Consider the following 57,671-nt stretch of genomic DNA (forward strand, 5'->3'; position numbering starts at 1 on the left):
GCCGATGCGCCCAGGTCACAGCCCCCGCCGCTACCGGAACCCCCGCCGGCCGCCTACCTCGCCGCCGTCCGCGACATCCTGGCCGAGATCGACGCCGGCACCGTCAGCAAGGTGGTGCTGGCACGTAGCCTCCGCATACCCCTCGACGGCAGCTACGACCACAGGCACCTGGTCCCCGCGCTCACCGCAGCCCTCGGCCGTAAAGAGCCGGCCGGCCACCTCTTCTCCGTCAGCCTGCCGCCGCCGCACCCGGGAGCCACACCGCCGGTGCTCATCGGCGCGACACCGGAGACACTGCTCCGGCGCACCGGCGACCTCCTCACTCTCAACCCCCTGGCCGGGACCATCGCCCGGCACCCGAACCCCGCCGTGGACCGCGCCAGGGCCGCCGCACTCCTGCGTTCCGGCAAGGACCGCGCCGAACACCAGCACGTCATCGACGCCCTCCGCCACCGGCTCCGTCCCTGCTGCCGGACCCTCGACATCCCTGCCGAACCCCGCCTCCACGCCACCAGCCGCCTGTGGCACCTGTCCACACCCATCCGCGCCCGGCTGCGCCACCCGGCACCGTCCGCACTCGCACTGGCCACCGCCCTCCACCCCACACCCGCCGTATGCGGCACACCCGCCCCCGGCGCCGCCGACCTCATCCGGGCACTCGAACCCATACCACGCCGCTACTTCTCCGGGCTGGTCGGCTGGATGGACCAGCAAGGAGACGGCCACTGGGTCATCGCTCTGCGCTGCGGCGAGCTGGACCCGTCCGGCCTCCGCGTCTTCGCGGGCGCCGGAATCGTCACCGGCTCCAGCCCCGAATCGGAACTCGCCGAGACCGAGACGAAACTCGCCACCATGCTCGGCGCCATCGAAGAGGCCCGATCCGGCCTGCCGCAGCCCGTCGCCACCCCAGGAGGACACCCATCGTGAGCAGCGCTCCCGTTCCGTACGACGGCATCAAGACCGTCCCCCTCACCCGCGACGTGTATGACTACGTCCTGGCGCAGTCCGAACCTCCGACCGAGGTGCAGAGGCGGCTGGCGGCAAAAACACGCGCCCTCGGCCCGCTCGCCGTCATGCAGGTGCCGCATGAACAGGCGGTCCTGCTCACGCTGCTCGCACGGCTCGTCGACGCGCGAAGGATCGTGGAGGTGGGAACCTTCACCGGCTATTCCACGCTCGCCCTCGCAGCCGGACTGGCCCCCGGCGGCACGGTGATCACCTGCGACATCTCAGCGGAGTGGACCTCCGCAGCCCGCGAGGCATGGAAGGAGGCCGCGGTGGACCATCTCATCGACCAACGGCTCGGTCCCGGACTCGACACCATCACCGCCCTGCCTTCGGACTGCGACCTCGACCTGGTCTTCCTCGACGCCGACAAGCCCAACTACCGGGCGTACTGGGACCAGCTCGTGCCACGTGTCCGCCCGGGCGGACTACTGCTCGCCGACAACGTCCTCTACCAGGGACAAGCCCACCGCGCCGACGCCACCGGCACAGCCCTCGCAGTAAGCGAGTTCAACGCCCACGTACGCGCCGACCCGCGCGTGGAATCCCTCGTGCTCCCCATCGCTGACGGACTCACACTCGCCCGCAAACGGTCCCCGGCAGCCTGAGCCGGTACCCGCCAGGACAGCAGCGCGGCCCGAGCACCGCCCACCTCACCGGAGAAGGAGGGCCCGCATGGAGACGGACACGACGGATACCGACGTGCTCGTCGTCGGCGCCGGACCCACCGGCCTGTTCCTCGCCGCCGAGCTGGCGCTGGCCGGCGTACGGACCCGCGTCGTCGAACGGCGTACCGAGCCGCAGCGCGACTCACGCGCCCTGAACCTGCACCCGCGCAGCCTCGAGCTGATGGACCAGCGCGGCCTGGCCGACCGGTTCCTGGCCCTCGGCAGGACCGTCCCCGGCTGGCAGTTCGCCGCCACCCTCAGGACGCCACTCGACTTCTCCGCCCTGCCATCCCGGCACCCGCACGCCCTGCTCCTGGCTCAGTCGCGCACCGAGGCACTGCTGGAGGAACGGGCACGTGAACTCGGTGTCGAGATCCACCGCGGCCATGAAGTGACGGCCCTTCGGCAGAACGCGGAAGGCATCGAAGCAGACATACACGGTCCCGACGGTCCGGCCACGATCCGTGCCGCCTACGCGGCCGGATGCGACGGCGCACGCAGCCTCGTCCGCCAAACCGCCGGCATCGCCTTCCCGGGAACGGACGAGTCGTTCACAGCAATGGTGGGAGACTTCACCGCCGTCGACCACAAGGACATCGACCAGGCCCGCCGGCACGGCGTCCTCGTCGCACGGCTCGAACCCAACCTGACCCGGTTCGTCGTCATGGACCCCGAACGCATGCGGGTACCGTCCACCGAACCGGTCACACCGGACGAATTCCATACCGCGCTCGTGCGCGTGTGCGGCACCACCTGCGGCACCGGCCGGCCCACCTGGCTGTCCAGGTTCGGCAACGCCACCCGCCTCGCCGAACGCTACCGCTCCGGCCGCCTGCTCCTGGCCGGCGACGCCGCCCACATCCACTTCCCCGTCGGCGCCCAAGGCCTCAACACCGGCCTTCAGGACGCGATGAACCTCGGATGGAAACTCGCCGCGGAAATCCAGGGCTGGGCCACACCGGGCCTGCTCGACACCTACCACACCGAGCGCCACCCGGTGGGCAGGGCAGTCACCGAACGGACCGAAGCACAGACACTCCTGGTCGAACTGCCCCTGGTAGAGCGCTACCGCCGCCCCGCCACGCTCCTGTGCAAACTGCTGGACGACCTACTCGGGCTGGACGAGGTCAATCGACGCCTGGCCGGACACCTCTCCGCCATCGACACCGCCTACCCCCCGGCCGACCAAGCAGCACACCCGCTGACAGGCCGTCGCATGCCCGACACGACACTGACCCTGCCAGGCGGACGGCAGACCAGGCCCAGCGAACTCCAGCACGATGGCCGCTTCGCCCTGCTTCACCTGCGCGACACCACAGCACCGCACACCCTCGCACCTCCCATACAGAGCCTGATGCCGCCCGGACCGGTCAAGGCAGTGAACGCCACAGCCGACGAGAAGGACACTGGTCTCAACGGCATCACCGAGGTACTCATCCGCCCGGACGGACATGTCGCCTGGGCAACCTCCACGACAGACCCCCGCGCCCTTGCCACGGAACGGTCCCTGGCATTCGACATGTGGATACGCACCCCCTCCTGAGGCAACGTAGATCCGGATGCGCTGGAGAACGTAGAGCCGACAACTTCAATCCCGACACATGGCTTGCCTAGTGAATCGGCCGGAGGTCCCCGTGCGTCGGCACCAGCACCGGCTGCGGGAGGTCTGCGTACACCCGGGCCAGGGCGACGACCAGGTCCTCGTCCCCGGCTGCCAGGTACGGCCGGGCCTCCAGGCGGCAATGTTGTCCCGGGTGAGCGTGACGTTGCGGCAGGCGAGTGGCTTGCCGTCTCCGTGGTCGGGCAGTTGCTCGGATCGCCCGCGTCGCGCCTTCTCGCACAGCGCCTTGGGATGGTCGTGCACGCAGGTGACGAACTCGCCGGGGTAGACCGCAGGGTCATGGCGCTTGATGATGCGCTGGAGTCGGCGCTCGTCGGTGACCACCTTGCCCTGGAAGCGGGCGCGATGGCCGAAGTCGGCGAGCCGTCGCTCCGCTTCGTCGGCGGCCGGCCCCGCAAGGCCCTCGTGCTCATGGGCGTCGATCATGGCCATGTAGTGCTCCCCGCGGGCCAGGGCCTGTTCGCTCTCGACTTCTGCGCGGAACCCGGAGTCGCTGGTGCCCGCATACCCCTCGAACATCTGGATCGAGTGGTGCCGGAACTGCAGGGCTCCGGCGATGGCACCACCGGGCCGTCGGGCGATGTACCAGGCTAGCGTGCGCCGGAACTGCCGGGTGTGCAGGTGCCAGGGGCGTCCGTCGACGTCGGGGACGGCGTCGTCGCGGCCGTAGCGGGCGCAATGCTCCTTGACCCATGTGATGAACTTGCGCAGCCGCAGGTTGGTCACGCTGGACGGAGCAACCTGGGTGGCTGTCGTGCGCACTCCGGGGTGCGGCGGGGCGAAGAGCAGATCGGCCTGGGGTGGATGGATGGCCTCCAGGACGGCGATGGCCCGGGTGACGGGCAGGCGACCCCGACAAGGTCGTCATCGACCTGTCCGCCGCCCACATCTGGGACGCCTCCTCGGTCGCCGCCCTCGACGCCATCGAGACCAAGTACGCCCAGCGCGGCAGGACGGTGGAGATCATCGGACTCAACGACGCCAGCGCAGACCTCCACGGCAAGCTCACCGGCGAACTCACCAGCCACTGACCTTGATCTTTAACCTCGCTGCTGTTTCAGGCGGACGTGTTCGGTGAGGGTTTCGGCTCGTTTCACGGTCTTCCCGGGCTCGTGGCGTGGGGCTGGCCTGCGGTTTTTCGAGCCGGGTGGGCGTCCGGGGCCGGGCCGGGAGGGTTGCGGCACCGCTGCGGGGCGGGCGGTCTTCGCGCGGAGGTGGCGGAACCCCCGGCGGACGCGTGCGGGGGTGAGCCGGCGCGGTTCAGCGGTCCGTTCCCAGGGGCGGCGGAGGTCCTCTGCGAGGGGGCGGGCGAGGTGGAGCTGGGTGTGGGAGGCGATGATCAGCCAGGTCCACAGGTCGGCGGTCGTGGGGTCACGGACCTTCGGGACGGTCCAGCCCAGGGTCTGCTTGAACAGCCGGAAAGTGTGCTCCAGGTCGAATCTGCGGAGGAAGGCCTGCCATCGAAGGTCGACGTCGGCGCCGGTCATGCCGGTGCGTGAAGACCACAGCCAGACCGGTTTCGGGTCGCGGTCGCCCGGCAGGTGCTCGACCTTCAACCGGATCAACGTGCCGTGGATCAGAGGAAGTTCACCGCAGTGGTCGAGCCAGGGGCCGCGGGCTTGCAGGCGTGGGTGCATGCGGTCCCAGGCGAGGGCCTCGGCGGTGCCGTAGCGGGTGGTGGTGCAGGTGGTGGCCTGGTCGGGGGTGTGCCAGGAATCCGGCTTGGAGAAAGTGAGGACGCCGCCGTGTTTGCGGGGCTGTCCGCCGCGCGGGGTGGAGCGGCGCGGGCCGGCGTCGCGGAGCATGACTCGGTCCGAGCGCAGCCGGCCGACCAGTTCGACGGGCAGGTCGGCCAGGACGTGGGCGAGGCGGGTGACGTCGTAGCCGGAGTCCATCACGATGAGGATGTCCGGGTCACCGGGCTTCCACTGCCCCGCGCGCAGGAGCCGGTCGAAGACCTCGCGGAGCTGGTCGGCGGTGACCGCGGTGGCGTCGTCGGCCGGGCCGAGCCGGATCGCGTCGAGGATGGCCGTCCAGGAGGTGCGTCCTGTTTCCAGGGCGGCGACGAAGGAGTAGGGCCAGCCGGGGATCATCTGGTCGGCGCTGCGGCCCCGTCCGTAAACGTGGCAGAACAGCAGGTCAGGGCTGGTGGGTGCGTCGTGCCGCAGCCAGTTGCTCACATCCACCGCCAGGACGATCCGCCCGTCGGCGGCCCGCGGCAGCGGGGTGGAAGCCAGCAGCCTGCGCAGGCGGCGAGGCTCCAGCCAGCCGTGGTTGACCGCGTCGTACATCGCTCCGTGCCCACGCCGGTGCTCGGCCGTGAGCGTCAGCTTGACCAGCGAGGTGACCGGACCATCGGCGCACAGGACCGCGTCGGTGAGCTCGAAGAGCGCATCCGCACGGCTGTAAAGGCAGTCGTAGAACTCGACACGAAAGTGGGACAGGACGCCCAGCGCGGCGTCAGCGGACTGTTCACGGGCGAGACTCTTCACCAGCGGCCGTTCCTTCACGCGACGTTGCTCGACACCTCGAAGCGTGAAGAACGGCCGTCCCGCTGTCCCCGAAACGAACCAAGATCAGCAGGTCGGGTGACCAGCGAGGTTAAACAAAAAGCTGACCCAAGGCGGCAGAACCGAACGAAACGGGAGGGCTCCGGCCGACATCGGCCGGAGCCCTCCCGCAGTTCAAGCGCGCCGTCGCATCCACCGCGTTCGAAGGCGGTCAATGACCAGGCGTACACAAGCCCGGACCTCCCGGTCGTGGAACCGCTCGCTGTTTACCGACCATCGAGACGTCCAGTTCGTCCGTGACCTGCGGTGGGGCGTCGCGTGGGTGTCCGGGACGTTGTTCGGTGCCACCCTGTTGTCAGACCCTCGCCTTATGTTGTCCCAGTGATTCACGATGCGCTTGATCAACGGGTGGCAGAGGCCGCAGCCGCCGATGTCCGGCTGGCGAAGGTGGAGTTTGACGGCGCTGGCGAGTGGCTGGCCGCCACTCGCCAGGGGCCCTCGGAGCCGCTTGCCGCAGAGGTGTGGGTTTTCGATGAGGATCTCGCTCGGGTGCTGCTCGTTCATCACCGGTGGCGGGGCTTGGTGCCACCGGGAGGACGCGTTGAGCCGGGGGAGACGCCGCGAGAGGGAGCACGTCGTGAGCTCTTCGAGGAGACTGGCGTCCAGGCTGAGTTGCTGCCGGAACCTGCCGCCGCCACGGTGCGTTCCTATCGCCGGGACTGGCCGGCGACTCTTGGGCTGTCGTTCGTCGCGATCGTGAGTGCGGCAACGCCTTTGGTCACAGAGAGTGGACAGCCGGCGGCCTGGACGTCCTTGAGCGAGGACTGGGCCCGCTACTTCCCCGAGGACGCATCGCGCGTCCGTCAGCATGCGCGATGGCTGCGTGAGGTCTCCGCTCGCTGATACGAAGCGCTGGTCATTCGGTGGTCCTGGGGACGGGCTGGGCGTGGTGGTGCTGAAGCTCGACAAGTTGGGCCTCCAGGTCGGCGATGCGTTTTTCGGCGAAGCGGTTGTTTGACCGGGCTCCCTCAAGGCGTTCCTGGAGCGTTCGATGTTCTTGGGCCAGCTGGCGGACGCGGTGCTTGAGCGAGGTGTTCTCGGTGACAAGTCTTTGGACGGACTCGCCTGGGACCATCTGCTCGAAGTCACGTAGCTGGCCCATGAGTTCACCGATGCGCTGGCGCTGGACGAGGATCTCCTTCTGGGTTCGGGAGAGTTCCTCCTCGGCATTCAGAGCCCGTTCTCTCCAGGAGGCTTCGATGCGGTCGTGTGTGTCCTGGTCCGTTTGATCGCGTCGCCGTGTGCTTGCGGCGACGGCCTCCCGGACGAGGGACTGAGCATCCCGGTTCTCATAGAGGAAGGTGGGCGACACCTGCGCTCTGGCCGCAATAGCCCTGACGGTGATCTTGGATGTCTCCCGGCGGAGCTGAGCGATGGCCTTTTCGACCTGGGTGAGCTTTTGCCCGGTCTGACGGCGGCGAGCTGCGATGGCCGCTGCGGTCTGGGGCGGAGTGGATGTCACCCGGTCACCGCCTCGGCGGCCGAATGATCGGCAAGTTCCTGGGCTCGGAAGGCAGTGTTCCAGACCCTGCCGAAGTAGTCCTGGGGCCGCCGCAGGTCTAGAGCCAGGGCCTCGTCGAGGAGGCCGATGGCTTCCAACGCCTTCTCGAGGCCGTCGATCGCGCGGGCCGTCGGTTCGAAGACCTCGTGCAGGAAGTCGGCGGTGGACCCGTCGGGTGCCCGTTCGGCGAGGGTGCGCCACTGCTCGCGCTTGCGGTGCCAATAGACGAGGTCGGCGCCGGACAGGACAAACTTGTCGCAATTGTGGCAGTCCATGTTCCAGGGGCACGCGTTTCCATTGACGACGGGTTGGAAGGTGCAGAAACCTCCCTCGGCCGGGGTGCTGCGGCGGGTGAGGTCGATTGCCAGCGCCTCGGCCTCTTGCCGGGACATGGGCTCGCCCGCGGAAAGCACGGTCCCCGGAGCGGCGGATCCTGGACCGGAGACCCAGACAGCCGCGAGTGCTTCCTCGAGCCGGGGATCGGTGTTGGCCAGGTGGACGTAGTGCTCGGCCATCTGCACGGAGACGTGGCCCAAGTAGCGTTTGACGTGGGTGAGGTTGGCCCCATTGCGCAGGAGGTTCGTCGCCAGCGTGTGGCGGGCCTGGTGCGGGACGCAGTGCGCGATGTCGAGGGTGTCCACCCAGGCGCGGAAGTTCTTGGCGAACCAGCCGCGGCTGGCTCCCTTGAGCAGGTCTCGGTTCGTGTGCCGGCGGGGGAAGAGTGCGATCTGCCGTCGTTCGCGTGGTGTCGGGGGACGGCCGAACCGCTGGACGAACCGGGCGATGGTCTTGCTCTGGCGCTCTTCGATCAGCTGGTAGAGGCGCTCGGGGATGCGGATGGCCTGGTCGTAGTTGCCGACCTTGGTCTGGTCGTGCCAGAAGACGGGCAGTTTGTTGAGCCGGCCGATGCACTCCAACCGGACGTTGAGGACCTCGCCGCAGCGACGGCCGGTGACGACGAGTGCTTCCCAGATGTCGCGCAGTCCGCGGTCTTCGTAGTCACGTGAGTGCAGCCCGGCCAGGTTCGCGTCGTCGGCGAGGATTCGCGCGACGTCGTCGGGGAAGGGCCGGCGACGTGCCCCGGGAGCATGGAAGGTCGGCAGGGCCACGATGAAGGCCCGGTCCAGGCCGATCGTCTCAGCCGTGCCCGATTCCAGGGCGTCGCGGAGCAGGCGACGTGCCGTGTTGAAGGTCCGGGACAGCGCGTTGTTGGTGACGATGGCAGGCTTCTTGGCCGCGTTGCCCCGGTTGGAGCCCTGGCAGTAGATCGACAGAGCAGTCAGCCCGTTCTTGGCGCGGTGGCGTTGGTCGGCGACGAAGTCGACCATGTGGTCGCGGGTGAGCAGCCGGGGGTCGTGGCCGCCGCCGGGTGTCTGTGCTTCCAGGTAGGCGCTGAGCTCGGAGGCGGCGCGGCGTAAGCCGTCGAACCCGCTTCGGCTGCGGGGTGGATCGCTTTGCAACCGGTCTGCCATCGAGTCCCAGACCATGTCGCGGAGCCATCGCTGGGAGATGGACGTCAGGTCGAAGTAGCTTCGGCTTCCTCGGAGGCGGACACCGAAGTGTTCCGTCTCGAGAAAGCCGGCGTCCTTGGTGTCCTGGCGGGAGAAGTAGACCAGCTGAAGTTGATCGGCCATCTCGCGGCCGACCTGATGGACCAGCGGCTTGCTCTTCGCCTCGTCGAGGTCGAGGTCAGCCAGCGAGTTCAGCTCATGGAGGCGGCAGTGGTCCGTCAGGTACTGCACCCAGGTCAGCGGCCAGCTGCGACCTTGGGTGTAGCCCTGGGCATGGCGGAACATGGTCCACTTGATCTCTGCCTTCAGCAGCGGAGGCAGGCCCAGGAGCGAGAGCTTTCCGTTGACCCGGTGGGCCGGGCCGCTCTGCCAGCACCAGCGGCGGAAGGCCGCCTTGTCGGTGTAGGCGACGGTGACGGTCTCGCCGCGGTCCAGGCGCCGGCTCCAGCTCTGATGCAGTGAGGCCCCTCCGGGTCGGCCTTGGTGTTTGTAGCGCGACAGGTGGTTCGCGCACAGCCCCAGTGGATGCGCTGCCAGCTCGGGACACGCCACCACCAAGCACTCACCGAAGGTCGGGAACGGCTTCTCTCCAGCCAGCCATCCGTCGTAGTCGACGGTTGTCCCGTGCTTCTCGCGCCAGTACTTGCTGAGCAACCTCCAGCGCCGGGCGTGCAATTGACACAGCGGCGACGACGCCCACGCCGGCAGATCCGGGCAGATCACGCACCGGGGCGGCACGGACCATGAGGCCCGCTTCTGCGGAACGGCACCACTGAGGAAGTCGGTGACGCTCACGCCGGTGGTGCGAAGTTTGATCCACTGCCGGCGGTGCACGTAGCAGTAGTCCCTGCCGGGTTCCTGGGGCTTCTCGCAGGCGGGGACGCCGCACAGCCAGCGGAAGTGCGGGTGGTCGCCGGGCACCACGATGACGTCGGGCCGGTAGAGCGGGTCGAACGACGGCGCGGCGATCAGCGCGGTGAGGATCTCCAGCCGGTCGGTGCCGGTCCGGTTCGCGGGCCCGTTCGTCGGCTCGGTTGGCAGAAGCTCGAGCGCGGTCATGCGTCTTCACCCCAGACCGCGCTCAGGGCCGCTTGGAACTCCGGAGAATGCAGGTCGGGGTGCCCGTAGACCTCCTCGACGGTCTGAACCGATGCCCAGTTTCCCGCCTCTCGGGCGACCAGCATGTCGCCGTCGGTGGCGTCCAGGACAGCGTTGGTGAAGGTGTGCCGGAATGCGTGGGGTTTGATGCGGCCCGGCAGGTTGGCGCGGCGTCCGGCGCGCCGGAGCATCCCGCGAGCGGCATCGGCAGTCCACGGCTGGCCGCGGCGCGGACCGGACAGTTGGATCAGCAGCATGCCGTGATCGGCGGCGTGCTTGGCGTACTCGGTGGTCATGTACTGGAAGTAAGTCCGGATCATGGCTGGGCTCACGCGCACGATCTCACCTCCGGTGATGACCCCGTCGCGCAGCCACCAGTCCGGCTTGATCTTGGCTGCGGCGCGATTGGCGTTGCCCGACCGATGGCACACGTGCAGGTGAGGGCTCTTGCATTCTCCGCAGGCGGCATCGGGGCGAAGGTGCAGATCAACGAGGTGAAGTCCCGTCAGGCCGCCGATGCGCAGACTGGCGTCCGACAGCCACGTCACCACCAGCCTGTCACGGGCGGTGTTCATCACTTCCATCAGCTCGGGGCGGGCTCCGTCCGGCAGCATCTTCGGATGCCGACGACGTGTGCCTCGCCGTGGCGACAGCGGGTTGGCCGGCAGCGATGTCTGAAGGTGCCCCAGCAGGGACCGATCGCGGTCCCTTTGCGTGGGCAGCCGTCTCACCTCCAGTGCCACTGCCAGTTCCGCGTTCACCCCGGTGCCGCACTGCAGCAGGTAGAAGCCCTTGAGGCAGGCCGCGGCGACCTCCAGCGCCGACGAGCTGTACGGACGCTTGCCTTGCCGCCACGGCTGCCCGAACGGCATCGCCACCTTCGCTCCCACGGCCCCCATGTACCGGTACAGGTCCTGCAGCGACATCGACGACGTCGTGAGCCCCTCCTGCTTCCGCCACCGCAGGTGATCAACGAGGAAGTACGCGTACGTCCGCTGCGTGCCTCTGCCCTCGTACAACCGCAGGAAGCGATCCGACTCCTCCTCCACCCCACCATCGGCATGCAAGATCGTGTACGACCACCCGCCTCCAGCCCTCGGCATCTGCTGAACCCGAAAGTCCTCCAGCACCATCACACTTCGCACTCAGCTACCTCCACGTCGATGTACGTGAAGGCAACAACCAGGCCGGTCGGTAAAGGGACACGCGAAGACGCCGAATTCCCTCCCTACGAACGACCCAGACAACCAAGGCGCGTTCGGTAAATGCCCCGGGTGCCGCTTGAGGTACCAGACGCCTCCTTCGGACCCGGTGACCCGCCAGACCCGGCTGCCGGTCCGGGCCCAGGAGACCTCCGCCGTCCCGGTGATCCGGCCGACGGCCCCCTCGGTGAACGCCCGTAGCGCATACGGCAGTTCGGGTGATCCGGTGGGCGGGCCGGGCAGGAGGCGGGTGCGGTCGGGGCCGTCCGGGGTGTGCTGGACCGGGTCGCCGGTCCGCTGGAAGTGCACGGCGGCGGGCAGCCCGGCGCGGTAGGCGTCCAGGCCGGCCCGGCAGTACGCCACCATCGGCTCCGGCAGCGCGTCCAGCGGGTACCAGCCCATGCCGTCGCACCGGTCCGGCTCCAGCACCCGCGGCCGGCCGGACCACCGCCGGACCTCGAAGAACACTCCGATCCGCGAACGGGTTCCCACGGGCGGGTGGTGGTGGACCGTGACGGCGCAGGTCACGTCCTCGGGGTCGATGAGGACGCCGGTCTCCTCGCGGGCCTCCCGGACCACCGCCCCGACCATGTCCTCGCCGGGGTCGAGGTGTCCGGAGGGCAGGTGCCACAGCCCGGTGGCGTACACCGGACCGGCGCGGCGGGACAGCAGCACCTCGGGGCCGGACTCGCCGTCGCGGCGCAGGACGAGGTGGACGTCGACCGGCACGGTGTGCCGGGCGCCGCCGCTCACCGCTCGGCCCGGGGACGGCGTGCGGGTGGTCCGGTGAGGACGTACTCCTCGTGCGGACCGGGCCTGCACCGGTTGCGGTCGGCGGCCACCGGGTCGAACAGGGTCACGTGTCTCCGATCATGGGTGCGGGTGCGGGTGCGGGTGCGGGTGCGGGTGCGGGTGCGGGTGCGGGCGCGGCGGGCCGTCCGGCGGGAGGGGGCAAGAACGGTCCGAGCGATGTGGCTAAGCCCACCCCAGCTCCGTGTACGTACGGCCCTGGCCGATGGCTTCGATCGCGGCGCGGGTGTATCCGACGACGGGCTCGGGAAGCCGTCCTGGGTCGAACCAGCCCCACTCCAGGCACTTGTCCGGCTCCCGGACCTCCGGGGTCCCCGACCAGGCGTGCGCGCGGAAGACGAGCTGGAGGCGGGGTTGGCCGTCGCCGTCCTCGTCGAGGATGTGGACGGTGTGCACCAGTTCGACGTCCTCGGGGGCGATCGTGAGGCCGGCCTCCTCCCCGGCCTCCCTGATCAGGGAGGCCCGTGCCCCCTCCGTCTCGCAGTGACCGGCGAGGAAGTGCCATGTGCGGCCGGCGAACGCCACGGCCGGGTGGCGCAGCCCGAGCAGGATCCTGCCGTCGGGCCGCTGGAGGTACAGGTGGACCCCGAGGACGTTGAGGCGGGCCCCGCTGCCCCCGGCACGGGCCGACGGGTCCACGGGGCGGGGTGCGGGGACGGGGGCGGTCCGCTGGTGCAGCGCGATCACCTCGGCCGTCCACGGGCACATGGTCAGCCACGCGGTGGTGGCCGCGTCGAACCAGCGGAACATGATGCCCTCGGGACACGGGAGCGCGTCGGCGTCACCGTCCCACTCCCCGAGGTACACCTGAATCAGGTCTTGCCCCTGCCCCTGCCCATGCCCCTGCCCTTGGCCCTGTCCCTGCCCCTGGCCCTGGTGCGGGCCTTCTCCGGTACCGGGCCCGTGGGCGTTGACGACGGAGAGCGGTTCGAGCGGTACGGTCAGGCCGGTCTCCTCGAGGAGTTCGCGCTCCACCGCCTCGCGGCAGGTCTCCTCGCCCTCCCGGCCGCCTCCCGGGACCGACCACGTGCCCGGGTCGCAGATGTGCGGCTTGTTGGCGTCCCTCAGGTGCAGGAGGTACTGGCCTCGGGAGTTGACCAGCAGCGCGGCGGTCCCGCGCGGTTCGGTGGACGAGACGTTCACGTCGTCACTCCTGACGTTCGGGTACGGGCGCCGGCGCGGCGGGGACCGGCAGGCAGGCGAGACGGCGGACGGGAGGGCACCACCGGGCCGGAACGGGCGACGGGGGCGTTCACCGCGGCCCGACCGCCCTCATCAGCGGTGCGGGGGAGTCCAGTTCGGGTGTCGCGGCGCCGGTCAGGACGTCCTGCGGGTACGGGAGGACACTGTTCGGGCGCGGGAGGGACCGCCGGCGCACCACCTCGTCCCACGACTCCCGGATCCGGGCCAGGGGCCTGCCCGGCCTGCCCGGTGCGGCGGCCGGTTCGTCACGGTGGGCGCCGGTCACGTCGGTGGAGTCGGGGGCGCGGTCGCGCTTCGGGAATCCGAAGCGGGCGCGGTGGAGCAGATGGTGGCCGTCGACGGGGAGCAGCGGTACGGCCGTGGTGGTGGGCATGGTGTGGTGCCTCCCGGCATCCCGAGCGCCGGCGGCCGCGACTCCAGGGCACTGCCGCTCGACGCCGGCCAAGCTACCAGCGGCTCCTGGGCAAACACCCTATGAACCAAGGCACTTGACCTGTTCGAGTGAGAGGTTCGGTACGGAGTGCCCCGTGGACCCCAGGAAACCGAGCCACATCGGCCGACGGGACCCGGGCGGAGCCGGGGCGCGACGAAATGCCGGTGGCCCGGCCCCCCGATCGGACGGGAGGCCGGGCCACCGGCACGCAGTGTCGGAACCGCGGAACCGCGGAACCGAACCGCGGTGTCGGCGTACGGCTACCAGCGGTACCAGCGGCCGCGGCCACCACTCTTGGGGCGCGCGACGAAGCCGATCAGCCACAGGATCAGGACCGCGATCGCGACCCACCAGAGAATCTTCACCGCGAAGCCCGCGCCGAAGAGGATCAGTACCAGCAGAAGAACGAGAAGCAGGGGAACCATAGTTATCAACCTCCGAGACACCGTGTGCCCGGCCGTGCCCCACCCATGTATTCGATCTTACGTGTTTCTTATTCTCGCAGGCGGGCAGGTGAATCCATCGGTCTTCTGGAGGTAAGACGGCGAGGGCGGGCGAGAGAGACGCCACTGAGGGGGCTCGGAAGCGGCCGCCGGGATCTCAGCGGCTCTCGAACAGGGCGATGGTGTCCGAGTCGGTGAACCGAGGCTCTTCCGCTTCCGCGACCAAGAGGGCGGCGATTCCCGCGCGCGGCGCCATGGGAGGGATCAGCCGCGGTCCGAAGTCCGCGGCTCGCATCAGACGGCCGTTGCCCTGGTGCGGCTTGTTGGTCAGCGGCCCGGCATGGACGGTGGTTCCGCCCGCGGCGCGCACGGCGCGCCCGGCGTCCCTCTTCGCGTCCCACTCGTGGCGCAGGATGCGCTTGAGCAGGGCGCCGTTGAAGGCGCCGAGCGCTCCTTCGGTGGCACCCATGCCCAGTGAGGTGAGAAAGACGACGCGAGGGGTGGCGGAGGCGATCTGCTGGGCGCCTTGGACGAGAATCGCGGGGTCTTGTCCTTTGACGATGCCCAGGGTGCTCACCACGACGTCAGCACCCTCGACCGCGGCCGTGACACTGCCGGGGTGGGTCACATCCGCCCGGACCACCCACAGGTTGTCGGCTGCGGGCGCATCTACCCTCTCCGGCCGGCGGGCGAGGGCTATGACGTCATGGCCGCGTTCCAGGGCGCGCGCGATCACCAGGCGGCCGGTCTGTCCGGTGGAACCGAGTACGGCGATCTTCACGATGATCTCCAGTCGTGAGAGCAGGGGAAGGACAGGGGTCGGCTCAGGGGCCGGGTCAGGGTCAGGGTCAGGGTCTGGGTCAGCCCAGGTCGGACAGGACACCGACGGCCTGGGTGTGCAGGCCGGGGGCGGAGGCGAGGAAGTCGTCACTGGTCAGGCTCCACGGAACGCCCCGGGTGTCGGTGACCGAGCCCCCGGCCTCGGCGACCAGCAGCGCGCCGGGCAGGAGGCCCGAGCGCACGTCGGAGAACTGCCAGAAGGCGTCCATGCGGCCGGACGCGACGTGGATGAGCTGCATCGTGGCCGGCACCGAGACCCGTACGACCAGCGCGTTGATGAGCATCGCGGTCACCGAGGCGCCCATGCGGCACAGGGCCGCCTCGTCCTCACCGGGCTTGGCCTGGCCAGTGCCCACCAGAGCCGCCCGCAGGTCGGTCTTGGCGGAGGAACGCAACCGCTCGCCGTTCAGGAGAGCCCCTCTCCCCTGGACGGCGGTGTACGTGTCGCCGGTCAGCGGCAGGTGGACCACGGTCAGCACCGGAGCGTTGTCGCGCACCAGAGTGGCGGTCACCCCCCAGTCGCCCATGCCGTGGACGTGGTTGATGTTGCCCTCGGCCGTATCCACCACCCACCATTCGCCCGCCGGCAGCGCGCCACCGGCCAACTCGTCCTCCACCCAACGGGATCCGGGACGCGCCGTGAGGAGCGGCTGCTTGATGAGCGCCAGGACCGCCTCGTCGTTGGCGTGTATGGCGCCGACGACCTCCTCCAGGTCACCGGGGCGCGCGCCCACGTCATGGCGTTCCCGCAGAAGCTCTCCCGCCGCCTTCACGGCGGTCACGGTGCGCTCCAGGACCGCTTCAAGCTCAGCGAGCTTCGCGCGCTCGGCGGACTCGGCGGACTCGGCGGACTCGGCGGAGACGGTGCGGGGGGCGGAGAAGGCGTTCATGATCGCTCCTGACGCGGAAGGGAGGTGCGTGGCCGTTCGGTCGTCCGGCCGCTCGCTTACGACGTTATGACCGGGTGTCATTGACTTCAAATGCAATCTAGTCACGACTGGATTTACCGTCATGCAACTGGATTTGAACCTGCTTACGGCGTTCGACGCCACGCGCGAAGAAGGCGATGTGACGGACGTCGCCGCCCCGCCTCCAGGTTTCGGCCACAAGTCGACCCCACCGGTGAGCCCGGACGGTACGTTCGCCGTGTTCTCGGGCCAGCGCACGGTCCGGGCCGTCCGCCGGGGAGGAGGCGCATGTCGGGGTCGAGCCGGAGGGGGATCCAGGGCTTCCTGACGGTTGAGCCCTACGGCGCCGACCCGCGACTGCACCTGCCCTGGACGGTGCGGTGCTTGCCGAGGGAACACCCGCGCCGTCCGGCGATGAAGAGGACGACGACGATGACGATGACCGGGGGATCCGCCCTGCCGGGGCCACGGTGGCGGCAGGGCGGTCGCTTCCGACCAGGACCCGGACCGGGCCCGCCACCGGATACTCGATGCTGGCTCACCTACGACGACGGGCGCGGGACACTCGACCGTCGGACCGTGGCAGGGCCCTGAGTCCGCGGCTGGCACGTCGGCCAAGACCCGCGCGGGGGGCTGGCTCAGCCCACGGAGACCGGCTCAGCCCACGAGGTCCGGTGCACGCAGCACGGCGGACGGGATGCCCCACGCGTCGACGAGGTCGACCGCGAGGGGACGCACCTTGCGGCAGAGGTCGTTCACCTCGCGGCTGATCGCCTTGGAACGCTGGCCGGTCAGCCGCCCGTGCTCCATGAACCAAGCCCGGTCCGCCTGGATCGTCGACAGGGCGAACAGGTCGCAGAGGAGGCCGAGCGCCGCTTTCTCGCCGCCTTCGGGCAGCGCGCGCACCTGGTCGACGAAGGCCTCCGTCACCAGCCGCTCGACGTGGGCGCGCGCGAGCGCGATGACGTGGTCCTGCACCTGAGAGAAGACGGTGCCGACATCGCGCTTCTGGTCGATCCCGCGTTTGATCCGCCGGGCCAGGCCGGCGAGCATGTGCTCCTCGCGGAAGCGGACCATGGCGAGCTGGTACTCCGAGTCGAGCAGCCCGGCCTCCCGGTCCCACTCGTCGCCGCCCGGCAGCAGGTCGCGTACCCGTTCGAGCAGTTTGTGGGCCGACGTCCGCTCGATGACCGTCTCCACGGCGAGGCCGGTGACGTAGCGGACCATGCCGAGCTGGTCGAGGTCCTCGAACTCGCTCGCGTGATCGGTGAGCAGCCCCTTGGCCACGAGCTGGAGAAGGACGTGGTTGTCGCCCTCGAAGGTGGTGAAGACGTCGCTGTCGCCCTTGAGGGCGGCGAACCGGTTGACGGCGAGATAGCCGGCGCCGCCGCACGCCTCGCGGCACTCCTGGACGACCCGGGTGGCGTGCCAGGTGCCGAGCGCCTTGATGCCCGCGGCGCGCGATTCGAGCCGGCGCCGGGCCTGCGCGTCGTCCTCGATGCCGGAGAAGACCTCGTGCAGCTGCGTGCGTACGACGTCCTGCGCCGCGTGCAGGGCGTACGTCCGGGCGATGAGCGGCAGCAGGCGGCGCTGGTGCAGGCCGTAGTCGAGGAGCACCTGCTCCCCGCTGTCGGCGGCCGCCTCGAACTGCCGTCGCCGTACGGCGTACTTCGTGGCGATGGCGAGGGCGACCTTGGCGACGCTGATCCCGGCGCCCGCGACGCTGACCCGGCCCTGCACCAGGGTGCCGAGCATGGTGAAGAAGCGCCGGTTGGGGTTGTCGATCGCACTCTCGTAGACGCCCTCGGGGGTGACGTCGGCGAACCGGTTCAGCAGCGCCTCGCGCGGCACGCGCACGCCGTCGAACCAGATGCGGCCGTTGTCCACGCCGTTGAGCCCCATCTTGCGGCCGTCGTCCTCGATCCGGACGCCGGGCGCCGTCTCGCCGTCGACCCGGAGCGGGACGACGAAGGCGTGCACGCCCCGGGATAGTCCGTCCACCTCCAACTGGGCGAAGACGACGCCCAGTTCGGCATGGCGTGCCGCATTGCCGATGTAGTCCTTGCGCGCCTGGTCGTCGGGGGTGGTGATGACGAACTCCCGGCTCGCGGCGTCGTACGTCGCGACGGTGCCGAGCGCCTGGACGTTGGAGCCGTGCCCGGTCTCGGTCATCGCGAAGCAGCCCATGAGCTCCCCCGTGATGAGGTCCGGGAGGTAGGCGTCGTGGTGACGCCCGGTGCCCAGGTGCAGGATCGCGCCGCCGAAGAGTCCGAACTGCACGCCGACCTTCACCAGGACCGACAGATCACCGAAGGCCAGCGTCTCGAACGCGGCGATCGAGGCCCCGACATCGGCGCCGCCGCCGTACTCGGCGGGAAAGCCCATGCCGGTCTGGCCCGTCGAGGCCATCTTGACGACGATCTCACGCACCCGTTCGCGGAACGCGTCGATGCCGAGTTCGTCGGCGTCTTCGAGGACGGAGGCGTACGTCGCCAGGTTCGTCCGGACGAGGTCGCGGATCCCGGCGTACTCGCCGTCGAGCACCCCGGTCAGCGCGGAGACGTCGATCCGGGGCTGCACGTAGCCGGTCGCGGGGGCGGAAGCGTTCTCTGGGGCCATGCCGATCCGCTACCCCGCCGCGGGACGATCAACCGGGGCCGGACGGGCCTGGCGGGAGGCTTCACCCATGATGCTGTCATCGGGTGACGACTGTGCTTCGACGATCAGCACGGTCATGCCGGTGTCCGTCCAGGTTTCGCGCTTCTCGCCCGTGGCCCAACAGGCGGCCTGCCCCTGCCACTGCACCAGGGGCTTGGGGCTTGGGTTCGCCGTCCGTGCCGCCGGCCCAGCCCTGTCCGCTCGTGACGATGATCCGAGAAAAGCGAAAGGCAAGGAGAGCCCTCTCCTTGCCATGCTCAATTTATAGCGCGCCGGGGGGCTTGCCGCAAGACCCGGGTCACCGCACAGAATCATCGGCCTAACGCAACAACCAGTGGAAATGAGGGCACGGCGTGCGTGTGTTGGTGTGGGCAGCGTGGGAGGCGCCGGTCATTCGACCGGCCACCGCAGTGCAACGGAGGACGGCTGCCCCGGAGGTGTCGCGGTGAGCGAGCAGTACGTACGGGATCTTCACGACGTGGACGAGCGGCAGGTCGCGATCGTCGGAGGCAAGGGCGCGCACCTGGGCGCCCTGGCGCGGATCGACGGCGTTCGCGTGCCGGACGGCTTCTGCGTGACGACGGACGCCTTCCAGCGGGCCATGGCGCAGGCACAGGCACAGGCACAGGACGGGGCGCAGGCGCAGGACCGAGCGCCGTCGATCGACGATCGGCTCGATCGGTTGTCGCGGGTCGACCCGGACGACCGGGAGGCCGTCCGCACGCTCAGTGCGGAGATCCGGGGGACCATCGAGGGGATCGTCGTCCCGCAGGACATCGCGGCGGCGATCACCGGCGCGCTCGCCCGGCACGGCGCGGGCGCCGCCTACGCGGTGCGGTCCAGCGCGACGGCGGAGGACCTGCCGACGGCTTCCTTCGCCGGGCAGCAGGACACGTACCTGAACGTCGTGGGGGCGGCGGAGATCCTCCGGCACGTCAGCCGGTGCTGGGCCTCCCTGTTCACCGAGCGGGCCGTGACCTACCGCCGGCGCAACGGCATCGACCACCGTACGGTCCGCATGGCCGTGGTCGTGCAGCGGATGGTCTTCCCGCACGCGGCCGGGGTCCTGTTCACGGCCGACCCCGTCACGGGCAACCGGAAGACCGCCACCGTGGACGCTGGATTCGGCCTCGGGGAGGCCCTGGTCTCCGGCCTGGTGAACCCGGACGTCTTCACGGTGCGGGACGGCGAAGTCGTAGCCAAGGCGATCACCGGCAAACAGCGCGCCGTTCACGCCCTGCCGGCCGGCGGTACCCGGGAAGTGGAGATCGACCCGCAGCGGCAGGAGCAGCCGGCACTGACGGATGCGCAGGCCGTACGGCTCGTGCGGCTCGGGCGGCGGATCGAAGCGCACTTCGGCCGCCCGCAGGACATCGAATGGTGCCTGGCCGATGACGGCTTCCAGATCGTTCAGAGCCGGCCGATCACGACGCTGTTCCCCGTACCCGTACCCCCCGTACCCGTACCCGTACCCGGACCCGGACCCGGACCCGGACCCGAGACCGGCGACCAGGGGAATCGCGTCTACGTCTCCGTCGGTCACGGGCAGATGATGACCGACCCCATGAAGCCCCTGGGGTACTCCATGTGGCAGCTGACGGCCATGGTGCCGATGCAGGAGGCCGGCGGGAGGCTGTTCGTCGACGTCACCCCGCGATTGGCCTCGCCCGCCGGCCGCGCTGGCTTCCTGGACGCCATGGGGAAGGGCGATCCGCTGATCAGGGACGCTCTGGAGACCGTCCTCGATCGCGACGACTTCGTCCCATCGCTCCCGGACGCGGGTCCGGGCGCCCCGTCGGTCGGCGCCCCGCCGGCCGGCGCGGCGCCCGCCCCCCTCGCGACCGATCCGGCCGTCGTCACCGAGCTGATCGCGCGCAGCCGGGCGTCCGTCGCCGCCCTGGAGCGCGACATCCGGACGAAGACCGGACCGGCGCTGTTCGACTTCCTCCTGGGCGCCTTCGAGGAGCACAAGCGGGTCCTCGCCGATCCGCTGAACCTTCAGGCGATCATGGCGGGCATGGACGCCACGTGGTGGCTCAACGACAAGCTGCGGGAGTGGCTGGGCGAGGAGAACGCGGCGGACACGCTCACGCTGTCCGCCCCCGGCAACATCACGTCGGAGATGGGACTGGCACTCCTCGACGTCGCGGACGTGATCCGCCCGCACGCGGAGGTGGTGGCGTTCCTGGCGGGCGTCGAGGACGAGGACTTCCTGGACGAGCTGGCGAAGCTCGCGGGCGGGACCGAGGCACGCGACGCCATCGAGTCCTACCTCGACCGGTACGGCATGCGCTGCGTCGGCGAGATCGACATCACGAGGCCGCGGTGGCGTGAGCGTCCCACCACGCTCGTGCCCGTGATCCTCGACAACGTCAGGAACTTCCGGCCGGGCGCCGCCGCACGGCGCTTCGAGGAGGGTCGGCAGAAGGCGCGGCAGAAGGAACAGGACGTGCTGGCGCGGTTGCGGGCCCTGCCGGACGGGGACCGGAAGGCCGGCGAGACCGAGCGGATGATCGACCGGGTCCGCACCTTCATCGGCTACCGGGAGTACCCGAAGTACGGCATCGTCAGCCGCTCCTTCATCTACAAGCGCGCCCTCCTGGAGGAGGCCGAGCGCCTCGTGCGGGCCGGGGTGATTCCCGAGAAGGAGGACGTCTTCTACCTCACGTTCCAGGAACTCCACGACGTCGTACGCTCGCACCGGGTGGACGACCGGCTCATCCGGCGCCGCAAGGACGCGTTCCGGTCGTACCACGCGCTCACCCCGCCCCGGGTGCTCACCTCGGACGGTGAGGCCGTCACCGGGGCGTACCGGCGCGACGACGTGCCGGACGGCGCCCTGATCGGCGTACCGGTCTCCGCCGGGACCGTCGAGGGACGGGCCCGGGTCGTCCTCGACATGGCGCGGGCCGATCTCGAAGCGGGCGACATCCTGGTCACGGCCTTTACGGACCCCAGCTGGTCCCCGCTGTTCGTCGGGATCGCGGGTCTGGTGACGGAGGTCGGCGGCCTGATGACCCATGGCGCGGTGATCGCCCGGGAGTACGGCTTGCCGGCCGTCGTGGGCGTGGAGGGGGCCACCCGGCTGATCCGGGACGGGCAGCGGATCCGCGTCCACGGGACGGGCGGGTACGTCGAGCTCCTGCCCTGACCGGCGGCATCGGCGGCGTCGACCGCCGCGGCGGCGTCGACCGTACCGGCGGGGGTCGGCGTACCGGGCCGCGCTCGTGCGCCGGGCCCACCCCACGCGGGCTCACCCCCCCGCCGCCCCCCGCCCCGCCGCCTCAGGAGTGCTGCGGACCCGCGGACTGCGGTCCGGTCCCCGACGTCTGACCGGCGCGCTCACCCACCAGCAGGGTGAGCGCGCACAAGCCGCCCGCCAACCAGCAGGCCGCCATCCACGTGATCCATCCGGCGCCCGACGTGACGACGAAGGCGACCACCGACGCGGTGGGGCCGGCTACGGCGGGCGGCACGTCGCGGGCCGCCGCCGGCGTGCCACTCCCGGCGCAGGATGCCGGAACGCTGCCAGGTCCTCCACAGGACGTATCCCACGATGGCCGCCTGCACCGCCAGGAACGCGCATCACGTCGACGGTTCACGCCCTTCCGGCGGCGCCCGGGAATGACCGGACCGGGCCCGTGGTTTAGGCGTGTGAGTGTGGTTGAAAGTTCAATGATATTGGGAGTGGGAAGCATGAGCGGGATGCAGTTCGGCATCTTCACGGTGGGCGACCTGACCGAGGACCCCACGACCGGAAGGACGGCCACCGAGCACGACCGGATCAAGGCGATGCTCACCATCGCCCTCCACGCGGAGCAGGCCGGCCTCGACGTGTTCGCCACCGGTGAGCACCACAACCCGCCGTTCGTCCCCTCCTCACCGACCACGATGCTCGGGTGGATCGCTGCCCGGACCCACAAGCTCCTGCTGTCGACGTCCACGACCCTGATCACCACCAACGACCCGGTGAAGATCGCCGAGGACTACGCGATGCTCCAGCACCTCGCCGACGGCCGCGTCGACCTGATGATGGGGCGCGGCAACACCGGACCGGTCTACCCGTGGTTCGGCAAGGACATCCGGGACGGCATCGACCTGGCGCTGGAGAACTACGAGCTGCTGCGTCAGCTGTGGCGCCGGGAGTCGGTGGACTGGGAGGGCAGGTTCCGTACGCCGCTCCGGTCGTTCACCTCGACGCCCCGGCCGCTGGACGGCGTACCGCCCTTCGTCTGGCACGGCTCGATCCGCTCCCCGGAGATCGCCGAACAGGCCGCGTTCCACGGAGACGGGTTCTTCCACAACAACATCTTCTGGCCCAAGGAGCACACCGAGAAGATGATCCGGCTCTACCGCCGCCGCTACGCCCAGCACGGCCACGGCACCGAGGAACAGGCGATCGTCGGCCTGGGCGGTCACGTGTTCATGCGCGCCAACAGCCAGGACGCGGTACGGGAGTTCCGCCCGTACTTCGACCGGGCCCCGGTCTACGGCAATGGCCCGTCGCTGGAGGACTTCTCCCGCGAGACGCCCCTCACCGTCGGCTCGCCCCAGCAGGTCATCGAGCGGACGCTGTCGTTCCGTACGTACGCGGGGGACTACCAGCGGCAGCTCTTCCTCGTGGACCACGCGGGCCTGCCGCTGAAGACCGTGCTGGAGCAGATCGACCTCCTCGGCGAGCACGTCGTGCCGGTCCTGCGCAAGGAGTTCGCGATCGGCCGGCCGGCACACGTGCCGGACGCGCCCACCCACGCCTCGCTCGTCGCGGCACACGGGGCCGGGGCCAGCGCCGTCGCACCGTGACCTGGCCTGCCTGCCTGCCCGACCTGACCTGACCTGACCTGAGCGGGGCCGGGCCGGGCGGGGTGGGGTGGGGCCGGCGCGCAGCTTGCCCCAGGTGTTGGTGCCGACCTGACCGTCGTCCGAGATCTTGGCCTTGCGCTGTACGGCGCGCACGGCGTCGTACGTGGCCTGACCGAACTGGCCGTCTTCCGCCAGCCACGTCGGGTAGCTCGTGGGCATGGTCACCAGCCTGCGCACGGACACGGGTCCGGGACTTCGCCAACTGGAACTGAGGTACGGGGAGTTGTGTCAAGCCGTGTGGGTACGCACGTCGGGCCTCCAGCCCGGGGACCGCGTCGAACTGTTCGTCCCCGGCGTCCCGGAGCCGCAGGAACTGCGGGTGAGCGACGGGCAACTCGGCAAGTACGTGGCCACCCCGATGGTCCCGGTACCGCAAGGGACCGCGGGCATCCGCTCGTGCGTGACGCCCGGGAACCCGGCAGACGGAACCCGGGTCTGCTTCGGCTGACCCCCTCGTGCCGGGCGGGGCGCCCGCGCAGGCGGCCGTACCCCGCCGGGACGGGGTCCAACCGCGGCAGACCCGACCGGCGTCGATTCCGCCCCGTGGAGGAACACGGTGCGGCGTCCCCCCTCCGCGCGGCCCTCCGCACGAACGAGCACCCTCTCGAACGCGTTCGAGGGCTGTGCGGTGGCTGTAGGGCAACCGGCATCGCTCGCGTCAGGACGGGGACCGGATACCGGATGCCCCTCCCGGGCCATCGGCACGACGGGAGGCGTCTCGGCTAGGGGTGCGGCGTTTGCCCGGTGTCGAAGGCCGCGAGGTCCCTTGCGCGTTCTGCCCGTGCCTGGAGGAGGCGGCGGAAGCCGGCCATCGCGTACCGCTCTCCCGTGGCCGAGCCCGGCCCCCGGATCCCGGCGACCTGGGCCATGAACCGCTGGGGCTGTGGCTGCCAGCCGACGGCCAGAACGCGCAGGTCCAGGCATTCCGCGCGCCGGTGCAGCTCCAGGAGGTGAAGCAGGCCGTCGCCATCCATGGAGACGACCTCGTGCAGATCGATCATGAAGTCCCGCTCGTCGACGGTGACATGGTCGAGTGTCTGCTGTAGCGCCAGGCCCGCGTCCTCCGCGAGTTCCCCGATGACGCGGACCAACACCGAGCTGCCGCAGCGCCGGACGTCCATGCTGATCAATACCGTCTCCCTCTCATCGCCCGAGGCGGCCGGCCCGCGGGAGCACCCATCTTGGTGGGGCGGTCCCGATCGGCGGTCTGCGGCGCGCCGCAACCGGTGGGCGTTCGTGGCGGGTGGATCAGCTCGTCCCGACGCGAAACGTCGCGAAACGTCGCGTAGCGCCGGGCGGCGTCGTGCGGCGTCGCGCGGCGAGTTCGCCCAGGGGCCGGGGTTCTCGCCGGCGATATCGGCCCACAGCCCGGCGTTGGCCTCCGCGAAGGCGTCCAGCGCGTCAGGGGTTGCGGCGCGCCAAGCCGGCTTCCGGGACGCCCACCGTTCCGCTTCGGCGGGATGGCGCTTACCGGTGGCGATCAGCCAGATGCACCCGAGGGCTGGGTCGAGCCAGGGGGCGGCCGCGGCCGACCAGGCCCAGTTGACCAGCACCGCCCTCCCGTCCGGGGTGATGATCACGTTCTCGCCGGTGATCATCTCGCCCATACGGACCTCAACCCTCAGACCAGACCCGGCGCGACGGGACGTGACGGGACGCGTCGCGACGGCCCGCCGCCCGTGAGCCGCCTCGAGGCGCCGAGTCCGGTCAGCGGTGCCGACGGCGCAGGAGGGCGAACGCCGCGACGGTCGCGGCGGCGGCGAGGGCCAGCAGGATCGCACTCTCGACCAGCTGGAGCGGCCAGAAGTGGGACTCGGGGTGGTACCGGCTCCCGGTCCCCTCCGCCTGATCGGACAGGACCCAGTTCTCCCCGCCGGGCGCGGGCCCGTCGAGGGCGGGCCAGAAGAGGGGGCGGAGCAGGACGATGGCCGCCCCGACGATCCCGACCGCGGCCACGGTCGCGGCCATGGCGGGCACCGTACGCCCGATCAGCAGCCCGGCCAGGGCGCCGACGGCGATGCCGAGGAGGGCGGAGCCCACCGCCACCGGCCCGATCGTCCCGTAGACGGGGACCTCGTACCACTGGACCGGGTACCAGGTGTCCGCCGTTCCCCGCCGGATCCATGCCGCCAGCAGCGCGAACGCGGGCAGGACCAGGAGTACGGCGGCGGTCGGCACCGCCAGCCTGGCGGCCAGCCAGCGGGCCGGACTGACCGACTGGGTCCACTGGAGCCGGTACGTGCCGGATTCGAACTCGCGCCCGATTAGCGGGCCCGCGACGAACGCACCGAGCAACAGGGGCAGCAGCCCGCTCACGCCGAGCGCGACGTAGGAGAACATCTTCGCGACGTACAGGCTGCGGGAGAGGAAGCCGCGGACCTCGATGCCGCAGCCCGACACGGTGTTCTCCACCCTGCAGCCGGTCGCGGCGAGGTCCTCGGTCAGTGACTGGACGTACCAGCGGCCGGCGGGCAGGGCGATGGCGGCGAGCAGCACCAGGGCGAGTCCGGCACACAGGACACGGCGGTGCAAGCCGACGGTGATTCGAAGGGCGCCGCGCAGGTCGGCGAGGGTCATACCGCAACCTCCACGGGCGGGGTGAGCCGGGCCGGAACGTCCGGGGTGTCCGGGGCATCCGCGGCATCGGGGACGCATGGGGCGTCCGGGGTGTCCGGGGCGCCGAGATGGGCGGGCACTCGTTCCTCGAGGGTGGGTTCGATGCACCGCGAGCCGTCGCCGCCGGGGAGCCGGAAGGAGCCGTCCCCGAGCGCCCGGCCGCGGCGGCGGAACCTCCGTCCGAGGCCGTGCGCCTCGATGGCTGCCTTCATTCTTCGTCCCCCTGGGTCGGTTCACTGCCGGGTCCGCTCAGCACGGACGTGAACGGCGCGGTGATGTCGTCCTGCTCCAGGCCCGCCCGCCGGCCTGGCCCGTGCCGGCCACTGGGCGAGCTCGGTGCGCCTTGAGTACGGTGTTGGGATTTACGCCCAGGGTCTCGACCACCTCACGGGCCGTGGGCGGCCGGCCGGCCGGCTCCAACAGGCACAGGCGCAGGGCCTGTTCACACGCCTCTCCTCCCCGCTTTCACTAGGGAAGTAGTGAAAGGGTGGCCCGGGGGAGTCCCGACTGTCAAGAGCGCTCATGCGCCGGTGTTCAGGTCCGCCCTCGGCCCCGACGGCGCCGCACCCGCGCGTGGGGAACCGCACGCCGTTCCTTGGGTGTTGGAACCGGCCGAACGGCTCCGTCGGCCGAACGGCTCCGTCGGTCGAACGCTTCCGCCGATCGAACGCTTCCGGCCGGTCGAAGACTTCCGGACGCGCTCTGGTGGGCGCATGCTCGGGCCATGGGCCCCGCACCGGATCTGCAGGCAGAGTTCAGCACCGAGGTCGCTGTGGCGTTCTCGTTCTTGACGGAGGAGATGGGCTTCGCGCCTCCGGAGCCCACGGGAACCATGCGCTTCAGCGGCAGCGCACTGCTCTTCCGCGGCGCCGGACTGGACGTGGAAGTGCGGTTCCACAACGGCCGGGAGCCCGAGGTCGGGACCGGTCTGGCCGTGGTCGGCCCGGACGGGGCCAGGGGCCGGTGGGTGGAACTGGACGCGCTCTACGCCGCCGCCGGATGCGGGCCCGCCCAGCACGTTCCCGGCTGCGCGACGCGGCCTGACAGGCCCGCGGAATGCGCCCGTTGACCGCGCCTCGGTCGGATCGCCCGGCGGACGCACGGCACGCGGCACCCGACCCGTCTCCGGCGGTGCCGGGAAATAGGCGGCTTCCCGAGGCGCGCCGAAAGCAGGGCGGTTCCACCCCCTCAGGCCGCTCCCAAGGAGTTCCCGTGTTCGGAAGCCTCCCGGGCCTCCCCGAAGAGGGTGCCGCACGACTCGCCCGCCCGGCCGAGAGGTGTGCGCCGTTGCTCAACCAGGACGGCGGCCTTGGGCTGTCGGCGGAACGGCTGGCCCGCCCGGCCGCGGACCTGGAGTCCCGTGTGAGGTCGTCAGCGATCCAGCGCGGGCCCGACGTTCCCGAGCCGTGCGCGTGATGTTCCCGACGCCGTCCGCGTGATGTTGTTGACGGACGCCGACCCGGGCATCCGCAGCGCCGGTCCGCGGGCGTTCGTACCTCCGGCGGACCTCCTGCCCGGGCTGCTGGCGGACCCGGCGAGCCGTGCCGCCGCGGTCGCCCACACCGTGCCGACCGCCGAGTTGGCCGCCGACCGGGATCCCGCGGTACGCAAGGCCGTCGCCGCCCACCGGAGTACGGGTGCCTTCGGCGTGCGGGGCGGCTTCGGTACACACACCTACCCTGCGCGGGTGCCGGGGTCTCGGCCCGGGTGGTGCGGCACCGACTTCTCGCGCACCATTGCATTCCCACTCCGGGGAGGCCAGATGAACCCTTACGACCCTCCGGAGCCGCCGCCGCGCCGATCCGGTGCCAATCGGTTCGTCCGGGCCCTCGCGCTGATCCTCGTACCGCCGGTGGCTGCCGTGTGGCTGTGGCGCTCGTCCCGTCTGCGGATCGTGACGAAGGTCGCCCTGACGGCCTGGTGCGTCCTCGCCACGCTGATCTGGATCGGCCTGTTCGTCGACCCGGCCCCGAGGCAGGGCGATCCCTCCGAGCCCGCGGAGACTCCTCCCGCCGCGAGCCCGTCGGCCTCCACCCCACCCCGTACGGCGCAGCCCACCTCCCCGCCGTCCCCGACGCCGCCGTCCACCACCCCCAGCCCGGTACCGCCATCCATCACGGCGCCGAAGACCACGACGGCCGCCCCCAGCGGACCCCCCGCGACGCCGACGGAACCGGTCGCACCCGCCGAGCCGAGCGCGGCCACCACCCCGGCCGAACCGGCCGAACCGGCCACCGAGGCTTCGAGCGCGTACTACCGCAGGTGCGCCGACGCCCGCGCGGCCGGCGCCGCGCCGCTGTACCGCGGGCAGCCGGGCTACCGGTCGGGGCTCGACCGCGACGGCGACGGGGTGGCCTGCGAGCCTTGGCTGTGATCCGAGACGGGGCCCGGCGTACGCCACTCAGGGCGCTTTAGTGGCGGCCCGCTTCGTGCTTTTGCCCCCGCTGGCGCCGGCGGGCGCGGCCTTCCGTGCAGCGGCCTTCCGCCCCGGGACTTTCCCACCCGCGGCCTTCTCACCACCGGCTTTCTGCCCCGCCGCTGTCCGACCCGCGGCCTTCCGGCTCGGGGCCCGCTCCGTGCCCGAGGCCGCCTGCGGTGACGCTGCCCGGCCCGGTGCGGTCGGCCACTTGAACTCGATCTCCAGCTCGATCTCCCCGTCTCCGACCTCGATCTCGATCTCGCCGCGCAGGTCATCGGGGATCCGCAGGCTCAGGGTCGCCGCGCCGAGTTCGAGTTCGGCATGCCCACCCTTCCTCAGCATGGTGGCGAGTGCCGTCAGCTGGTCAGCCGCCTCAAGGCGGGACAGCGAGCGCTTCTGCTCAAACTTGAGGTCCGTCATGCTCGTTTCCAATCCGGACGGGGATGGGACGGTGCGCTACGCCCATTCTGTGGCCGTGCGCACGATCGGACATCCTCTGGTGCTCCCGGCGCCGAGCCCCGAGGCCGCGCTCGCGGAGCGAAGATGCGACACCGTAAGGCGGATGCTGGAATGAGAGAACGGACGAGCAGGGTCCGAACGCTCGCCGTCCGCGCAATCCCGTTCCCCATTCCCAGTTTCCCATTCCCCGTTCCCGCAGGCGGCCGCCGCGCCGCCGCTCTCACGTCAGGAGTGCTCATGGGCCAGGACATCGAAGAGATGGGCCCCGTCGACTACCTGGTCGTCGAGTTCCCCGGAAACCGGATGACGGGCGAGGCGTTCCCGCTGCTGATCGACCTGGTCGACAAGGGGCTCATCCGCATCCTTGATCTTCGCTTCGTGCGGAAGGACACCGACGGTGCCGTGACCGCCCTGGAGATCACCGGGCTCGACGACCACGAGGGCGCGGTGGAGCTGGCCGTCTTCGACGGCGCGTCCTCCGAACTACTGGACCAGGACGACCTCGACGAAGCCGGCAACGCCCTTCAGCCCGGCAACGCGGCCGCGATCCTGGTGTACGAGAACCGTTGGGCGGCCCCCTTCGCCGCGGCCCTGCGCCGCAGTGGTGCGCAGATGGTGGCGGGCGGTCGCATTCCCGTGCAGGCGCTCCTGGCCTCCATCGAGGCGGAGCAAGCCGGCCCCGGGAGCCAGCCGCAGCAGTGACCCGCGCTGTGCGCAGATGATCGAGGATCCGGCGCGCTGACAGCGGCCGTGGCCTACGAACTGGTCCCACGGGCGGAGAACCCAGCCTGTGGGCCTTCGACGCGCCGGCCGCGGCCGGGGGAGTGCTGGTCTTCCCGGGGATCATCGAGGTAGGTGGCTGGCATCGCCAGCACCGACCCGGCGGCGAACCCCTTCGCGTAGCGCCCGTCGGCCTCGGGCAGCGGCGTACGAGCGCGGGGCAAGAGGACGGGGCTGCTGACGGCCCTAGACTTCGCCATCGCCATCGCCATCGCCATCGCTGGCGCCTGTCAGCCTGTCAGCCTGTCAGCCTGCCAGCACTGTCATCCCTCGCGTGACCGCCATCAGAGTCGGCGCCCGGCACGACGCCCCCCGGCCGAGTCGGCCCGAACCGCCTATCGCCCCCGCATCCGTCCCCGTCCCCGTCCCCTCACGCGGTCGTGGATCCCGTGACCCGGAGGGTGGCGGAGCGCAGTGCGAGGGCCATCACCACCTCGAACACGCCGAGCAGGACGAGCCACAGGCCCAGCAGGCGCGTCAGGGCGACGGCGGAGTCCACCGGGAAGCAGAGGACGACGATCCCGGCGACGGTGCCGAGCGCGCCCAGGGCGAAGAGCAGGCCGCGTTGGACGAGTGCGCGGTCGGCGATGGCCACGTACGCCGTGAGCACTCCGGTCAGCAGCCAGAACACCCCCACGATCAGGGAGAGCGCGCCGATGGTCTGCATCGGGTGCCGCAGGACCAGGACGCCCGCCAGGAACGCCGCCATGGCGATGAGGATCCCCGCCAGTCTGCTGCCGCCCTGGTCGCCGCTGTGCGAGAACGCCGTCACGAAGCGGAAACCGCCGGCCACCAGGAGCTGGAGACCGATGATCACGGCGAGGATGTGCAATGTCTCGTCGGGCCAGACGAGTACCAGGATGCCGGGGATCAGGGTCGCGAGGGCGAAGCCGAGCGCCCAGTGCCACGATCCTCCGAGCTGCCGGAGGAAGTCCTCGGGATCACTCTGGGGACTGTGCGGTGCAGCCTCGGGGGTTACGGTCATCACGCCTCCTGGTCCAGCCGAACGGCCCCGTGGGGCCCCTCGAACCCATCGGACATGCCTCGTCCGCCGATGTGGCCCATTTTAAGCCGGTATGATCCAGCTCGCTGTTCCAGGCGGCCTCCGCCGCCCCCCGCCGCCCGGCACGCCCGGGGTTCACGGGCAGCTTGATCCCGGGTCGTCGTGGACGAGGGCGCAGACCACCCGCTCCCCCCGGCGGGCGTCCGGATAGGTCGCGAGCAGTTCGGCCTTGAAGTCGTTCCACTGCCGGGTGATCTCGGCGGTGGCTCCGGAAGTGGCGCGGTTGAAGTTGTCGCCCGTCCTCGAGCGGCGGGAAGCGGCCGTGTCCTTGTTCAGGTCCCGGTTGTGGGTGACCCGGCCGGCGCAGTCCCCCGCCTTGACGCCGGTGGAATCGAAGTCGGAGTAGCAGCCGGTCGTGAGGTCCACGGGTATCCGGGTGCGTGCCTCCCGCGTCCAGTCGGCGTCCTTCATGGCGCTGTAGCGGCGGATGTCGAAGAAGGGGGCCACATCCGTACGCGCCAGACCGGGAGGGTTGGCGAGGTCGACAGGGCCGGGGGCGGCCCGGTCGGCCCAGTTCGAGTGCGAGTAGAAGTCCTGGAGCGGGTGCCAGCCGCGGCCGAGCTGTTCCAGGACGTCGCACTTGGCACGGTCGGGAGTCTCCTTCCACGTGCAGTGGGAGGACAGGTCGCTCTGGTCGGCCCGGACCTTGCCGTGTACGTCGACCAAGGCGTCGGCGGCCCGGACGGCGTTCCGGAAACGGGTGACGGAGGTACGGACGCAGGCGAGGAGCTCGGTGGTGGCCTCGTCCCGGCTGCGGGGATAGTCCTCGGCGTAACGGGGTGCGAGATAGTCGGCGTTGTCGCAGTGCAGGGGGCCCAGGAGGAAGTATCCGCCGTGGTCATCGGCATTGATCGCCCCGTCGCGCGCGTCAGCCATCTCGAACAGCGTGGCCGGCTCCCAGGGCAGGGCCGCCCGGGTGACGGTCTCGTGGTTGCCGCCGGTGAACGCGTACGCGGGGTCGGACGGCACGGCGGCCAGGGCGATCACGAAGGCGGCCACACCGGTCGTTCGCGCCAGGCCGGGCCGCAGGTGAGAGGACACGCGACGCTCCAGTCGTACGAGTGGTGCGGAGCCGAAGCTTCTCGGCGACGCCCCGGGTGCGCGGGCCACGCGCACTTGGGCTGCCGGGTACGTGGGCCCCTGGTGCTCCCGCCTCCCGGTGCTCGGGCCCCGGGTGCTGGAGCTCCCGGTGCTCGGTCCCCCGGTGCTCGGGCTCCCGACGGAGACGGACGTCTGCCTGCAAGCCTAACGAACCACCGGTGCGGACGCCGGAAGCCCGGGGCTCCGCTGTCGTGGTGCCCTGCGGCCGCTGCCGGCCGAGGCGTCGGCCCGCGGGTCGCGCCGCGCGGTGCCTCCCACAGGGGGCGTAACCCAACGCGCGGACCTGCGGCGCCGCGTGTGCAATGGCCGGGAGCCGGTCTTTCGCCCCGGCCGTCCCGAGGGAGAATCATGACTGAGCCGCCCGAGCCGCCCGCCGCCGCGGCGCCCGCACCGGTTCGGGCGGACGGACCACGTCCCCGGCGGGTCGTGAAGAGCGTCGTTTCGGCGGTGCTGATCACGCTCACCTGCATCCTCGTACCGCTCTCGCTCCTCACGGTATGGGTGCACGACATTGTGCTGGACACCAACCGGTACGTGTCCACCGTCTCTCCTCTGGCGTCCGACCCGGCGATCGAAGCGGCGGCCGTTCACCGCATCACCGAGGCGGCCGATGTCCGGGTCGACGGCGCCCAGGTCACGTCCGACCTCGCCGCGTGGCTCGAATCGCAGGGGCTGCCGGCCCGCGTCGGCACGGCGGTCAAGGCGTTGGGGCCGCAGCTGGACTCGGCCGCCGACGCGGCCGTGTCCAAGGTGGCGACCCGCTTCGTGGAGAGCGACCGGTTCGAGAAGGTCTGGACCACCGCCAACCGCGCCGCTCACTCCGCGGTGGTGCACGCGCTGACCGGTCAGGGCCGGGGCGCGGTGGGAGTCGAGGGCGGCACCGTGACCCTTGACGTCGGGACCGCCGTGGAGACCGTCAAGCAGGACCTCGTGAAGGCGGGGCTCGCCCCTGCCGAGAAGATCCCCGAGGTCAACAAGCAGATGGTGCTCTTCCAGTCCGACAAGCTGGCGAAGATCAGAGGCGCGGTCCACCTCCTCGACGTCGTCGGAAACTGGCTGCCCGTCCTCACGGTGATCCTCGGCGCCATCGGGGTCCTGCTCGCACGGCGCCGGCGCCGGGCGCTGGTCACCACCATGCTGTGCGCGGCCGCCGCCTGTCTGATCCTCGCCATCGGCCTGGCCGTCGCCCGCCGCTACTACCTCGACCACCTTCCGGAGCAGGTCCAGTCACCGGCCGCCGCAGCGGCGGTCTTCGACACGCTCGTGCGGTTCCTGAAGGTCAGCATCCGCACCGCGATGGTCCTCGGGGTCGTGGTGGCCATCGGCGCCTACCTGTCCGGCGCCGGCCGACTGCCGCGCGGGATGCGAGCCAAGGCCGAGCGCACCGCGGACTCCGCTGCCGGCTGGGGCGCCTCCCACGGCGTGCACACCGGCCGGGTCGGCACGTGGGTGCAGGCCCACCGGCGCTGGATCACCATGGGAGCGCTGCTCTTCCTCGCCCTCGTGTTCGCCCTGTGGAACCACCCCACGGTGCTCACGGTGCTGCTGCTGGTCCTCATCCTCCTCGCCGTGCTCGCCGTACTGGCGCTTCTGGCGGCCGACGGCCGGGTCACTACGAGGCCGGAGCGCCCGGCGGGACGGGAGCCGCACACCCGGTGACAGCGGGCCCGACGAGGACGGTGCCCGCGGCCCACGTGGACGGTGCCCGCGGCCCACGCGGACGGTGACCGCGGTCAGCACCTGAACCCTGACCGGTCGCCGCCCGCGTGGCGATCATCCTGGGGGCCCGGGAGAATGAGTTGCCGTGGACGGCAGCAGCCGGTCGCGCGAATTGGCCGGTAGCCGATAGCAGGTGGCAGATGGCCGGCAGTGGGAACACAGGTGATCGCACATGTGCAGATGGCTCGCCTATTCGGGAACGCCCATGCTGCTCGACACGATCCTGTACAAACCCGCCCACTCCCTCATCGACCAGAGTTTGCACTCCAAGCTCGGCGTGGAGACCACGAACGGTGACGGGTTCGGCGTGGGGTGGTATTCGGAGGACAACGAAACCCCCGCCCTCCTCAGGGACATCGGGCCCGCCTGGAACAACCGCAACCTGCGGGAGATGGCCGACCACGTCCGGTCGCCGCTGTTCTTCGCCCACATCCGGGCGTCGACGGGCACGGCGGTGCAGCAGTCGAACTGTCACCCCTTCCGGCACGGCCGGTGGATGTTCATGCACAACGGCGCCATCACCGGCTTCCACCTGATGCGCCGTGACCTCACCCTGCTCGTCGACCCGGCCCTGTACGCCGACATCGGGGGAACCACCGACTCCGAGGTGATGTTCTTCCTCGCCCTGACCTTCGGCCTGGAGCAGGACCCGCCGACCGCCGTGGCCCGGATGGCGGGAGTGGTGGAGCGCGCCGGGCGGGACCACGGTGTGGAATTCCCCCTCCAGATGACGCTCGCCATCACCGACGGCGAAAGCCTGTGGGCCTTCCGGTACTCCAGCGGGCACACCTCCCGGTCGCTGTTCTACAGCAGCCGCGTGGACGCGCTGCGCAGACTGCACCCCGATGTCGCGTTCCTGCGGGACATCTCCGATGAGACCCGCCTCGTCGTCTCCGAACCCCTCGGCGACCTGCCCGGTGCCTGGAACGAGGTCCCGGAGAGCAGCTACGGCGTCGTACAGCCAGGGGCAGACGAGCTGTATCCCTTCACTCCGGAACCGGCGTCATCCGGCGGCTGACGCGCACGGCCGCACCCGCACCCTCCCGCTTCCGCTCCCGCTCCCGAGGGGCGGCCGCCGGGGCACCCGCCGGGAAGGCGCAGACCATGGACGCGAGACCTGACGAGTACGCCGTCCCGTCGCCCGCCCGCTCCCGCTCCCGCCGTCGCCGTCGCTTTCGCCGTCGCGCGGCGGCCACCCCGGCCACCGCGGCGACCCGGGCGTTCGAGGCGAGCGAGGCGAGCGTGGCGACCGAGGCGTGCGCGGCCACCTTCCCGCCGGCCCCGACGCGGTACGGGCGCGGGGTGTGACCATGGTGCTCGACCTGCTCCTCATCGCCCTGGCCGTCACCCTCTTTCCCCTGCCGATCATGGCCTTCGTCCTGGTCGTCGCCGCTCCCCGCGGGGTGCGCAACGGGCTGGCCTTCATCCTGGCCTGGCTGGCCTGCCTGGTGACCGTCATCGCCGTCGTCCTGTTCCTGACCGGCGGTTCCCCGCCCCCGCCCCGCTCCCCGCCCTCACTCGCGGCTCTCGTCGCCACCCTGGTCATCGGCGTGAGCCTGATCGTCTACAGCGAGCGCAGACGCCGTGGGCGCCGCCGCGACGACACGGCCGCGGGCCCCGCCGGGCAGCCGCGGCCCGAGGCCTCCGGTGCGGCGCAGTCCTCCCGCATGGACGACGCCACCGGATGGTCCTCGGCCGCCCTCGCCGTGCTCCTGCAGCCCTGGGGGATGGTCGGCGCCGCTGCCGCCACCGTCGTGCAGGCCGACCTCTCCCACGGCGCGTCCTTCGTGGCGCTGGCCGCGTTCTGCCTCCTGGCCACCTCCAGCCTGCTGGCCATGGAGCTGTACATGGTGTTCGCGCCGGTCAGGGCCCAGTCCGCCCTGACGAGCCTGCGCGCATGGCTCGAACGCCACAAGGAACCGGCGATCGTGGTCACCTGTCTGGTCCTCGGCCTGTGGCTCGTCGGCAGGAGCCTCTACCAGCTCACGGGGTGAACCGCCCGCTCAGGGGCCGTAGTTCAAGAGCCGTAGTTCAAGAGCCTTAGTTCGACGGCCGAGGACCAGGAGCCGAAGTTCAGGAGCCGAGGATCCGGCTCTTCTGTTCGGCGAACTCCGCCTCGGTCAGGATTCCCTGCTCCTTCAACGCCCCGAGCTCCTTGAGCTGAGCGATCCGGTCGCTCATGTCGCCGGCGGGCGGCTGCGCGGGCGCCGGGGGAGGGGCGGGCGCGGCCTGCTGCTGCTCGTAGCCCTGGGATTCCTGGGCGGCCCACCGTCCCCCTTGGCGCCGGGAGACCCGGTTGGATACCGCCGTCGCCGTACCCGCGACGACCGCGGTGCGTGCCACTCCTCGAAGAAGACCGGGCATGTCACTTCTCCTCACCGACCGGGCGCAGGCCGGACTGTCCGGCTGACGGCCCCGGCGCTCCTTCCAGCATGGCACCGCGGGGTGGCTTCGCGCCCTTCGGGAGCCCCCGGGGGCCGCGGCCGGTCAGATCGGTGGGAACGAGCGGGTCGGACGGTACGGGCACGAGGGACCGGTGCGGGCACGTGGGACCGGTGCGGGGGCGTCAGACGGTACGGGCGCGTCAGACGGTGACGACCTCGATGCCCGCCTCGGTGAACCGTGCCGCCATGTCGGGGTCGAGGCCGGAGTCCGTGACGAGCATGTCGATCCGGTCCAGGCCGCAGATCCTGGCGAAGGCGCGCCGGCCCATCTTGGACGAGTCCGTCGCGAGGACCACCTTCCGGGCGCGCTCGGCGAAGAGCCGGCTGATGCCGGCCTCGTCCTCGTGGTGCGTCATGACGCCCAGTTGAGGGTCCACACCGTCCACACCGAGCACCGCGACGTCGAGCACCACCTGGTTCAGCACGCCTACCGCCAGCGGGCCGACCAGCTCATAGGTCTGGGGACGCGCCACCCCGCCGGTCACCACGATCTTGAACTGCGGGCGTACCGCCAGCTCACCGGCGATGTTCAGGGCGTTCGTGACGACCGTGTAGCTCGGCCCGGAGGGCCCCTCCCCCCGATCGGCGGTCCCGCCGCCCGCCCGGAGCACCAGCGCGCGGGCCACCTCGGTGGTGGTGGTGCCCCCGTTGAGGCCGACGACGTCCCCCTCGCCCAGGAGGTCCGCCACGGCGCTCGCGATGCGCTGCTTCTCGGAGACCTGGCGCGAGGACTTGTAGCGGAGCGGCAGCTCGTAGGACACGCCGTGCCCGATCGCCCCGCCCCGCGTGCGGACGAGCAGCTTCTGCTCGGCCAGCTCGTCGAGATCGCGTCGGATGGTGGCCGGTGACACCGCGACCGAGGCGGCCGCCTCCTCCACCTCCAGCTTGCCGTCGACCGCGAGCAGTTCCAGCAGCTTGCTCCACCGTGCCTGCTTGGACATGCGCCGCTTCCCCTCCGTGCCCTTGACCCCCGGTACGCGCACCGGAGGGCGAACTGCCGCGCGGCCGCTCGCCGTCCCCCGAAGGGCATGCGCGAAGTCGATCGTAACGCCACACCGCGCGGCGCCACCGCGCAGCGCATGGCAGGGGAAGCCACCCCGTCGGGCGGTGGCCCCTCCGGTCGCGCGTTCCGGCCCGGCTGCCGTGTGGTTTCGGCCAGACCGTAGTCTCTGGGCATTCGCACTGGTGGGAGGGGTTACGGAGTCATGGAACGCAGGCCTGGGCGCAGGAGGGGCACGTGGGCGATCGTCCTGCTGGTGCTGGGCTTCGTACTGATCGGCGGACCGGTCGCGGTCATGCTGAGCCGGTTCACCGCGACGCACCAGGCCAGCGACAACATGCTGCCCACCCTCGTCATGGGAGACCTCATCGTCCTGCGCAAGGATCCGTCCGAGGTCCGGCGCGGTGACGTGGTGACCTACGACCCCGGCACGTGGGGGCTGGAGGGCCCGTTCCTCGGACGCGTGGTGGCCGTGGGGGGCGACCGTGTCTCGTACGCGATGGGGGACGAAGCCCTGACCCTCAACGGACAGCCGCTCGACGAGCCGTACGTGAAGGACGCCCCCGGAGACGGCGGAATGGCCTTCGACGTCGCGGTGCCGCGGGGCCGGGTCTTCATCCTGGGTGACAACCGCGGCAACTCCGCGGACTCCCGCTTCCACTCCGACGGCGACGGGGGCACGCTGCCGGTATCGGCCGTGACCGGCGTCGAGGAGGACCAGGAGGGCCCGGAACAGCTGGCCCTCGGCGCGGCGATGCTCGCAGGGGTGTGCCTCCTGCCGGTGGGCATCGGGCTGGGGATCGCCGCACTGGTGGTGCGGCGACGCAAGCCCGTGCCTACGGGGCCCGTCTGGGGCGCCGTCCACATCGACCGGCCGTAGCGGACGCCGGTCGCTCCGTTCCGTGTGTTCGGCGAGCCAGTCCGCCCGCTCCGCGCCCACGACCGCGCTGTAGGTCCTCTCGGTACGGCCGGAGCGCTCCGCGTTGCGGACGAGGTCCGTCGTACCGGGCGCAGGACAGAACGATCTCCGGCGCCCCTTCGAAGGTCCGCGCTCCCAGGAACTCCCGGTTCCTGAAGGTGTCGCCGTGCGGCATCCGGGCGTAGACGACCCAGGTGGAGCCGGAAGGCACGATGTGGCCGACCGGGAAGCCGTCGGAATGGCCGTCGTCCAAGCGGACCGACACGGCCAGCTCGCCCCGGCGCGGGTCACGTCCATGTGCTCCTCCTGCGGGTTCGGCAGGTGTTCCCCGGGGCGTGGGCACAACGCCGTTGTACAGCAAAGGAGTTCCGTCTGCTGCCCCGATCGCCGCCCCGATCGCTGATCCGATGGGCGGCCTGATCGGCGCGCCGGACTGCGCTGCCGCCGGGCCGGGTGGCCGGGCCGTCCCGGGCGGTCGGATCGCCCGGGTGCCGGTCCGCCCTGGGCGCCGGCCGGTTGACCTTGACACGGTGACAGGGTCTTCACTGCTTCTCGAGGAGGTGGTCTCCATGACGATCACGAAACAGGACGAAGACGCCACACGAGCGCTCGGGGCGCTGGAGGACGACCGTTCGTCCGTGCGCCTGAAGGCCGCGCTGGCGGTCGGCACGACTCCTGACCCGCGCTTCGTCGACAAGCTCATCGAGCGGAGCGCGATCGAGCCCGAGTTCTTCGTCCGCGACATGCTGACCTGGGCGCTCACCCGCCACCCGGTGTCCCTCACGCTCCCCGCGCTGGTCCGCGAAGTCGGCTCGGAGCGTGCGCAGGCCCGGAGCCAGGCGCTGCACACGCTGTCCAAGATCGGGAGTCGGGAGGCATGGCCGGCGATCACCCGGAAGCTGCTGTCCGACGCCGACGACGAGGTGGCGCGGAGCGCCTGGCGCGTAGCGGTCGTGCTCGTTCCGGAAGGAGAGGAGTCCGCCCTGGCCACGGTGCTGGCGACGCAACTCGGGCGCGGCGAACGGGAGACGCAGCTGAGTCTCAGCCGGGCACTGGTCGCACTGGGCGAAGCGACCGTGCCGGCTCTGCACGCGGCCACGACGGTCCCCGACCCGGTCGTGCGCGCACACGCGCTCGCCACCCAACGGCTGTTGAGCGACCCGGACACCGGATTCGAGTTCGCGATCGAGGAGGCGAAGCGCGTCGTGGCCCTCGGCGGGTCCGGCCGAGAGGGAGGATGAGGGCGTGTTGATCGGTGAGGTGGCGCGACGGTCCGGGGTCAGTGCGCGCATGCTCCGGCACTACGAGTCCCTCGGCCTGGTACGGCCCTGCGGCCGTACCGGCTCGGGATACCGGGAGTACTCCGAGGAGGACATCCGGCGGATCTTCCACATCGAGAGCCTGCGGTCGCTGGGGCTGTCGCTGCGCGCGATCGGGCGCGCGCTCGACGACCCCGGCTTCACGCCCGCGGCGCTCGTCGGCGACCTCATTCGCGAAGCCCGCGAACGCATCGCGGCCGAGACCGAACTGCTCACGCGGCTGCGCCGGATCGATGCCGCGGATCCCGCCGGCTGGGCGGACGTCCTCCAGGTCGTCGCGCTCCTCCAGGCACTGGGCTCGAAGAACGCCGGCGCCCGGCAGCGCGCGGCCCTCTCCTCGGTCGACGAGGTTCCGGTGCCGGTGGAGGCCCTGGTCGAGGCGGCACTGACCGAGACGGACCCGCACGTCGCCGGAGCCCTCCGATGGGCGCTCGCGCGATCGGGGGATGGCGTCACCGCCCTGCTGGCCGACGGCCTGGGCTCTCCGGTGCCGGAGGTGCGGGAAAGCGCCGTTCGGTCCCTCGCCGAGATGCCCGGCGCCGAGGCCACCGCGCAGCTGCGGCAGGCCCTCGAGAGCCCCGACGTCGCGGTCCGCGGGTATGCGGCTCTCGCACTGGGGACGCGTGGAGCGGCGGAGGCGGTCCCGACGCTCATCGACATGATCGTGAGGGGGAGGAACGACGTCGACGCGGCCGACGCGCTGAGCGTGCTGGCGAGCGACACCGCGATGGCGGACCGGATCGCGGCCGGCCTCATCGACCGCCTCGCCCACGACACCGGCGACGCGCCCGCACGCGGGCGCCTGACTCAGGCGCTGGCCGATGTCCCGGGGAGCAAGGCGTCGCGTGCCCTCGTGGAGCTGTCGCACGACGGGGACCGCGCCGTCGCGCTGACCGCGACGTACCTCCTTCGGCTACGCGAAGGAGAACGGCGGACGTGAACACCGAGCAGGCGGTCGCGGTGACCGGGGACGTCGCCCGGGCCTCCGCCCGCGGGCTTTCCACCGCGGCCCGCGCGGGCTCGCCCCGCCGGGACCGCGGCATGCCGAAGCCGAGCAGCGCACGGGGACGGTAGACGGTGAGGTCCGGCTGAGTGCCCGGGCTCGGCGACCCCGCCCTGCGCGACGGCCATCTCCTCCTCTTCGGCGCCCATTGGCAGCCCTTGGCCGCCCCCTTGCTGGCGAACTCCCCGCGCCTGTAAGTCAGTAGTGCCACCGCACGAGACAGCCCCGGCACCCGATGCCACGCGTGCCGCGGCCATGTTCGGACCCGGCGTCCCCGCCATCGACGGCGCCAGCCTGTGCGGCACCGACACCCCCCACGCCGACGCCACCATGCTGCGCATCACAAGTGGCTACGGTCGAAGCGGGTCTCACGAGCCGAGGAACATCCGGTCACGTAACCGAAGCGCCTGCGCGGGCTTTCGCGGCCCATCGGGTAAGGCTGGGGGGTTGGGGGGTGGGGGTGGCGCACGGTCGGGTCAGACTCGGTGGCAGCGATCTCGAAGCTCGGAGATGACGGCCTTCTCGAGCGCGTTGACGGGGCCGTCCACAGCACCCACCCGGTTGGCCGCGTCGAGTATGTCGCTCAGATCCCCCGGCTCGCTGTCCAGGCGTCGCCACACGTCGGCGGGGTCGATGTCGACGAGGTGGGCGAGCTGCTCATCGATCACCTGGTGCTTGTCCCGGACCAGCCTCACCAGGTGCCGCATCAGCAGCGCCTCATCGTCCGCCATCTTGCCGTCCGCCTTGATGACGAGCCACGCGACCCACAGCATCAACTGCGGGTGCCGACTCCGCTCGCTCAGCCCCTCGGCGAGTTCGATCACCCGTGCCTCGTTCCGGAAGACGGCTCGCGCGTGCCGCCCTGCGAGCAGCGTGGTGTAGCGGTTCATCACCACCGCGAGGGGAACGCCGACCACGGGGATGCCGATCTTGATGATGTTGCGCTGCAGGAGGAACTTGCCGACGAAGGGGAGCCCCTTCGCGGCGGTCAGCGCCGCGCCGGAGTAGAAGCGTTTGATCACCGGTCGCATGACGAACGGGACCGCCTTGACCACGCCTTCCCGCACCACTTCCCCGCTCTTGATCGTGAAGGCCACTCGGATGAGCTTCCACATGTCCTCGGGGTCGGACAGGTCGAGCGGGACCCGATAGAGGACTGCGATGTCGTAGGCCAGGCGGAGCTGGAGCCGGGTGATGAACACGACATCGACCATGACGGTCGCGAGGGCGGCCGGGACAGTCGCCGGTGAGGCACCGCCAAGGCTTCCGAGAGTGGCGACGACGGCCGCCGAGTAGGCCCCGGCGGAGAGCCCGCCTTCGAGCGCGGCGTACCGGGCCGCCATCTTGATCCGCTGGTCGACGATGGCATCCGCGGGCACGCCCGCATACCGGTCCTGGAAGAACTGCCAGTTGACCTTGGCGGTGTAGGAGCTCATGGCCTGGGCGCTGAGTTTGGTGAACCAGCCGCCCGACTTGATGTCGTCCGCGCTCAGCCCCGCGACGAAGTCCTTCAGCTCGGCCCGCTCGTGCTCGACAGCCTGACGATCGGCATCGTCGATGTCGATGTCAATGTCGGCTTCGGTGGCCTCGGCAGCGTCAGTTGGAGCTTTGGTCATGGTGAGTTCCCCCAAGCGGCTCAGCGCATAGCCAGGTTGCCCGGTCCGGACAACCCCGCTGACGTCTCAACACGGTGACTCGGCGACCAGCACATCTGGTCGACGGATGTCCCGTCGAACTGCACCCTAACGCGCCATCATGCGGCTGGTGCCGTCTCGTCGACTTCCGTCGTGATCGCCTTCGCCGCGGTCAGCTGGGCGTGCCCGGGACGTAGTAGCCCGGGCCGTGGGGGCCGTCCTCCTCGTACGTCAGCACGGTCTCGGCGGTGAGGAACCGGGGGGCACGGGTGAGGGCCACCAGGAACTTGCCCCCTCGGCCTCCTGGGCGCCGTCCGGATGCAGCGCGGCATTGTCGACGCGGCCTGCGCCAGCTTGACCCGCGCCCCCTCGAGGCCATGCATGCAAGGGGTCCAGACCGGGCGGGCGCGCGACACCGTCGTCCAGATGCGCCGAGCCCGCTCCCGCTACCGGGTCCGCTGACCGGTCCGGTGCGCGGCTCCGGTGCGTGGCTCCGGTGCGCACGCGCCGGGACATGCGGTGTTCATAGCGGACGGAACAGGGGGCTTCCGTAAAGACATGATCACGGATGAGCCTTTTCGGTCAGGATCGAAACGATTACTCAGGGTAAGGAGCGTCGCCCGGCCCCTCCCCTCATCCCCCACCCCGCTTGCTCCGACCGTCCCGCACCGCGTGCGCAAGGGGCAGGAGTTCACGCGGTCGCACCCCGGGTAGTGCGAAAGATTTCCTGGTTCGTGTCCGCACTGCCGCAAAATAAGTCCGAAACTGACAGGTTTGCTTTGACTCTTGCTCGGTGAGTCGGTGAATGTCGTTCACATGTCCGACACATCCCGAGCCGCCGCCGGTGGCCCCATGCGCTTGCGCGACTTCCGACTGTTACTCGCGGGAGCTGCCACCGGACAGCTCGGTGCCCAGGTCACCCTGGTGGCGCTGCCCCTCGTGGCCGTCCTCGAACTCGACGCTCCTGCCTTCCAGGTGGGCCTCCTGACGGCCGCGGAGACCGCCGCCTTCCTGCTCGTCGGACTGCCCGCCGGGGCGCTCACCGACCGCATGCGCAAGCGGCCCCTGATGATCCGCGCGGACCTGGTGCGCGCCGTGGCCATGGCGAGCATCCCGGCCGCCGCCCTCGCCGATGCCCTGACCATGGCCCAGCTCTACGTCGTCGCGCTCGTGACCGGCGTGGCGACCGTGTTCTTCGACGTCGCCCATCAGAGCTACCTGCCGCAGATCGTGCCCCGTGAGCAACTGGTGGCGGGCAACGGCGCACTGGAGACGGTCCGTTCCTCCGCCCAGGTGACCGGCCCCGGTGTCGGCGGCGGACTGGTCCAGCTCGTCGGAGCGCACTTCGCGGTCATCGTCGACGCCGTCGGCTACCTGCTCTCCGCCCTCTTCCTCTCCCGCATCAAGCAGGCAGAGGGAACACCGGCGCCCGTCGCCGCCGGAGGCTCCCTGCGCAAGGAGATCGGCGAGGGCGTCCGCTTCGTCTTCGGCCACCCGCTGCTCCGCGTCATCGCCGTCACCACCGGCCTCGCCAACTTCTCCACGGCCGTCCTCATGGCGACGCAGACCGTGCACCTCGTCCGCGTCGTCGGACTGGAGGCCGGCGGCCTCGGGCTGGTGCTGTCCGCGTCGGCCGTGGGCGGGCTGCTCGGCGCCGTGTGCGCCGGCCGCCTCGCCGCCCGGCTCGGGCAGGCGCGGGTCATCCTCCTGTCCGTCCTCGTGACCGGCCCGTTCGCGCTGCTGTGGCCCCTGTCCGGGCACGGTGTCACCGGCGCGGTCGTCTTCGCCGCCGGATCGGGAGTCGTCTCCTTCGGCGCCGTCGTCTACAACGTCGCCCAGGTCAGCTTCCGCCAGGGGTTGTGCCCGCCACGGCTGCTCGGCCGGATGAACGCCACCCTGCGCTTCCTCATGTGGGGCACCTTGCCGCTCGGCGCGCTCCTCGGCGGAGCCCTCGCCCAGTCCTACGGGTCGCGTACGGCACTCGCCTGGTGCGCCGTCGGCATCCTCGCCGTACCGCTGCCGCTGCTCCTCTCCCCGCTGCGCCGGATGCGGGACCTCCCCGGTCCGCAGGACGACGACGGCAGCGCCGGCGCCGACCGGGGGACACCGCTGGAGAAGGCCTCCGCCGACGGCGAGGAACGGCCGGCCCCCGCACCCACCGGCTGACCGCCGTACGGCCATGTCGGCGGGTCGGGGGCACCGCCCCCGACCGCCCCCGACCGCCGCCCACCGATCCGCGCTACCGCGACCGCGACGGCGGCCACGACCGCTACCGCGACCGCGGTCACGACGAAGAGGACCACGTGCCCAGCATCACGAGTCAGTACCTGGCCCGCTACCGGCGCCTCGCCGGCGACAGGTCCGACGCCCTGCTGCCGGTCACCGGAGCACAGCGCCGCTTCGCGCTGGTGCGCTCGCTGGACCCGGCGGGACGCCCCGACCTGGTGCCGATGTGCTTCGCCTTCCCGTCCGGAACCATCGACCCCGAACGCCTGCGCGCGGCGGCCCGCAGGCTCGCCGCACGGCACACCGCCCTGCGCTCGCGGCCCGCCGTCGTCCGCGGCACCCCCGTGCTGAGCGTCGGCGATCCCGACGTCGGCGTGACCCGGCCGACCCTCGTGCCGGGTGAGACCCCTGCCGACGCGCTCCGTCGCGCGCTGGCCTCGTGGGATGCGCAGGGACCCCCCTTGCGGCTCTTCCTCGTACGCGATGAGGCGCGCGGTGAGGACATCCTCGCCGTCGTCCTGGACCACGCCGTCTGCGACGGCCGTTCGCTGGCTCGGATCGTCGACGAGCTCGGCGCCGCCTACGCCGAGGAGGCCACCGGCGCCCGGGTGGCACCGGGGGAGACGGAGGCCGAACTCGCCGCCTACCGGGACGCGGTCCTGCGCCAACTCGCCGCCGAGGAACGGGCGGAGACGGCCGGTGCGGCCGCGTACTGGGCGGACCGGCTGCGCGCGCTGCACGCGCACGCTCCGCCGCCCCGTCCGGAACGCGTCCCCGGGGGCGCGCCGCCCAGCGGCGCCGCGCAGGCCCGGCTGCCCGCGCACGACGGCGGCGTGTCCTTCCCCGGACTGCTCGACGCCTGCCGCTCCGCGGCCCGCGAACTGTACGGTCCGGACCGCGCGGTCCCGCTCGGCTACCCGTGGGGCGGCCGTCCCGCGGGAGCGGAGCCGGTCGTCGGCTGCTTCCTCAACACCCTCGTCTTCCCGGCCGACACCGGCCCGGGAGCCGGCCCCGAGGCGACGGCCGACGGATGGTGGGACGACCTCGACCGGGCCGACGTACCGTTCGACGCGGTCGTGGCCGCCGTCCGCGCCTCCGGCTCGGGCTGGACCGGGGGCCTCGACGGCCTGCTCACCGTGGACGACGACAGTCGCCGCCCGCCCCTCAGGCTGGCCGGTGTCGAGGGACGGGAGGTCCACGTCGACGGCAGACCGGTCCGCGGGCCCTTCGCCGTCTCCGTCACTCAGGGAGCGGAGATCCGCCTGCGGATGGTGTGGGACCGGGCGGTGCTCGACGACGAGACCGCGCACCGGGCGTTCGACGCGCTCACCCGCGCGCTCACCCACGCCCTGCGGCCCCCGGAGCCCACCGTGGGGTGAGCCCGCCGCCGGACGCCCGCGTGCCGCCGACGCGCGCGTCCCTCCCGCGGCACGCCGGTGCTGCCTCCGTGCTGCCTCCGTGGTGACTCCGTGCCATTCGCCCGCCCCCGACGTCCCCCTCCGGCACCCGGTGCCACCGCAGCGCCCCCGGCGCGTACCCGGCCCGAGGCCACCGCGGCGCACCCACGCCGCCCGGCACCACGGGGCCCGGCGCCCACCCGAGCCCCGCGCCGCCCGGCACCACGCCACGCCACGCTGCACCACACAGTCCCGCCCCGCGTCCCGCGCCGCCCGCGGACGTACCCAGAGCTTCCCCCACGGCATCCCCACGCAGAAAGCGGCACCGCGCGACCCGCGAGGCCGCCCGTACGACCGCCGGACACGACCGTGACCGGCACCGGACACCGACCCGACAACCCCAGGGATCGCCCATGCTTCCCCTCTCCTCCTCGCAGGAGATCGTCTGGCTGCACGAACAGATGCAGCCCGGCAGTCGCGCCTACAACTTCACCGCCTCACTGGACCTGTGGGGCACCCTCGACACCGAGGCGCTGCGCCGGGGGCTCGACGCCACGCTGGCCCGCCACCCCGGACTGCGGCTCGAACTCGTCGCCTCCGCGGGCTCCGTACCGGGCCAGCGGGTCGCTCCGCGGTGCTCGCCGCGGCTGCGCACGATCGACCTCGGCACGGAGGCGGACCCCGAGGCGGCGTTCGCCCGGCTCCTGCGCACCGAGGCCGAGACGCCGCTCGACACCTTCGAGGCACCGCTGATCCGCTGGACGCTCGTACGGCTGGCCGAGTGCCACCACCGGCTGGTCCACGTCGAGCACCACCTGATCCACGACGGGCACTCCTTCGCGATCCTGCTCGACGACGTCTTCCGCGTGTACCGCGCCCACGTCCTCGGCGAGACCCTGGAGCTCGAGGCCCCCTCGTCGTACGCGGACCACGTCCGGGCTCAGGCCGGGACGGCGTACGCCCCCGCGTCGCTCGACTTCTGGCGGGCCGCGCTGCGCGACCAGCAGCACGACCTGCCGCTGCCCGGCCTCACCCGGCCCGGTGCCCGCCGCAGGCACCACGGCGGCCAGCTGCGCCAGACGATCGGCGCCGACCTCGCCGAACGCCTGCGCGGGCACGCCCGTTCCCGCGGCCTCACCCCTTTCGCCACGCTCCTCGGGCTGTTCGCGGAACTCCTGCGCCGGCACAGCGGCCGCTCCCGGATGGTCATCGGCACCGCCGTCGGCAACCGCCCCCTCGGCTACGAGGACGCCGTGGGCATGTTCGTCAACACCATCCCGCTGCCGCTCGCCCTCGACGGCGCCGCCCCCGCCCAGGACGCCATGGACGAGGTCACCGACACCCTCATCCGCGCCCTGCCGCACCAGGACGTGCCGGTCCAGGAACTGACCCGGGCGCTCGGCATGCACACCTCCGGCGCCGACAACCCGCTCTTCTCCGTCATGTTCAGCGCCCACGACGCACCGCTGCCCGAGATCGACGTACCCGGCCTCGACATCACCCTCTTCGAGGGCTTCAACACCGGCACCACCCGCTTCGACCTCGACGTGGTGCTCCTCCCGGACGACCGGCGCGGCGTCACCCCGCGCCACGGCTCGCCCGGCATGACCCTGGTCTGGGACTACGACGTCGACCTCTTCGGCGAGGACGTGGCCCGGCTGCTCTCCGGCCGCTTCCTGGACCTGCTGCGCGCCTATCTCGACGGCCCCGAGACCCCGCTGGCCGACCTTGCACCGACCGCCGTGGAGGCGGCCGCCGAGCCCGTACCCGTACCGGCCGGCCGCGATCCGCTGGATCCCGTGGCCGCGCACCACCCGTCACTGCCCGCCCTGCTGTGCGGTGCGCGCCGGCTCACGTACGGCGAACTCGACGACCGCGTCGGCTCGCTCGCCGAGCGCCTGCGCGCCGCCGGTGTGACGCCCGGCCGGCCGGTGGCCGTGGTCCTGCCCCGGGGGACCGACTCGGTCGTCGCCCTGCTCGCGTGCCTGCGGACCGGCGCCGTCTACTGCCCGCTCTCCCCGGCTGACCCGCCGGCCCGGCTCGCACTGCTGCTGGAACGCCTCGCCCCGGCGCTGGTCCTCACCGGCGACGGCACCCCGGCCCTGCCGGAAGCACTGCCGACCGCCCGGATCGACGCCCCGGTCCTGCCCGCCGCGCACGGGGCCGCCGAACTCCCCGGGACCGCGTACGTCATCCACACCTCCGGCTCCACCGGTACGCCGAAGCCGGTCGCCGTCGGCCCCGCGGCGCTGGCGCACCATCTGACGGCGGTCGCCGACCGCTTCGGCCTCACCACCTCGGACCGCGTCCTGATGTTCGCCCAGCCCTCCTTCGACGTGGCGCTCGAGGAGGTCCTGCCGACGCTGCACGCCGGTGCCTGCCTGGTCCTGCCCGAGTACGAGGTGCCCACGGGCGCGGAGCTCACCGAACTGCTCGCATCCGCCCGGGTCACCGTCGCCAACCTGCCCACCAGCTACTTCCTCGCCACCCGCGAGGACCTGCGCCCCGCCCTGCGGGACGAGAGCTGGGCGCCCAGGCTCCTGGTCCTCGGCGGCGAGCGCCTGCCCGTGGAGGCACTGCGCGGCGTCCTCGCCGACACCGACGCCACCGTGCTCAACGTGTACGGCGTCACGGAGGCGGCCATCAGCTCGACCGTCCACGAGGTCTCCCGCGACGCCCTCGCCGAGGGCGCCGAGATCCCCCTGGGCACCGAGCTCCCCGGCGAGCGGGTCCACGTCCTGGACGCCCACCACCGCCCGCTGCCGTCCGGCGCGGTCGGTGAACTCGCCGTCGCCGGGCCCGGTCTCGCCGAGGGCTACGCCGGCAACGCGGAGACGACGGCCGCCCGGTTCGTCACCGTCGACGCCCTCGACGGGCAGCGCGTCTACCTCACCGGCGACCTCGGCTACCGCGGCCTGGACGGCCTGCTGTACTTCCTCGGGCGGCGCGACAACCAGGTCAAGCTGCGCGGTCACCGCATCGAGCTGGAGGAGATCGAGGCGGCGGCGTCCGCGGTGCTGGGCGGCCGGTCCTGTGCCGTCGTACTGGACCGGGAGACCCCCGGCGGGCCCCGGCTCGTCGGCTTCCTCGAAGACGGCGCCGACGGTACGGCCTTCGACGCGAAGGCGCTGCACGCCGAGCTGAGCCGCCGCCTGCCCGGCCCCCTCGTGCCCGCCCGGTGGGCGCGGCTGGACACCATGCCGACCCTCGCCGGAGGCAAGCCCGACCGTACGGCACTGTCCCGCCGAGCGGCGGAGCTCGACCCCGACGTCGCCGTGACGGCCGAGGCCGGTGCCGGTCCCGGTGCCGGAGGCGGTGCCGAGGCGGCCGCCGCTGCCGTCGTCGGGTCCGACGATCCGATGACGGCGCTGCTCGCGGAAGGCTGGCGCGAGGTCCTGGGCCACAGCCGGTTCGACGTCCGCTCCCACTTCTTCCACAGCGGGGGCCATTCCCTGCTGGCCGCCGAGCTGGCCGCCTGGCTGGAGCCCCGGCTGGGCACGCGCCCGCCGCTGCGGGTGCTCTTCCGCAACCCCGTGCTCGCCGACCAGGCCGAGGCCCTCGCCACCACCACCCCCCTTTCCACGGAGTCGTGATGACCCAGCCCCCGCCCCTTCCCGTGACCCCGACCACACCCGCCACGCCCGTCGCGCCGGTCGTGCCCGCTGTGCCGGTAGCCACCGGCACGGGCCTCGTGACCGGCACCGGCCCCGCCATCGCCACCGGCACCGCGCTGAGCGTCGCCCACGGCCCCGCCGCCGAACCGACCCGTGTGGTCGCCCGCTTCGAGGACCATGTCCGGCGTGACCCGCAGGCCCCGGCCGTCATCGACGGCACCCGGATCTGGACGTACCAGGACCTCGACGCGGCGGCCGTACGGGTCGCCGCCGCCCTGGGCGACCGGGTACGCCCCGGTGACCTGGTCGGCGTCTGCCTCGACCGGTCCACCGCGCTGGTGGTGACCGCCGTCGCGCTCGCCCGGATCGGCGCCGTCTACCTGCCGCTCGGCCCCCGCCCCGGCGAACGCCGGACCCGGGCCGTCACCGAGGACCTCGACGTCGCCTGCCTCATCGGCGACCTGGGTGTGCTGCCCGAGGAACACCGCGCCGGGGAACACGTCCCGCTGCCGCTGCCCACCGGCGGTGTCAACGCCCCCGCCGCCGCGGTGGCGGCCTTCACCGGCTCCGGCTCCGGCTCGGGCTCCGGTTCCGGCTCCGGCCGCGGCACCCGGCGCGCGCCCGAGGGCGCCCTGTACGCCGTCCTCACCTCCGGTTCCACCGGCCGCCCCAAGGCGGTCGCCGTGGCCGAGGCCTCGCTCTCCGTCGCCCTCGACTGGTACCGGGCCGCCACCGGCCTCGCACCGGGCGACCGCCAGTCCCTGCTGATCGGTGTCGCGTTCGACCCGCACCTGCTGGAGCTGTGGGCCGGCCTGACCTCCGGCGCCGCCCTCGTCCCGGCCCCGGACGACACCCGCTGGGACTCGCACGTGCTCACCGACTGGTGGCGCGACACCGCCCTCACCCACGTCGTGGCGGCCACCCCCACCGTCGAACCGCTCCTGGACCGACCGTGGCCGCAAGACCTGAAGCTCCGTCATCTCGTCGTCGGCGGCGACCGCATGCGCCGCCGCCCCGGCACCGACGTCACCGCCACCGTCCACAACGCCTACGGCCCCGCCGAAGCCACCGTCGTCACCACCACCCACACCATGCGCGCCACCGACCCCGGGGCCGGCGACCCCGCCCCGCCGCCCATCGGCACCGCGCTGCCGGGCGTCACCCTCGTCGTCACGGACGGCGACGGCACCCCAGTCGCCCGCGGGCAGGACGGTGAACTGCGCGTCGGCGGCCACTGCCTGGCGCTCGGCTACCTCGACCCCGAACTCACCGCACGAAGGTTCACCCCGCCGCCGCGGGAACTCCTCGCGCCCGCGCTCGACCGCCTCTACCGCACCGGCGACCGGGTACGGATGAACAGCGACGGCAGCCTGGACTTCCTCGGCCGCCTCGACGACCAGGTGAAGATCAGCGGGGTACGGATCGAACCGGCCGAGGTCGAAGCCGCGTTCGAGCAGGACCCCCGGGTCCGCAGTGCCGTCGTCACCGTGCTGCGCGACAGCTCCGGCCTCGGCCGCCTCGTCGCCCACGTACGGCCCGCCGAGGGCGCCGAACCCGCGGCCGGGGACCTCCTCGACGCGGTCCGTGCCTGGCTCCCCGAGCAGGCCGTCCCCACCGCCGTACGGATCGTCGACGGCTTCCCGCTCGACGCCAACGGCAAGGTCGACCGAGCCGCCCTGGCCGCCCAGGCCCAGGCCGCGGCCCAGGCCACGGCCCCCGTCTCCGAAGATCCCCGGACCGGCGCCGCGGACGACCTCACCGGCGCCACCGCCACCGAGCGGCTCGTCCTGACGACCGTGCGCGACCTCATCGGCCGGCCCGGCACCGGCCTCGGCGACCGCTTCACCGACATCGGCGGCACCTCCCTCGTCGCCGCACGGCTGCTGGCGACCGTCGAACACGAGACCGGAGTGCGCCTGCGCGCCCCCGAGCTGCTGCGCAGCACCGACCTGCGCGCGTTCGCCGCCCTCCTCGACCAACGCCGAACCCCGCGACCGGAAGGAGCCTGACATGACAACCACCACCCCGCAGCCCGCCGACGCCACCGCCCCGTGGCCGGGCGACGCCACCGCCCCGCGGCCGGCCCGGGCTGCCGCCACCCTGCCGGCACTCCTCGCGCGGCACGCCGAACTCACCCCGGACGCCCTCGCGGTCGTGGACGGCGACACCACCCTCACCTACGGCCGCCTCCTCCAGGCCGGCCGCGCCCTCGCGGCCCGCCTGCGCGACCACGGGGTGGACCGCGGCGACCGAGTGGCACTGCTGACGGCACGGTCGTCCCGTACGGTCGTGGCGCAGCTCGGGCTGTGGCTGGCCGGAGCCGTGTGCGTACCGCTCGATCCCGCCCAGCCCCGGCCGCGTACGGAGGGGATGATCGCCGACGCCGGGGTCACGCTCACCGTCGGCGACGCGAAGCTGCTGGACGCGGCCACGCTCCCCGGCCCCGTCCTCGCCCTGCCCGAGGAGCCGCTCACGAGCGGTCGGGCGGTCGACCGGTCCGACCCGGACGGTCCGGCGTTCGTCATGTTCACCTCCGGTTCGACCGGCCGCCCCAAGGGCGTCGCGGTGCCGCACCGTGCCATCGCCGAGCTGGTCACCGCACCCGACTACGTCAGCGTCACCGGCCGCGACCGCGTCCTGTTCCACTCGCCCATGACCTTCGACGCCTCGACGTTCGAAGTCTGGGTCGCGCTCGCCAACGGGGCCGCCGTCGTCGTGTGCACCGAGCAGCGGCCCTCCCTGGAGGACCTGGCCCGGCACGTGGAGCGGCACGGCGTGACGGTGGCGTTCTTCACCACGGCCCTCTTCCACCAGCTCGCCGCGCGCCGCTCCCGGGTCTTCGCCCAGCTCCGCTCGGTGGTCGTCGGCGGCGAGGCGATGGCCGCCGCACAGGCCCGTGAGGTGCTCACCGCGTTCCCCTGGCTGGAGCTCGTCAACGGCTACGGCCCGACCGAGACGACCACCTTCGCCACCGCCCACCGGGTCACCGCGCGGGACTTCGAGGCGCCGATACCGATCGGCAGGCCCGTCTCCGGGGCCACGGCCCACGTCCTGGACGCCGACGGCGCCCCGGTGGCCGACGGCGACCGGGGCGAACTGTGGATCGGCGGCAGCAGGCTCGCCCACGGGTACGTGGGCCTGCCCGAACTCACCGCCGACCGGTTCGTCGAGGATCCCGCCGCCGGCCGGCTCTACCGTACGGGCGACATCGTCTCCCTCCGGCCCGACGGCATCCTCCGGTTCCACGGCCGCAACGACGACCAGGTGAAGGTACGCGGCTTCCGCATCGAACCCGCCGAGGTCGAACACGCGCTGCGCGAGCAGCCGGACGTGGACGACGCCGCCGTCACCGTCGACGGCGCCGGCACCCCCGAGGCGTCCCTCGTCGCGTTCGTCGTCGCCGCTCCCGGTCCCGTGCCCTCGGGGGGAGCGCTGCGGGAGCGGCTCACCGGCGTCCTGCCGGCCCACCTGGTGCCCGACGCGGTCACCGTACTGGAGCGGCTTCCCCTCACCCCGGCCGGGAAGGTCGACCGGCGCGCGCTCACCGGAAGCGCCCACGCCGGCGAGAACCGGTCCGCCGACGGGCCGACAGCGCCGATGACCCCGCTCGAACAGGCCGTCGCCGAGGTGTGGAGCCTGTCCCTGGGCACCGAAGTGACCCGCGCCGACGCCGAGTTCCTCGCCCTCGGCGGCCATTCCCTCCTCGCCCTCGCCGTCACCGACGACCTGCGCGAGGAACTCGGAGTGGAACTCGCCCTGGCCGACTTCTTCGCCGCCCCGACCGTCGCCGCGCAGGCCGCGCTGGTCGAACGCGCCCTCCTGGCCGCCCACAGCGACCTCCACCCCGACCTCCACAGCGACCTCCACCCCGACCTCCACCCCGACCTCCACCCCGACCTCCACCCCGACCTCCATCCCGACCTCCACCCAGACCACCTCCACCCCGACACCCCGGAGCGCAGCGATGCCCACTGACGCCGACTCCGCGGCCCGCAACCGCCGTCAGCAGCTCCAGCGGGAACTGCTGCGCCGCGCCCGCGCCGGAACCGCCCGGCGCGCGCCGGCCGAGCCCGCCACCGAGCCCGCCACCGAGGCGGACGCCGGCCTGGACGGGCACGCACCGCAGGAGACCGCCGACCCCGACGCCACCGCCGACCCCGACGCCACCGCCGACCCCGACGCCACCACGGACCCCGGCGCCACCGCCCCGCAGGGCGGAAGCGTGCCGCTGTCCCGCGCCCAGCGCCGCATGTGGCTGATGGAGCGGCTCGGCGGCGCGGGGGACTCCTACCACGTACCGTTCGCCACCCGGGTGCGCGGCCCGTTCGACGCGGCCGCGTTCGCCACCGCCCTCACCTCGCTGGTGGCCCGGCACACCATTCTCCGCACCCGCTACGCGGAGCGCGGGGGCGAACCCTGCCAGCAGGTGCTCCCGACGCCGCGGACGGTTCCCGTCCACGTCGTCGACACCGACGAAGCGCACGCGCGGGAGCTGCTGAGGCGCGAGACGGCCCGGCCGTTCGACCTCGCGGCCGGCGACGCCGTACGGGCGCTCGTCCTGCGCCACGGCCCGCAGGACCACACCGTGCTGCTGACGTTCCACCACATCGCGGTGGACGGCGGATCACTGGAGACCGTGGCCGACGAACTCGCCGCCCTCTACACGGCGGCCGTCGACGGAACACACCGCCCCGCACTCGCCACACCGCCCCAGTACGCCGACCACGCGCGCCGCGAGCACGGCGGCCTGCCCGGCTTCGAGGCGGAGCTGAACCGCTGGAGCGAGCTGCTGGCCGACGCCGCCCCGCCGCGCCTGCCCCGGCCGGCGGCGGCCGCGCCGGCGCAGACCTCCGTACGGCCCGCGGCCGTGCGCACCGTACCCCTCGCACCGACCGTGCCCGACGCCCTGCGGGCGCTGGGTGCGGAGCGGGGTGCCACGCTCTTCGCGGTGTCGCTCACGGCGGCCTTCGCCGCGCTGCACCGCCTCACCGGCGACGACGACCTCGTCATCGGCGTGGCGGGCACCCACCGCCGCGGCAGCGCGATGCGCGGCCTGGTCGGCCTGTGCGTCAACACCCTGCCCGTACGGGTCGACGTCTCCGGCGGGCCGTCCTTCGCCCAACTGCTGCGCCGCGTCAGCGACGCGCTCCTCGAAGCCCAGCGCCACCGGCAGATCCCGTTCGACCTGGTCCTCGAACGCCTCGGCGCCGGGGCACGCGGCGCCGACGGCACCGGGCTGGTGCGCGTCACCGCCGACGTCCTCGGTGAGCCGACGGTGCTCCGGCTGCCGGGCACGTCGGCCGAGTACGTCGATGTCCCGTCCGACGGCGCGAAGTTCACCCTGTCCTACGGGCTGGGGCTGGGCGACGCCGCCCAGCCCCGGGCGCTCGTCCAGTACGACGCGAACACGCTGGACGACACCGTGGCGGAGGCAGCCGTACGGGACTACGCGGCCCTGCTCCACGCGGCGGCCGCCGACCCGGAACTCACCCTGGGTGAACTGCCCCTCCCCGGCCCGGACTCGGGAGCTCGGAACTCGGGAGCTCGGGACTCGGACGCCCCGGGTCCTGGTGCCTCGGACCCTGGCGCCTCCGACCCCGGCGCCCCGGACCCCGGCGCCCCGGACGGCGCCGACCCGGACGGCGCCGACCCTGACAGCGCCGACCCGGACGGCGACCGGCACCCGGCCGCGCGGGCCCTGCGGGCCCACCCGCGGGTCGCCGACGCCACAGTGGTCCAGCCGGCGCGGGGGCCGCTCCTCGCGTACGCGGTCCTGCACGACAGCGTCGGCCCGTCCGGTCACGAACTGCTGGGCCTGCTGCGCCGGTCGCTCGACCCCGAGGCCGTACCCGCCACGGTCACGGTGCTCGACGCCCTGCCGCGCACGTCCACCGGCCCGCTCGACCGGGCCCGGCTGCCCGGACCGTCCACGCCGGGCGCCCCGTCCGGCCCCCGGGCCGAAGCGGTCACGGAGGGCTTCACCGCCGTGCTCGGTCTCCTCCCGTCGCCCGACGACGACTTCTTCGCCCTCGGCGGCCACTCCCTGAAGGCCGTGCAGCTCGCCGAACGGCTGCGTACGGAGCTCGGGTTGCCGCTCACGGGCCTCGACGTGCTCCAGGCCCGTACGCCCCGGGCGCTGACCGCGCTCCTCCACGAACGGGCGGCACGGCAGAGCGCCGCGAAGGCCGCGAGCAGGCCGGCCCCCCGCTCCCGGGACGTCCGCCCGGGCACGGTACTGGTCACCGGTGCGACGGGCGGCGTGGGCGCGTTCGTCGTACGCGAACTGGCCGCGCGGGGCCGCCCCGTGCTGGCGCTGGCCCGGCCCGAGTCCGCCCACCTGATCGCCGCCGAGGGCGTCGACGTCATCGAGGGCGACCTCACCGACCTGGCCGGACTCCGGGACGCCGTCGCGCAGGCGGACGCGGTCGTCCACGCCGCCTGCACCTTCACCCGGCACGATGTGGACCTCGCGGCCATGGAGACGATGGTCGACGCCTGGCGGCGCGGACCGTTCGTCTTCGTCAGCAGCGTCGACGCCTACGGGCACCCCGACACGGACCGGGTCGCCGAGGAAGCGCCGCCGCACGAGCCCGTCAGCCCGTACGGGAGGGCCAAGCTCGACTGCGAGGCCATGCTGCTGCGCGCCGCGGGCACCGAGGGACGCGGGGGCGCGAGCGCCGTGCGGTCCCCGATCGTCTGGGGCGCGCACGACCGGCTGCGCGAACAGCTGCGCTGGGGCGCCATCGGCACGCTCTACCAGTCCGCCCGCCAGGGCCGGCCGATCGAACTGCCGTGTCCCGGTACGGGCGGTCACGCCTGGTACGGAGCCGCCTGGGTGCACGCGGCCGCCTTGGCCCGCGCGGTGGCCGAGTGCCTGGACCGCCCCGTGCACGGAGTCGCCAACGCGTGCGGCGGACACGTGTCCTGGCGCGACCTGGCACACGACCTCACGGACCTGCTCGGCACCACCGCGGACCCCCGCGAAACCGACGAGGCCCCCCGGGACCTCGATCACCGCTGGCACTACGACAGCGCACGACTGGCCCGGCCCCTGCGGCCACGGCCGGGGGAGGACCGCAGGACCGTGCTGGCCGAGATGATCGCCGGCATGACCCCCGGCAACGGCTGACCCGCAGACTGTGCCCGGAGCCCCACAAAAGGCTCCGGGCACAGCCGGGCACAGTCGGGCACAGCCGGCCACACCGCCACCCGGTCGCGACCCGGACGCGCGGCCCGCCCCTCCGATGCCCGACCCGGAGCGGAGGACGCAGCGATCCTGAGCGGGTCCGCTGACAGAGGGTGTCAGTGGACCGGCCCTAACCTGCGGCGCATGAACCTCACTCGTATCGGGCGGGCCGCCGCATGAGCATCGTCGAACTCCGTCAGTACACCCTGTGTCCCGGAGCCCGGGAGGCGCTGATCGACCTGTTCGAGCGCGAGTTCGTGACCGGTCAGCAGGCGGTCGGCATCGCCGTCGGCACCCGTTTCCGCGACCTGGACGACCCGGACCGCTTCGTCTGGCTGCGCGCGTTCCCCGACATGGCGCACCGCCGGCACGCGCTGGAGGCGTTCTACACCGGCCCGGTCTGGCGGGAGCACCGCGATGCGGCCAACGCCACCATGGTCGACAGCGACGACGTCCTGCTCCTGCGGGGTCCCGGCTTCACAGTTCCGCCCGGCGCCCGTGAGGTGCTCGCGACCGTCTGCCACCCGGCCGACGCGGCCGCCTTCGATGCGTACGCCGCCCGGCACCTGGGCCCGGACCACGCACTGCACCGTACCGAGCACGCCGAGAACGACTACCCCCGCCTGCCCGTACGCACCGGGGAGGACGTCCGCGTGTGGTTCGGCCCGGCCGAGCCGACCCCCTGGCCGACCCGGCGCCTGAGGCTGGAGCCCGTGAAGCCGTAGCCTCGGAAGATCGTGACCCCGATCGGATCGAGCGGACCGCGCATCCACGGTTCGCTGCGTAGGCGTAGGCGTAGGCGTAGGTGAGAACGGAGAGCGATTGTTGATGCTGGCCGGGGCGGCGTGAAGCAGGACGACCAGTCGCGCGCAGCAGCAGCAGGCTCGTTCGGCGCCGCGGAACGATGAGCGCATGTGGGTGCGACTGCCGTTCGGGGACGAGTTGAGGGCCAAGCTGGGATCGCCCAGCCGCACTCGCAGACGGGGCAGCAGCCCTCGCTCGCGCGTGTGACGTGTCGAGTTGCCCAAGGCTCTGGCGTGTCCGGCGAGCTCGATGACCTCGTGAACCGGCTCGGCCAGGCATCCGGGCATGCCCTTCGCCACGGGGATCCCTGTCCCGGTAACGATCTCCACACCGCCACGGGGATCCGATTCATCGACTGTGAGCAAGCGTCACTGGGCAGCAGCTTGATGGAGCTCGCCTACCTGCGCATCGGATTTCCGACCTGCTGGCGTGTCACTTCAGCGTCGGAGCCGCTGCTGGCACGGGCGGAGAGCCCATACCGCAACGAGTGGCGCACCCTGACCGGCTCCCATGCCCAAGACGGGCTCGCTAACGCGTGCGCCGGCTGGCTGCTCCGCGGCGACGCGCTGGTGGAGCGGGCCCGCCGCGAAAGCGCTGATCACCTGGCCCGGATTCCGCACCGGGACTGGACGTG

The 57,671-nt window shown here is 72.0% G+C and carries 47 protein-coding genes and 2 pseudogenes (2 of these 49 cut by a window edge); 27 read left to right on the forward strand and 22 right to left on the reverse strand.

All coding sequences use genetic code 11. From position 1 onward, the window contains the following. The 3 genes from OTB16_RS13295 to OTB16_RS13305 form a co-directional block, all read left to right on the forward strand. Positions 1–927: the 3' portion of an isochorismate synthase gene (locus OTB16_RS13295; RefSeq protein ID WP_267720339.1), read on the forward strand. It extends 333 nt beyond the left edge of the window; only the last 927 of its 1,260 coding nucleotides appear in the window; its start codon lies beyond the left edge, outside the window; the stop codon is at positions 925–927. Next, entirely contained in the window at positions 924–1,613 is a 690-nt protein-coding gene (locus OTB16_RS13300) for an O-methyltransferase (RefSeq protein ID WP_267720340.1), read from the forward strand. Before OTB16_RS13295 ends, OTB16_RS13300 begins: the two co-directional genes overlap by 4 nt. 67 nt (positions 1,614–1,680) lie before the next feature. Then, entirely contained in the window at positions 1,681–3,216 is a 1,536-nt protein-coding gene (locus OTB16_RS13305) for an FAD-dependent monooxygenase (protein ID WP_267720342.1), read from the forward strand. A 45-nt stretch (positions 3,217–3,261) separates the two neighbouring features. Here OTB16_RS13305 and OTB16_RS13310 read toward each other — a convergent pair whose 3' ends face one another. Then, positions 3,262–4,020 carry a hypothetical protein gene (locus OTB16_RS13310; protein ID WP_267720343.1) on the reverse strand — a complete coding sequence of 253 codons (759 nt, stop codon included), beginning with the start codon at positions 4,018–4,020 and terminating at the stop codon, positions 3,262–3,264. Between the two features lie 116 nt (positions 4,021–4,136). Between OTB16_RS13310 and OTB16_RS13315 the strand changes: the two are divergent. Beyond that, a pseudogene (locus tag OTB16_RS13315) lies at positions 4,137–4,325 on the forward strand (STAS domain-containing protein); the annotation flags it as partial. Between the two features lie 9 nt (positions 4,326–4,334). On the opposite strand, the gene OTB16_RS13320 reads toward OTB16_RS13315, so the two are convergent. After that, positions 4,335–5,786 (reverse strand): NF041680 family putative transposase, encoded by a 1,452-nt coding sequence (locus OTB16_RS13320; RefSeq protein ID WP_267720344.1) that lies wholly within the window; start codon positions 5,784–5,786, stop codon positions 4,335–4,337. Between the two features lie 399 nt (positions 5,787–6,185). Between OTB16_RS13320 and OTB16_RS13325 the strand changes: the two genes are divergently transcribed. Further along, positions 6,186–6,707 carry an NUDIX hydrolase gene (locus tag OTB16_RS13325; RefSeq protein ID WP_324290812.1) on the forward strand — a complete coding sequence of 174 codons (522 nt, stop codon included), beginning with the start codon at positions 6,186–6,188 and terminating at the stop codon, positions 6,705–6,707. A gap of 13 nt (positions 6,708–6,720) precedes the next feature. Here OTB16_RS13325 and OTB16_RS13330 read toward each other — a convergent pair whose 3' ends face one another. The 10 genes from OTB16_RS13330 to OTB16_RS13375 all read right to left on the reverse strand — a co-directional run bounded on the left by OTB16_RS13330 (position 6,721) and on the right by OTB16_RS13375 (position 18,432). After that, the gene (locus tag OTB16_RS13330) at positions 6,721–7,326 is read right to left on the reverse strand and encodes a DUF6262 family protein (RefSeq protein WP_267720345.1); all 606 of its coding nucleotides are present in this window, start codon (positions 7,324–7,326) and stop codon (positions 6,721–6,723) included. Continuing rightward, the gene (locus OTB16_RS13335; RefSeq protein WP_267720346.1) at positions 7,323–9,935 is read right to left on the reverse strand and encodes a tyrosine-type recombinase/integrase; all 2,613 of its coding nucleotides are present in this window, start codon (positions 9,933–9,935) and stop codon (positions 7,323–7,325) included. Before OTB16_RS13335 ends, OTB16_RS13330 begins: the two co-directional genes overlap by 4 nt. Beyond that, entirely contained in the window at positions 9,932–11,107 is a 1,176-nt protein-coding gene (locus tag OTB16_RS13340; RefSeq protein ID WP_267720347.1) for a tyrosine-type recombinase/integrase, read from the reverse strand. The genes OTB16_RS13335 and OTB16_RS13340 overlap by 4 nt, the downstream gene beginning before the upstream one ends. A gap of 12 nt (positions 11,108–11,119) precedes the next feature. After that, entirely contained in the window at positions 11,120–11,929 is an 810-nt protein-coding gene (locus OTB16_RS13345) for an NUDIX hydrolase (RefSeq protein ID WP_267720348.1), read from the reverse strand. A 222-nt stretch (positions 11,930–12,151) separates the two neighbouring features. Further along, positions 12,152–13,129 (reverse strand): NUDIX hydrolase, encoded by a 978-nt coding sequence (locus tag OTB16_RS13350; RefSeq protein ID WP_267720349.1) that lies wholly within the window; start codon positions 13,127–13,129, stop codon positions 12,152–12,154. 109 nt (positions 13,130–13,238) lie between these two features. Next, positions 13,239–13,562, reverse strand: a complete 324-nt coding sequence (locus OTB16_RS13355; protein ID WP_267720350.1) for a hypothetical protein — start codon at positions 13,560–13,562, stop codon at positions 13,239–13,241. A 320-nt stretch (positions 13,563–13,882) separates the two neighbouring features. Then, positions 13,883–14,047, reverse strand: a complete 165-nt coding sequence (locus OTB16_RS13360) for a hydrophobic protein (protein WP_267720351.1) — start codon at positions 14,045–14,047, stop codon at positions 13,883–13,885. A gap of 175 nt (positions 14,048–14,222) precedes the next feature. Further along, positions 14,223–14,846, reverse strand: a complete 624-nt coding sequence (locus OTB16_RS13365) for an NAD(P)-dependent oxidoreductase (protein WP_267720352.1) — start codon at positions 14,844–14,846, stop codon at positions 14,223–14,225. 79 nt (positions 14,847–14,925) lie between these two features. Then, positions 14,926–15,795 carry an inositol monophosphatase family protein gene (locus OTB16_RS13370; protein ID WP_267720353.1) on the reverse strand — a complete coding sequence of 290 codons (870 nt, stop codon included), beginning with the start codon at positions 15,793–15,795 and terminating at the stop codon, positions 14,926–14,928. A 675-nt stretch (positions 15,796–16,470) separates the two neighbouring features. Beyond that, on the reverse strand, positions 16,471–18,432 hold the full coding sequence (locus tag OTB16_RS13375; RefSeq protein ID WP_267720354.1) for an acyl-CoA dehydrogenase family protein: 1,962 nt from the start codon (positions 18,430–18,432) through the stop codon (positions 16,471–16,473). Positions 18,433–18,916: 484 nt separating this feature from the next. Between OTB16_RS13375 and rph the strand changes: the two genes are divergently transcribed. Beyond that, positions 18,917–21,622 carry a rifamycin-inactivating phosphotransferase gene (gene rph / locus OTB16_RS13380; protein ID WP_267720355.1) on the forward strand — a complete coding sequence of 902 codons (2,706 nt, stop codon included), beginning with the start codon at positions 18,917–18,919 and terminating at the stop codon, positions 21,620–21,622. A gap of 554 nt (positions 21,623–22,176) precedes the next feature. After that, complete coding sequence (locus OTB16_RS13385) at positions 22,177–23,274, forward strand: LLM class flavin-dependent oxidoreductase (protein ID WP_267720503.1); 1,098 nt, start codon at positions 22,177–22,179, stop codon at positions 23,272–23,274. Positions 23,275–23,367: 93 nt separating this feature from the next. On the opposite strand, the pseudogene OTB16_RS39545 reads toward OTB16_RS13385, so the two are convergent. Continuing rightward, positions 23,368–23,493: pseudogene (locus OTB16_RS39545) on the reverse strand (peptidoglycan-binding domain-containing protein); the annotation flags it as partial. Here OTB16_RS39545 and OTB16_RS13390 point away from each other — a divergent pair. Further along, positions 23,492–23,782, forward strand: a complete 291-nt coding sequence (locus OTB16_RS13390; RefSeq protein ID WP_267720356.1) for a hypothetical protein — start codon at positions 23,492–23,494, stop codon at positions 23,780–23,782. The pseudogene OTB16_RS39545 and the gene OTB16_RS13390 overlap by 2 nt on opposite strands. Before the next feature lie 274 nt (positions 23,783–24,056). Here the strand turns inward: OTB16_RS13390 and OTB16_RS13395 are convergent, their stop codons facing one another. The 3 genes from OTB16_RS13395 to OTB16_RS13405 all read right to left on the reverse strand — a co-directional run bounded on the left by OTB16_RS13395 (position 24,057) and on the right by OTB16_RS13405 (position 26,162). Continuing rightward, the gene (locus OTB16_RS13395; RefSeq protein ID WP_267720357.1) at positions 24,057–24,941 is read right to left on the reverse strand and encodes a hypothetical protein; all 885 of its coding nucleotides are present in this window, start codon (positions 24,939–24,941) and stop codon (positions 24,057–24,059) included. A 100-nt stretch (positions 24,942–25,041) separates the two neighbouring features. Beyond that, positions 25,042–25,911, reverse strand: coding sequence for a hypothetical protein (locus OTB16_RS13400; protein ID WP_267720358.1), 870 nt, complete (start codon positions 25,909–25,911; stop codon positions 25,042–25,044). After that, complete coding sequence (locus OTB16_RS13405; RefSeq protein WP_267720359.1) at positions 25,908–26,162, reverse strand: hypothetical protein; 255 nt, start codon at positions 26,160–26,162, stop codon at positions 25,908–25,910. The genes OTB16_RS13400 and OTB16_RS13405 overlap by 4 nt, the downstream gene beginning before the upstream one ends. A gap of 512 nt (positions 26,163–26,674) precedes the next feature. Between OTB16_RS13405 and OTB16_RS13415 the strand changes: the two genes are divergently transcribed. Next, the gene (locus OTB16_RS13415; protein WP_267720360.1) at positions 26,675–27,019 is read left to right on the forward strand and encodes a hypothetical protein; all 345 of its coding nucleotides are present in this window, start codon (positions 26,675–26,677) and stop codon (positions 27,017–27,019) included. Positions 27,020–27,712: 693 nt separating this feature from the next. Next, positions 27,713–28,324 (forward strand): excalibur calcium-binding domain-containing protein, encoded by a 612-nt coding sequence (locus OTB16_RS13420; RefSeq protein WP_267720361.1) that lies wholly within the window; start codon positions 27,713–27,715, stop codon positions 28,322–28,324. A 27-nt stretch (positions 28,325–28,351) separates the two neighbouring features. Here the strand turns inward: OTB16_RS13420 and OTB16_RS13425 are convergent, their stop codons facing one another. Beyond that, positions 28,352–28,789, reverse strand: coding sequence for an amphi-Trp domain-containing protein (locus OTB16_RS13425; RefSeq protein WP_267720362.1), 438 nt, complete (start codon positions 28,787–28,789; stop codon positions 28,352–28,354). A 276-nt stretch (positions 28,790–29,065) separates the two neighbouring features. Here OTB16_RS13425 and OTB16_RS13430 point away from each other — a divergent pair, with 276 nt between their 5' ends. Then, positions 29,066–29,530, forward strand: coding sequence for a DUF6325 family protein (locus OTB16_RS13430; protein WP_267720363.1), 465 nt, complete (start codon positions 29,066–29,068; stop codon positions 29,528–29,530). A 448-nt stretch (positions 29,531–29,978) separates the two neighbouring features. Here the strand turns inward: OTB16_RS13430 and OTB16_RS13435 are convergent, their stop codons facing one another. Both OTB16_RS13435 and OTB16_RS13440 read right to left on the reverse strand, forming a co-directional pair. Next, a complete protein-coding gene (locus OTB16_RS13435; RefSeq protein ID WP_267720365.1) occupies positions 29,979–30,593 on the reverse strand; it encodes an HdeD family acid-resistance protein in 615 nt (204 codons plus the stop codon). A gap of 153 nt (positions 30,594–30,746) precedes the next feature. Continuing rightward, positions 30,747–31,712 (reverse strand): hypothetical protein, encoded by a 966-nt coding sequence (locus tag OTB16_RS13440; RefSeq protein ID WP_267720366.1) that lies wholly within the window; start codon positions 31,710–31,712, stop codon positions 30,747–30,749. Positions 31,713–32,120: 408 nt separating this feature from the next. On the opposite strand from OTB16_RS13440, the gene OTB16_RS13445 reads away from it, so the two are divergent. From OTB16_RS13445 to OTB16_RS13460, 4 genes are all read left to right on the forward strand, one after another. Next, positions 32,121–33,431 (forward strand): hypothetical protein, encoded by a 1,311-nt coding sequence (locus OTB16_RS13445; RefSeq protein WP_267720367.1) that lies wholly within the window; start codon positions 32,121–32,123, stop codon positions 33,429–33,431. 232 nt (positions 33,432–33,663) lie between these two features. Beyond that, positions 33,664–34,509, forward strand: a complete 846-nt coding sequence (locus OTB16_RS13450; protein WP_267720368.1) for a class II glutamine amidotransferase — start codon at positions 33,664–33,666, stop codon at positions 34,507–34,509. 86 nt (positions 34,510–34,595) lie between these two features. Beyond that, entirely contained in the window at positions 34,596–34,799 is a 204-nt protein-coding gene (locus OTB16_RS13455) for a hypothetical protein (RefSeq protein ID WP_267720369.1), read from the forward strand. A 2-nt stretch (positions 34,800–34,801) separates the two neighbouring features. Continuing rightward, the gene (locus OTB16_RS13460) at positions 34,802–35,485 is read left to right on the forward strand and encodes a GAP family protein (RefSeq protein WP_267720370.1); all 684 of its coding nucleotides are present in this window, start codon (positions 34,802–34,804) and stop codon (positions 35,483–35,485) included. Positions 35,486–35,564: 79 nt separating this feature from the next. Here the strand turns inward: OTB16_RS13460 and OTB16_RS13465 are convergent, their stop codons facing one another. Both OTB16_RS13465 and OTB16_RS13470 read right to left on the reverse strand, forming a co-directional pair. Next, the gene (locus OTB16_RS13465; RefSeq protein ID WP_267720371.1) at positions 35,565–35,855 is read right to left on the reverse strand and encodes an SHOCT domain-containing protein; all 291 of its coding nucleotides are present in this window, start codon (positions 35,853–35,855) and stop codon (positions 35,565–35,567) included. 220 nt (positions 35,856–36,075) lie between these two features. Then, positions 36,076–36,876, reverse strand: coding sequence for a DeoR/GlpR family DNA-binding transcription regulator (locus OTB16_RS13470; RefSeq protein ID WP_267720372.1), 801 nt, complete (start codon positions 36,874–36,876; stop codon positions 36,076–36,078). Between the two features lie 264 nt (positions 36,877–37,140). On the opposite strand from OTB16_RS13470, the gene lepB reads away from it, so the two are divergent. From lepB to OTB16_RS13490, 4 genes are all read left to right on the forward strand, one after another. Then, positions 37,141–37,815, forward strand: coding sequence for a signal peptidase I (gene lepB / locus OTB16_RS13475; protein WP_267720373.1), 675 nt, complete (start codon positions 37,141–37,143; stop codon positions 37,813–37,815). A gap of 608 nt (positions 37,816–38,423) precedes the next feature. Further along, complete coding sequence (locus OTB16_RS13480; RefSeq protein WP_267720374.1) at positions 38,424–39,095, forward strand: HEAT repeat domain-containing protein; 672 nt, start codon at positions 38,424–38,426, stop codon at positions 39,093–39,095. Positions 39,096–39,099: 4 nt separating this feature from the next. Then, on the forward strand, positions 39,100–40,113 hold the full coding sequence (locus OTB16_RS13485; RefSeq protein ID WP_267720375.1) for a MerR family transcriptional regulator: 1,014 nt from the start codon (positions 39,100–39,102) through the stop codon (positions 40,111–40,113). Then, positions 40,110–40,247 (forward strand): hypothetical protein, encoded by a 138-nt coding sequence (locus OTB16_RS13490; protein WP_267720376.1) that lies wholly within the window; start codon positions 40,110–40,112, stop codon positions 40,245–40,247. The genes OTB16_RS13485 and OTB16_RS13490 overlap by 4 nt, the downstream gene beginning before the upstream one ends. A gap of 405 nt (positions 40,248–40,652) precedes the next feature. Here OTB16_RS13490 and OTB16_RS13495 read toward each other — a convergent pair whose 3' ends face one another. Continuing rightward, positions 40,653–41,792 carry a hypothetical protein gene (locus tag OTB16_RS13495; RefSeq protein ID WP_267720377.1) on the reverse strand — a complete coding sequence of 380 codons (1,140 nt, stop codon included), beginning with the start codon at positions 41,790–41,792 and terminating at the stop codon, positions 40,653–40,655. An 834-nt stretch (positions 41,793–42,626) separates the two neighbouring features. Here OTB16_RS13495 and OTB16_RS13500 point away from each other — a divergent pair. From OTB16_RS13500 to OTB16_RS39550, 8 genes are all read left to right on the forward strand, one after another. Then, positions 42,627–43,976, forward strand: a complete 1,350-nt coding sequence (locus tag OTB16_RS13500; protein WP_267720378.1) for an MFS transporter — start codon at positions 42,627–42,629, stop codon at positions 43,974–43,976. A 137-nt stretch (positions 43,977–44,113) separates the two neighbouring features. Further along, on the forward strand, positions 44,114–45,415 hold the full coding sequence (locus OTB16_RS13505; RefSeq protein WP_267720379.1) for a condensation domain-containing protein: 1,302 nt from the start codon (positions 44,114–44,116) through the stop codon (positions 45,413–45,415). Positions 45,416–45,846: 431 nt separating this feature from the next. After that, the gene (locus OTB16_RS13510) at positions 45,847–49,026 is read left to right on the forward strand and encodes a non-ribosomal peptide synthetase (protein ID WP_267720380.1); all 3,180 of its coding nucleotides are present in this window, start codon (positions 45,847–45,849) and stop codon (positions 49,024–49,026) included. Further along, complete coding sequence (locus tag OTB16_RS13515; RefSeq protein WP_267720381.1) at positions 49,026–51,056, forward strand: non-ribosomal peptide synthetase; 2,031 nt, start codon at positions 49,026–49,028, stop codon at positions 51,054–51,056. Before OTB16_RS13510 ends, OTB16_RS13515 begins: the two co-directional genes overlap by 1 nt. 1 nt (position 51,057) lies before the next feature. Further along, positions 51,058–53,022, forward strand: a complete 1,965-nt coding sequence (locus OTB16_RS13520) for a non-ribosomal peptide synthetase (RefSeq protein WP_267720382.1) — start codon at positions 51,058–51,060, stop codon at positions 53,020–53,022. Next, positions 53,012–56,176, forward strand: coding sequence for a condensation domain-containing protein (locus OTB16_RS13525; RefSeq protein WP_267720383.1), 3,165 nt, complete (start codon positions 53,012–53,014; stop codon positions 56,174–56,176). Before OTB16_RS13520 ends, OTB16_RS13525 begins: the two co-directional genes overlap by 11 nt. Before the next feature lie 233 nt (positions 56,177–56,409). Continuing rightward, entirely contained in the window at positions 56,410–56,958 is a 549-nt protein-coding gene (locus tag OTB16_RS13530; protein WP_267720384.1) for an NIPSNAP family protein, read from the forward strand. 312 nt (positions 56,959–57,270) lie between these two features. Beyond that, positions 57,271–57,671: the 5' portion of a hypothetical protein gene (locus OTB16_RS39550; RefSeq protein ID WP_420717685.1), read on the forward strand. Its footprint extends 409 nt past the window's final position; 401 of the gene's 810 nt are visible here — the first part of the coding sequence; the start codon lies at positions 57,271–57,273; its stop codon lies off the right edge, out of view.

Source organism: Streptomyces antarcticus (genome assembly GCF_026627255.1).
GTDB classification, from domain to species: Bacteria; Actinomycetota; Actinomycetes; order Streptomycetales; family Streptomycetaceae; genus Streptomyces; species Streptomyces antarcticus.

Excerpts from the sequence above, each read along its gene's own strand:
- OTB16_RS13305 (WP_267720342.1), top strand. The coding sequence starts at position 1,681 with ATGGAGACGGACACGACGGATACCGACGTGCTCGTCGTCGGCGCCGGA.
- OTB16_RS13335 (WP_267720346.1), bottom strand. The coding sequence starts at position 9,935 with ATGACCGCGCTCGAGCTTCTGCCAACCGAGCCGACGAACGGGCCCGCG.
- OTB16_RS13340 (WP_267720347.1), bottom strand. The coding sequence starts at position 11,107 with ATGGTGCTGGAGGACTTTCGGGTTCAGCAGATGCCGAGGGCTGGAGGC.
- OTB16_RS13355 (WP_267720350.1), bottom strand. The coding sequence starts at position 13,562 with ATGCCCACCACCACGGCCGTACCGCTGCTCCCCGTCGACGGCCACCAT.
- OTB16_RS13360 (WP_267720351.1), bottom strand. The coding sequence starts at position 14,047 with ATGGTTCCCCTGCTTCTCGTTCTTCTGCTGGTACTGATCCTCTTCGGC.
- OTB16_RS13370 (WP_267720353.1), bottom strand. The coding sequence starts at position 15,795 with ATGAACGCCTTCTCCGCCCCCCGCACCGTCTCCGCCGAGTCCGCCGAG.
- OTB16_RS13375 (WP_267720354.1), bottom strand. The coding sequence starts at position 18,432 with ATGGCCCCAGAGAACGCTTCCGCCCCCGCGACCGGCTACGTGCAGCCC.
- OTB16_RS13385 (WP_267720503.1), top strand. The coding sequence starts at position 22,177 with ATGCAGTTCGGCATCTTCACGGTGGGCGACCTGACCGAGGACCCCACG.
- OTB16_RS13390 (WP_267720356.1), top strand. The coding sequence starts at position 23,492 with ATGGTCACCAGCCTGCGCACGGACACGGGTCCGGGACTTCGCCAACTG.
- OTB16_RS13395 (WP_267720357.1), bottom strand. The coding sequence starts at position 24,941 with ATGGGCGAGATGATCACCGGCGAGAACGTGATCATCACCCCGGACGGG.
- OTB16_RS13400 (WP_267720358.1), bottom strand. The coding sequence starts at position 25,911 with ATGACCCTCGCCGACCTGCGCGGCGCCCTTCGAATCACCGTCGGCTTG.
- OTB16_RS13405 (WP_267720359.1), bottom strand. The coding sequence starts at position 26,162 with ATGAAGGCAGCCATCGAGGCGCACGGCCTCGGACGGAGGTTCCGCCGC.
- OTB16_RS13415 (WP_267720360.1), top strand. The coding sequence starts at position 26,675 with ATGGGCCCCGCACCGGATCTGCAGGCAGAGTTCAGCACCGAGGTCGCT.
- OTB16_RS13420 (WP_267720361.1), top strand. The coding sequence starts at position 27,713 with ATGAACCCTTACGACCCTCCGGAGCCGCCGCCGCGCCGATCCGGTGCC.
- OTB16_RS13425 (WP_267720362.1), bottom strand. The coding sequence starts at position 28,789 with ATGACGGACCTCAAGTTTGAGCAGAAGCGCTCGCTGTCCCGCCTTGAG.
- OTB16_RS13430 (WP_267720363.1), top strand. The coding sequence starts at position 29,066 with ATGGGCCAGGACATCGAAGAGATGGGCCCCGTCGACTACCTGGTCGTC.
- OTB16_RS13435 (WP_267720365.1), bottom strand. The coding sequence starts at position 30,593 with ATGACCGTAACCCCCGAGGCTGCACCGCACAGTCCCCAGAGTGATCCC.
- OTB16_RS13445 (WP_267720367.1), top strand. The coding sequence starts at position 32,121 with ATGACTGAGCCGCCCGAGCCGCCCGCCGCCGCGGCGCCCGCACCGGTT.
- OTB16_RS13450 (WP_267720368.1), top strand. The coding sequence starts at position 33,664 with ATGTGCAGATGGCTCGCCTATTCGGGAACGCCCATGCTGCTCGACACG.
- OTB16_RS13455 (WP_267720369.1), top strand. The coding sequence starts at position 34,596 with ATGGACGCGAGACCTGACGAGTACGCCGTCCCGTCGCCCGCCCGCTCC.
- OTB16_RS13460 (WP_267720370.1), top strand. The coding sequence starts at position 34,802 with ATGGTGCTCGACCTGCTCCTCATCGCCCTGGCCGTCACCCTCTTTCCC.
- OTB16_RS13465 (WP_267720371.1), bottom strand. The coding sequence starts at position 35,855 with ATGCCCGGTCTTCTTCGAGGAGTGGCACGCACCGCGGTCGTCGCGGGT.
- OTB16_RS13470 (WP_267720372.1), bottom strand. The coding sequence starts at position 36,876 with ATGTCCAAGCAGGCACGGTGGAGCAAGCTGCTGGAACTGCTCGCGGTC.
- lepB (WP_267720373.1), top strand. The coding sequence starts at position 37,141 with ATGGAACGCAGGCCTGGGCGCAGGAGGGGCACGTGGGCGATCGTCCTG.
- OTB16_RS13480 (WP_267720374.1), top strand. The coding sequence starts at position 38,424 with ATGACGATCACGAAACAGGACGAAGACGCCACACGAGCGCTCGGGGCG.
- OTB16_RS13495 (WP_267720377.1), bottom strand. The coding sequence starts at position 41,792 with ATGACCAAAGCTCCAACTGACGCTGCCGAGGCCACCGAAGCCGACATT.
- OTB16_RS13500 (WP_267720378.1), top strand. The coding sequence starts at position 42,627 with ATGTCCGACACATCCCGAGCCGCCGCCGGTGGCCCCATGCGCTTGCGC.
- OTB16_RS13510 (WP_267720380.1), top strand. The coding sequence starts at position 45,847 with ATGCTTCCCCTCTCCTCCTCGCAGGAGATCGTCTGGCTGCACGAACAG.
- OTB16_RS13515 (WP_267720381.1), top strand. The coding sequence starts at position 49,026 with ATGACCCAGCCCCCGCCCCTTCCCGTGACCCCGACCACACCCGCCACG.
- OTB16_RS13520 (WP_267720382.1), top strand. The coding sequence starts at position 51,058 with ATGACAACCACCACCCCGCAGCCCGCCGACGCCACCGCCCCGTGGCCG.
- OTB16_RS13525 (WP_267720383.1), top strand. The coding sequence starts at position 53,012 with ATGCCCACTGACGCCGACTCCGCGGCCCGCAACCGCCGTCAGCAGCTC.
- OTB16_RS13530 (WP_267720384.1), top strand. The coding sequence starts at position 56,410 with ATGAGCATCGTCGAACTCCGTCAGTACACCCTGTGTCCCGGAGCCCGG.